Below are 49,129 nucleotides of genomic sequence, written 5' to 3'. Positions count from 1 at the left end.
TAGCCTGAAAATGCTGGCCGGTTCGAAAGACGGATTAAAAGAAATGAATTCCATCCTTCTTTCGCAATCTGTAGCCACTGCTATCTTTGGAAAGGAGGATCCTATTGGCAAAGTGATTCGCGTTGATAATAAATCGAACGTTAAAGTTACAGGGGTATATGAAGACCTGCCCGAAAATACTACCTATCATGAGTTGACAATTATTCTACCCTGGCAACTGTACCTGAGCCAGAACCAATGGATAAAAAAAATGGATGATCCCTGGGGAAGTAACTGGACCCAAACCTATGCCCAGGTAGCCGACAATGTAGACATAGAAAAATTGTCGAAACGCATTCGTGACGTAAAGCTGAATAGATTAAGTGCTGATGACAAACGATATAAACCTATTGTTTTCCTGCACCCCATGCGCAAATGGCACTTGTATGCCGATTTCAAGGATGGCATCAATACCGGCGGACGGATTGAAACGGTATGGCTGTTTGGCATCATCGGCATATTTGTATTATTGCTGGCCTGCATCAACTTTATGAACCTGAGCACGGCGAGGTCTGAAAAAAGGGCCAAAGAAGTGGGCGTCAGAAAAACCATTGGATCGAACAGAAAACAACTGATCGTACAATTTTTTAGTGAGTCGGTATTAACTGCAGTGATCGCTTTTGTATTCTCCATTTTACTGGCAAGCCTCATTATGCCTTTCTTCAATTCCGTTGCTGATAAAAAGATGGCCATTCCCTGGGGGAATTACCTTTTCTGGTTGATCGGCATAGGCTTAAGCATACTTACCGGTTTGCTGGCCGGTGTATATCCTGCTTTGTTCCTTTCTTCTTTTCAACCGGTAAAAGTACTGAAAGGAACTTACCGGGTTGGCCGCAATGCTTCGTTACCAAGAAAAGTACTGGTAGTAACCCAGTTCACCATTTCCATTGTATTGATTATTGGTACTATCATAGTTTACAAACAGATCAATATGGGTATGCAACGACCTATAGGCTATGTGCGCGACGGATTGATCACGCATGACGTTTCTGATGAAATGCACAAACACTTTGAGGCGTTACGCACAGAGCTGAAAAACTCCGGCGCTATTGTGGAGATGGCCGAATCTGGCAGTCCTACCACAGGAGTATGGAATACCAATGGCGGTTTCGATTGGGAAGGTAAGGACCCTAATTTTGCTGTTGATTTCCCTAACAATGCAACCACTTGGGAGTATGGCAAAACCATAGGCTGGAAAATAAAACAGGGGCGCGACTTCTCCCGGGAGTTTGCCACCGATACTTCCGCTTTTATTTTAAACGAATCGGCTGTAGCCTTTATGGGTTTAAAAGACCCTGTAGGCAAGATCATTCATTGGGACCATAAACCCTATACAGTTATTGGGGTGGTAGAAGATATGCTGGTGCAATCGCCTTATAAACCGGTGCGGGCCTCTCTATGGCATGTTTCACCAGAGCAGCAGAATATATTCATTATGAAAATGAACCCTACCTGGAGTGTTAGCAGAGTGCTGGCCAAAATAGAAAGCACCTTTAAAAAATACGATCCGGCCTCACCCTTTAAAGTTCAATTTGCCGATGAGCAGTTCGCCAACAAATTCGATAACGAAAAACGCATTGGTAAACTGTCAACCTTTTTTGCCATACTCGCGGTCTTTATTTCCTGTCTTGGTTTGTTTGGATTAACCTCGTTCATGGCCGAACAACGGGTAAAGGAGATTGGCATCCGCAATGTGCTGGGTGCTTCGGTACTAAACATCTGGCAACTGCTCTCAAAAGATTTTATTCTGTTGGTAAGTCTTTCGTGCCTGATAGCCATTCCCATTGCCTTTTATTATATGCATACCTGGTTGCAGAAATATGATTTCAGAACCGATATTTCGTGGTGGGTATTTGCCGTGTCGGCAATTGGTGCGCTGGTGATTACTTTGCTCACCGTAAGTTTTCAGGCCATCAAAGCGGCCGTGGCCAACCCGGTAAAAAGTTTGCGTACGGAATAATTTCCTACTTTCGGCCCATGCCATCAAAAAACCTTGTAGTTAAAACCCTTAATGAATTGTATGATCTCATGGGGCTTTCCCATGAGATCATCGACCAAACCTCGGGATTCTCTATCCTGTACCTGCAAGACCTGTTCAAAGAATATCCGGTTTCCTCCATCCCCTTCCGGCCCAATTTCTTCAGCTTTCTTTTTATCAAAGATGCTTTTGGCAATTACACCATCGATGACCTGAGTTTTCCGATGGTTCCCGGCACTGTTTATTTTACCAACCCCGGCAACTTCCGCAAATTCGAATGGCATAAGGTTACGGAAACCTGTCTCGTTGTTTTTACTGAATCTTATTTAAAAGAACAGGTACATCCTGATGTCTATCGCGAATTCTCCTTCCTGCTAACCGAAACGGTAGAGCCCCGGGTATTGAAACCCGATCAGTTTGCGATCATTGAAGAATTGTACAAATTTATTTATCGCGAACACCATGGCGATTCGCCCTATAAAAACAAGATCATCGGCAGTGCGGTTGTTACGCTTTTATTAAAGATCAAAGAATATTTCTTCCAGACTTACAACCCTATTTATGAAGGTAACCGCAGGTCACAGATCGTAAAAACCTTTAAACAAAACCTGGAACAACATTTCCGGGACCTGGCAAACGGCAAAACCGACACCCAGCTACGGGTACAGGATTATGCCGATAAACAATTCCTCCACGTAAACTACCTTTCCAGTGTAATCACCAGTAAAACGGGTAAATCTATCAGCGCCTGGATCGCCGATAAAACCATTGCCGAAGCCAAGGTACTATTGCAGGATAAACAAATGAATATTAAGGAAATCGCCGGCAGACTGGGCTTTCTCGAAGCCTCCCATTTCAGCAATTATTTCAAGAAACACACCAATCAAAGTCCGGCCGACTACCGCAAACAGCTGGTTTAACCACATTCTTAGAATTTTGCAACTCTTGCTGTAATCTTTGTACGTTTCAGGAACCGTTCATGGGCCATCTTTGTGTTATCCAATCAAACAATAAAACAAAGAATTATGAACAGGTTAAATAACAAAGTAGTATTAATTACCGGCGCGTCAAGAGGTATCGGCGCTGCAACCGCTCACCTGATCGCCAGCGAAGGCGCTAAAGTAATCGTTAATTATTCAGGCAGCCAGGCTGAAGCCGAAAAAACCGTACAGGAAATAAAAGATAATGGTGGCGACGCCATTGCCCTGAAAGCCGACGTTAGTAAGGCCGCTGAAGTAACTGCGTTGTTTGATGCCGCCATTACTCACTACGGAAGAATTGATGTGCTGATCAACAATGCCGGTATCATGATCACCAAACTGTTGAAAGATACAACCGACGAAGACTTTACGCGTCAGTTCGAAATAAACGTTCGTGGTACCTTTAACACCCTGCGCGAAGCCGCTACCAAACTGGCCGATAATGGTACTATTATTAACACGTCTACTACATTGACCCGCGTAATGGTCCCTACTTATGGAACCTACGCTGCCAGCAAAGCAGCCGTTGAACAAATGACCCGTGTATTTGCCAAAGAAATGGGATCAAGAGGCATAACCGTAAATGCAGTATTGCCTGGTCCTACCAGTACCGAATTATACCTCAAAGGGAAATCACCCGAAATGATCGCTCGTCAGGCAGCATTGAATGCGTTCAACCGCCTTGGTGAAGTGGATGAGATTGCCAAAGTGATCGCCTTCCTGGCCAGCGATGATGCCAAATGGATCAGCGGACAAACCATCGGCGTAAATGGCGCTATGGCTTAACAACCCTCACTAAACTTTCAACCATGCACAGCTCAACTGTATTGATTGCCGTTGCTTTGCTCACCGGTTGTATGGGTGCAGCAGCACAAAAGGAAAACAATAACTTAAAAACTATAAATATGGACACCAGCAAATTGAGCAACCCAACCGTAAAAGCAGCCTTTCAGGCCTGGCAGGAAGGAGATTCAACATTATGGCTTTCTTATTTCACCGCCGATGCGCAGTTGCTGGATGATGGTCATCCCCGGGACTTTCCCAATTTTTCTACCGAGGCCATTGGTCACGAACGGTTCACCAGTATTGATATTGTAAAAGACAGCGGCCGCTCTATCTATGGAAAATTTCATAGCGATACCTGGGGTGATTTCAAAACCTATTTCAAATTTCACCTCGATGCCAATGGTAAAATTTACAAACTGGAAATAGGACAGGCTGAATATTAATTTGTAAAATATTACACCTATGAAAGACCGATCGAACTAACCGTTCGCACAGGAGAGACTTATCATTGATAAGGCTCTTTTGTGTTGGGAGAAAAAAGGGACCCGCCGGATCCCTTTCATTCTAATTTGCAGCTCTTGCTTTCTCTATTTTTTCACGTAACTGATGGGCCTCCTTTTCAGAATCAGCTATATGGTATACGTTGTGCTCGAGATGATCGTAAAACAGGAGAAATTTCTCCTCGTCAATTTTTCTGAATTTGAGTTCAATACCGATCCTGGTGGTAACGTGTTCCTTTTTCTGCTCCTTCCCATCTATAATAAATGGTTGCTTAACATTCACCACCAGGTTTCCACTGACTGCAGCGAGCGGAAATACCTCAAATGAAAAAATGCCTTTGTGTTCAACAATCAACAACTGGCGGGCTTTTTCATCGATGATCACTGTTTGATGGATCAGTTGTTTACGATAATAATTGGTAATACCGGTTTGCCGGGTGGCTTCTGCTATATAGGCATTTATTCTTTTCTGTTCCTTTTTTCTCCGCCTTTTACTGGCGTTATTCAATATTATAATAACAGCTGCTATAGGTACTAATAGCATTAGTACAATCACTACATCTGACATAGTTCAATAAGTTTAGGTAATACGATTCCGTTAATGATCGTTGAGACCATTAAACAATAGGGTTCTGTTCCAAAAAAACAAAACAACTTACCAGAAGTAATGATTGGGAAATAATAGTAACCGGATAAACGAAGACCAATGTGGAGTGGGAAAAGCGTTGATGCGTTTACGCAGGTCGCCGGAAATATAATCACTAAGGCGAGCCACCATAATGGAACCATCTGAATCCCGGTGGTCCCTTATATTAAACGCAACGCAATTAAACTGAAAAGTATTGGCTACTTCAGCAAAATGATTATGTAAAATATCATTAGCTAATAATGAAGCACTCTTTTCGTGGGATATAGTATTCGTTGGCGACGATGTTCCTGCATCAGCAGTAAAACCCGTTACCAGTTGAACAAATAATAGTAGTAGTGTAAATAAATATCTCACTTGGCAAATGTAGCCTAATATAGGCGCAAATCAAAGCGAATGCCTGCTAATAAACAAGTCATCCTCATAATATTAACACAATTGTTCCGGCAATAATTAACAGGGCGCCGATAGCTGCTTTTAGCGTAAGAGCTTCCCCTAATATTACGACAGACAATACAATAGTCAAGGCCACGCTTAGTTTATCAACCGGTGCAACCTGCGACACTTTACCTACCTGTAATGCTTTGAAATAAAACACCCACGACAAACCAGTTGCAATTCCGGAGATGACAAGGAAGATCCAGTTTTGTTTCGACAATGCAGGCAATCCTTTTTCTTCACCTCTTGCCAAAACAATACCCCAGGCTACCAGCAGAATAATAATAGCCCGTATAGCTGTGGCCAGGTTTGAATTAACACCCGTTATTCCAATTTTTGCAAAAATGGCTGTCAACGAAGCAAACAGTGCAGATAGCAATGCATATATCCACCACATAAAATATAATTTAAGAAAAGAGTAACCCCTATAAAACAGTTACTGTATGGGTTGGCTTTTTATGACGCAAACAGGTAATCCTTCCTGAAATATAGCCCAGCGCCAATGCAAGCGGATAATCCGCCACCCAATGTACTTCCGTATTTACCATTGCCCATCCTGTTAGTCCGATCAGGCTGTAGCCAAGAATACCGATCCATTTCTTTTCGGGGTAATTGGTTGTAAGCACTGTAACTGTTGCCATCATGGTTGCCAGATGGCCTGAAGGGAAAGCATCATAATTACTGGTATTTACCTGGTATTCTTTAAACGAAGGAAATGGGCGCCAGGCTCCGCCAGGTTTTGTACGCATGAACGGACTTTCTCTACCCGTCATACGTTTTAATACCTGCGTGGTAACACCCATAGTAATAAATGTTTCTGCAATATCGCTGGCGGTTTGCAAGGCCCGGTTGTCCTTGTTTATTTTTCCAAAGATGAACAATCCACTACCCACCAACAAACTGGTGCCCCCTTCACCCAATTGGTACAACGCCGAATTGAAATTACGCGGCACTTTAATGATTTTTGTGTCACCTATTTTCAGCGGTACACTGTAATCAGTTTGTGATTCCAGGTGAATATGATCCGATGCGCGTTTAACCGCATCCAGAATTGGCTGATCGTATGGTATCAATATCGCAGTAGAGGCGGCTACCACACTTAACCCAAGCAGGTTCTTTTTTTGAAAGGGCGATTTGCCTATCTGCACCAGGTCATACGGCACATGGGTAATAAATCCCCATTTTTGAGGGCGCTCATAATAATTGTTCTTCGTCAGCGTAACCGTATCCTGTCCTGCTGCATATTGATACAGACAAATAATGCATGCCAGCAGGGTCGCTTTATTCTTCATATGCCGGAATATTTACACTATTATAAAGCTATCATTATTCTTCCTAAAAACGCATGCCATTGGTTTTGATACAATGTGAGTGCGTTTTATTATTTTTATGGCTTACACCCGATCCATGCAGCACCTTTTTATCCAATATGTTTATCTCATTTTAATTATTCTGGCCCTGGTTATGTTTGCCAACCGGCTGCGACTGGCCTACCCCATCGTATTGGTGGTGGGCGGACTGGCGCTCAGTTTTACGACTACTTTTTCAAACATCACTATAGATCCCGAACTGGTTTTCTTTATATTTCTGCCGCCCCTGTTGTTTGATTCTGCCTGGCAGGTGTCGTGGAAAGAATTCTGGAAATGGCGGCGCGTCATTACCAGTTTTGCATTTCCCATTGTAATTCTTACCTCCTCAGTTATAGCCCTTGTATCGTGGGCCTGCATACCTGGTTTTACCCTGGCACTGGGATTTTTATTGGGGGGTATTGTTTCCCCGCCCGACGCCATTTCAGCCAGTACCATTATGAGGCAGGTAAAAGTACCGAAAGGCCTGGTGAGTATTGTTGAAGGTGAAAGCCTGCTCAACGATGCCTCTTCGCTTATTGTTTTCCGGTTTGCCATTGCCGCGGTGATCACCGGGCAGTTTCATATGTCAGAAGCGGTGGGCAGTTTTTTCCTGGTGATAATAATGGGTACACTGATCGGGCTGGCCATCGGTTTTGTTTTCTACGCTATTCATAAATGGCTGCCAACAACACCCAGCATCGAGATCATTCTCACCCTGGTAACGCCCTATTGCATGTATTACACGGCAGAGCATTATCATTTTTCAGGAGTACTGGCGGTAGTAAGTGGCGGTTTATTATTATCGGCCCAACGGCACCGCATGTTAAGCTATCGCAGCCGGATTGAAGGGGTAAACGTATGGGCTAATATTGTGTTTGTTTTGAACGGACTTGTCTTTTTATTGATCGGATTGCAATTACCGTCCATTGTAAATCAGTTGGGTGATATCAGTTTGGGCAGGGCCATTGGCTATGGGTTGACAATTTCCCTGGCCCTAATCATTTGCCGCCTTCTTTGTACCCTGGGCGCATCTGTATTTACCGTATTTATAAGCCGGTATATTACAGTAGCAGATAACAGCCCGGGTTGGAGAAATCCGCTTGTCATTGGCTGGGCCGGCATGCGCGGCGTGGTATCGCTTGCAGCGGCATTGTCTATTCCCTTGCTTATGAATAACAACCAGGCATTCCCTTATCGCAACCTCATTCTTTTTATAACGTTTATTGTCATTCTGGTTACGTTGGTTTTTCAGGGACTTACCCTTCCCTGGCTTATCAGGAAATTAAAACCAACACCGGTAAGAAATACCATACCTGAACATATCCAGGAGTTGAACATTCAAAAAAAGATTGCCAAATGTTCCATTGAATTCCTGGAAGAAAGATCAAATAAAGGAAAAAATGTCAGCGAGCATTTGAAGAATCTGCATGAGCGGTTGAAGATCGATCTGAAATTACTGACTGAACAATTGAATTCATCGTCAGAAAACAGCCCTGAAGGGGGGATCCGGAATTTTCAACTCATTTACCTGGAACTGTTGGAAAAGCAACGCACTACCCTGAACAAAGTGAATCACCTGCAGGAATACGATGAAGAACTGATCAGAAAATATATGTCGCTGATTGATATGGAAGAATACAAGATCAGGGAAAAAATGGTTGAAGAAAGTTCGTAAGTTCTTTAGTTATTGAGTTCGGGGGTGCCACGAAACATGTCAACTTGTTAACTTGTCAACCGTGTCAACTCAGGTAAGCTTCTTATAAGGATAATGCCCCTTAATAACCTTATTCAGGTAAGTTCCCTTGGAAGTGGCCTTTTTCATGGCCTCATAAATAGCGGCCGGAACTTTCAGGTAATCGTATATTTCCCCGGATGTGAAAATGATCCGCAGGGTAGACGATTTTGCGAAATAATCCATATGAGCTACCACCGACGAAGGCATACCATAGCTGCTAAAAAACCATGCCCGCCCTCTGGCATAAAATTTATTCTAATAGGGGATGGCAGTTATTTCACAAAGGAAAAAAACTGTTGCTGCACGCCGGAGCAAAAACGCGGCAACTACCGGTAAAGCAGGCGTAAAAGCGCCCTTTCCTACCGGTTTCTCCCCCATGCTGGCCACCCTGGTTGATAAACCTTTTGATGCCGACAACTGGTTGTTCGAAGTAAAGTGGGATGGCTACCGGGCTGTGGCGCATTGTCGTGGCAAACAAGTATCGGTCATATCGCGCAACGATAAATCGTTCAACGATAAATTCTATCCCATCACCGCTGCCCTGGAGAAATTGAACCTACATGCAGTGCTGGATGGAGAGATCATTATTTCGAATAAAGAAGGCGTCTCCAGCTTTGGCGATCTGCAAAACTGGCGCAGCGAAGCAGATGGAGAATTGCTGTATTATGTATTTGACCTGTTATGGCTGGATGGTTATTTGCTCATTGACCTGCCTTTACAACAACGCAGGGAAATACTAAGAAAAATGCTGCCGCAGCATCCAACAGTGCAGCTCAGTCAATCCTTTAATGCCCCCGGTACTACTTTTTATGACATTGCCAAAGAGATGAACATGGAAGGCATCATTGCCAAAAAAGCCGATAGTGTATATGTGCCGGGTGTTCGCTCAAAAGACTGGCTGAAGATAAAGATCGCAAAGCGGCAGGAAGTAGTGATTGGTGGCTATACCCGCAACGAGGGTTCTTCCAAATTATTCAGCTCGCTGCTGGTGGGCGTATTTGAAAATGGGACCCTGCATTACACCGGCAAAATAGGTACAGGCTTTACTGATAAAGACCAGCGTGCCATGATGGAACAGTTCAAACCACTGGTGCGTAAAAACTGTCCGTTTGAAAGAGAACCCGATTATAACAAGCCATCCCGGTTCCGACCCAATCCCCCGAAAGCATCCGCTACCTGGTTAAAGCCCCAATTGGTTTGCGAAGTAGCATTTGCCGAGATCACCAGTGATGGCGTAATGCGTCACCCTTCGTTTGAAGGTATGCGCATTGATAAAAAAGCAACAGACGTGAAAGCAGAAAAAGCAAAGCCGCTGAATAAAGTAGCACCTGAATCCATTCTTCATAAAGAAAAAATAATAACCCGCCGCAATGAGGCGGAGCGTAAAACCTTATTAAACCCCGGCGAAAAACAACAGGAAAGAACCATCAACGGGTATAAATTAAAATTCAGCAACCTCAATAAAATATACTGGCCCAAAGAAAAGATCACCAAGCGCGATATGCTGAATTATTATTACCAGGTGGCCCCCATTATTTTACCTTACCTGAAAGACCGGCCTCAATCAATGAACCGGTTTCCCAATGGTATTGAAGGCGAAAACTTTTATCAGAAAAATGTGGAGGGCAAAATACCTTCCTGGATCAACACCTTTCCCTATACCGATAAAAGCGTAAAGAAAAGCTTCCTGGTACCGGTGCGGGAAGCAGATGTGTTATACATGGCTTCGTTGGGTTGCATTGAGCTGAACCCCTGGAGCAGCCGCGTGCAAAAACCCGACAATCCCGACTGGTGCATCATTGACCTGGATCCCGATACCAATACGTTCGACCAGGTAATAAAAACCGCCCAGGTTACGCACGAGATCCTGGAAAGCGCCGGCATTCCCAATTACTGTAAAACATCCGGTTCAACCGGCATTCATATTTACATGCCACTGGGAGCAAAATACGTTTATGAAGATTCCCGGGAATTTGGCCGCCTGATCGCCACCATCGTGCATGAACAAATACCCCGGTTCACCAGCATTGAGCGGCAAACGGCCGATAGAAAAGGAAAGATCTATATCGACTTTTTACAGAACCGCCCGCAAGCTACTCTGGCATGCGCTTATTCTTTACGACCCAAACCGGGGGCTACGGTTTCCATGCCCTTGCATTGGGAAGAAGTAAAGAAGGGGCTTAAAATGAAAGACTTTACCATCCGCAATGCGGTGTCTCGCATCAAAGAACAGGGCGATATTTTTAAGCCGGTTCTGGGCAAAGGCATAAATATGAAAAAAGCAATCGACTCCCTGCAACAACTTTTTCATTCAAAATAGTTTCCGTTGCTCCACAGGCATTTACTCTGGTCTGAATAGGCCTGGAGTGCGGGTATTCACAAAATAACAGCGCCAATATTATTGGTCAGCAATTGCTGTTGAATATATTGAAGTAACTAAAAGAGGGCCAACCGCCAGCTGGCGATTGGCCCTCCTTATTAAAAATTAACCTCTTATCGCACAATCAATTTCTGCGTTTGATCGGTCTTTGAGTTTTTTATCTTCACCAGGTAGGTGCCTGGCTTCAGGAATTTAGGTTCTATAACATAGCGCAAACCCATAGTACTTGTTTCCAGCAGTTTGGCGCCTTCCAATGTAAATAAAGTAATGGTTGTTTTTTCATTACCTGTTCCTGTGAGATCAAGTGTTACCCGGTTGTTGGGCGACACCGGGTTGGGATACAGCTGCACTTTTACCAGGTTATTTAATTCACTGCTTCTGCGGGCAACTGGTACATCATGATTACAGTACTTTGACCAGTCAATTCCCACTGTACTTTCTTTGCTGGCAGTTGCTTCACGGGCCGATGAAAGCGTAGCCGAGTTATACCATTTGGTATTTACATTGGCAGCTCCGGTAACGCCAGTCACTAAACGCAGGCGGTAATCATAATGTGCTTTGCGGGTAGTTTCACCATTGTAGATGTAATCGGTATTGGTAATAACCGCGATCACAACATTATTGGCTGGCGCAGCTGTAAGATTCAGCGTACAGGCCCCACTTGAAACCGGTTGACTATAAACAGGCACTCCAGTTGTTGTGCGATAGACCAGTTGACAGGTCATGTTGGCGCCAATAGGCTCAAAATTTACGGTTACGGTATTGCCACTTACAGTTAATGGTATTTGATTTGCCCCTGACCATCCAGGTAAGGTGGTTGCATCGGGGGTAAGTAAGCCTCCGTTATTGGTTGTTTTGACATACGGAGTGGCTGTCCATACAGGCGGGTTCATCCATGATGGCTGCCATTCGGCGCCAATGGATTGTCCGAAGTGGGCATTCAATAAAGCCAGTACTGCATTTTTCCAGGGACCAAAATCAACCAACGCCTGTTTGGCCCGGTATTCGGTTATCAACCGGCGCATTTGTGTAGCGCCAATACCAGAAGCAATGCCTTCCAGCACCCGGCCCGATGCATAGCGCCAGATCCAGGGTACAGCACCATCGCCTAAAACATTGCCCAGGAAGGTGGGAAAAGAACTGCTGTACTGATGACCGCCTAAAAAAGTACGCCAGGTACAGATCTGTTGATCGCCATTGAACATGTTTACGCCTTCAGCTGATGGTCCGCCAAAACTGCCATCCTGCAACCAGCCGCTGTAACATTCTATCGGCATAAAAGGTGCAATGAAATCGGTCCCGTTCAAATCACCCATAGAACTGAAATTATTACTTCTACGCGCATCCGCTGTTTGCTGTAACCATACATTACCACCTTCCTGGAACCAGGCAGATTGTTTTACCCCAGGCAGATCTGCTAACAGCGCGTGAATGCCTTCATGCACCATCGCCCCTCTTTGAAATTCGCGGTCACTATAATTACAGGCAGGATCAAAACTATAAATCGGATAATACGAAGCCAGGACCATTGGCCAGCTTTTTCCATTATAATAGATAGTGCTTTGCCAGCCACCCAGCTCGGTGTTGGGCGCATTGTCGGTACACAAGCCTGAACCATATAAATATACCGAACTGCGGTAGCCGTTCTTGGCACGCAGATCGGGTGGCCATCCCATTTGATCGCGGAAATACGCAAAATCGGTATTCAATCGCGCCAGCAAGGGTGTAATGGCAGCAGTAGTTACCAGGGAGTTCTTATTCGGTCCCCAGCGGAAACACCACCAGTCAGATGATTGTGTTCCCACTACTTGCGGACAATCATTCAATACGTTTGTTGGGGTGGGTAAGCTGGGAAATTCTGTTTTGAAATTATAATTAATAGTAGGCGAATAAACCGGCCAGGTATACGGAGCACCGTTGCCACCACCGTTACCACCACCTGTGCCACCGGTATCAACAACGGCAGTACCCAATACCCGCCATTCGAGCAACCCGGTGCTTTGAGTGGTATTGAGCATCGACACGCGTAAACGTGTCATATTAACATTATTCACCGCCAATGTGTTGAATGCATTGGTGGCCAGGGGTACATTCCCCAGGTTCACCCAGGCAGAACCGTTCCAGTATTGTGCATTAGCGGTTGTAGGCGTTAATACGCCGCCACTGTCATTGAACCAGTAAACCTGAATGGATGATACCTTGTACGTTTGTGACCAGTCATACTGAACCCATTGGGTAGAGTTGGGATTGTCCCAGTTACCGTAAGCGCCATGCGATTTGTCGTTCGAATGAGCGGGCGTGTACCCGTCATTCAATGCGGAAATAGTTTCCCAGGGAGACACATACGAAGTAGAAGCCACTGCCGAGGAGGCAATGTTGGTTTGTGCACGAGCCAGCGTTACGCACAGGCACGCGACGATCAATGAAAATTGAATTTTCTTCATACAATAAAGTTTTAAGTGTAAAAGAAACGGTAACAGGGGAGAAACGTGCAAGGGGGCGTCCTAGATAATTATACCGGTGACAAATATACTAAGTTTTAACAAAACTGGATATTCAGTTATTAACATGTTATAATTATAAAGTAACTTACTGGTTACTGTGAGATTCAGCCCGCAAAGCTTTTTTGTCGTTTAAACACTTAATTTTAATTCATCGTTTATTATATCGTTCAGTTTTGTAAGCGGCCATATCGTTCCAGTACAAAGATTGGCCTAAACAAACAGCTTTAATAACATGGTGTATCAGGTAAATCAGCCCAAAAGCTTATTAAACTTTTAGTTAATCTGAATCAGAGAATGATTCCCCAACAGAAACCGGCAACAGGGGGCTAATACCGGGACCTCAGCCCCCTGAACAAACAACTTCTCCCCCATTAGGGGCCTTTGGGCCAAAATATCCCGTTTTCACACTACATTTGCAGCCTTTAAAAACCGGAAAGCACATCATAAATCCCCCGGGATTGCGTTAATAGATGCTCATTAACAATGAGTTCCGTAAACGTAAGCGAAGCAGGCCACTGTTTGCCAAAATCCTTGATTTTGCAGGCAGTCACGTGAAAAGGGGCGTTTGTAGAAAACTTTCTTAAAAAATCCTTCATCCCTTAATTTTACAGCTTATTATCACTGCCTATGCCGCAAGATAAAAACCGTCAGTTCCTGGATTTTGAAAAACCGATCAAAGATCTTTTTGATGATATCGAAGGCTTGAAGCAAAAGGCCGAAAAGAGTAAACTTGATCTGACTGACCCTATTAAGAAACTGGAAGAGCGCGTGCTGGAAACGCGTAAGGCTATTACACAAAACCTTACGCCCTGGCAAAAAGTGCAGTTGAGCCGCCACCCCGACCGTCCGTACACCATGAAATATATCTCCAAACTCACCACTGATTTTGTGGAGTTGTTTGGCGACCGTAATGTTAAAGATGATAAAGCCATGGTGGGTGGTTTTGCCTCCCTCGATGGGCAAACTGTAATGCTCATTGGTCAGCAAAAGGGTATCAATACCAAGGCGCGTCAATTGCGCAATTTTGGTATGGCCAATCCTGAAGGGTATCGCAAGGCCCTGCGACTGATGAAGCTGGCGGAGAAGTTCGACAAACCTGTTATAACCCTCATAGATACGCCCGGCGCCTACCCAGGCCTCGAAGCGGAAGAAAGGGGACAGGGTGAAGCTATTGCCCGTAATATTTATGAAATGATGCGGCTTAAAGTACCGGTTGTATGTGTGATCATTGGCGAAGGAGCCTCCGGCGGCGCTATGGGAATTGGCGTCGGCGACAAGGTGTTCATGCTCGAAAATACCTGGTACACGGTTATTTCGCCCGAAAGCTGCAGCTCTATTCTTTGGCGTAGCTGGGACCAGAAAGAAAAAGCAGCCGAACAGTTAAAACTCACTGCTGATTATATGCATGAATTTGGATTAATTGATGGTATCATTCCCGAGCCTGTGGGCGGCGCACACTGGAATTACGACGAAGCCGCCGGCTTATTAAAACCTTACCTCATTAACACCATCAACGAGCTGAAAGCGATGGATCCTGAAGAGCGGGTTCGAAAGCGAATCGATAAGTTTAACAAGATGGGCTTCTGGGACGAATTACCGGCCTAGTGATCCTGAGTGACCCTGCATTGTACGCCGAAGCCTTGGCGTAGGCGGAACCAGCTGTAACAACTCTGCTCAGCACCTGTTGTGTCACTCACTTGTACATTCTTATCGTTACTCAGCTAAACCAACATTCAAAATTTAAATCGCTCCCGAAAACAATCGGGATTCAACCAAAATATTATGTCTCTTCGTCAATCATTATATGGTACCGGCGTAGCGCTGGTAACCCCGTTCAAATCAAACACGGATGTAGATCTCGATGCATTAAGCAAAATCATAGATCACGTAATCAATGGCGGCACTGAATATGTGGTAACCCTCGGCACCACCGGCGAAACACCCACGCTCAGCAAAGAAGAAAAAATCGCCATTGTACGCTACACCTACGAAAAAGTGAACAACCGCGTTCCCGTTGTAGTAGGTATCGGCGGCAACGATACCGCTGAATTAATTAAAGAACTGGAAACATTTCCTTTAGATAAAGCGACCGCTGTTTTAAGCGCCAGCCCGTATTATAACAAACCTTCCCAGGAAGGTATCTTCCAGCACTACAAAGCGCTGGCAGCCGCTTCGCCCAAACCTATTTTGTTGTATAATGTTCCAGGCCGTACCGGTCGTAACATGACCGCCGCCACTACCCTGCGCCTGGCTAATGAAGTGGCCAATATTGGTGGTATAAAAGAAGCCAGCGGCGATATGGCCCAGTGCATGCAGATACTGCGCGACCGCCCCGAAAACTTCCTGGTAGTAAGTGGCGACGATGCCCTGGTATTGCCGCAGGTTGCCTGTGGTATGGATGGCGTTATCAGCGTAGCCGCCAATGCCTTTCCCAAACAGTTCACCCATATGGTGCGCCAGTGTTTGAAAGGCGATTTCAAAGCAGCCAAAACGTTGAACGATGTGCTGATCCAGGCCTACGAACTTATGTTTGCAGAAAACAATCCTGCCGGCGTAAAAGCTTTTATGACCGAAATGAACTTGCTGGAAAACGCCCTGCGTTTACCAATGATGCCATTAAGTGAAGGCTTGCATGAGCAGGTAAAACAGTTCCTCAAAGCAAATTAAAAATGAAAATGAGGAATGTGAAATGAAGAAGTAAGACGGTTATTGATTTATAACACTAATGAGAAATGAAAGGGTATTTTACTTTTTCATTTCTCATTTTTAATTTCTAATGTTCATTTAAGAGGGGCTCTGAAGGTAACACCTTCCAACGCCAGACTGGTATTCGGGAATATCTCGCAGGCCTCCTGTTCAAACATCTCCAGCTTATCGTATTTAGAGCTAAAATGACCAATAAGCAACCGACCTACATGGGCGTTTTTGGCAATACGGGCAGCCTGTGCAGTAGTGGAATGAAAACGCATGGCGGCCCTCATTTCCAGGTCTTTTAAGTAAGTGGTTTCGTGGTATAACAAATCAACTCCTTTTACCTTTTCTATCAGTTCTTCATCATAGATGGTATCGGCGCAATAAGCATATGACAACGGCTTAACGCCGGGATTGGTCACCAATTCATTTTCTATGAGTTCGCCGCTTTTGGTAGTATAATCTTCTCCCCATTTCAGGCGGTCGTAAAACGCGGCCGGTACGCCATATTCAATCGCCTTTTCAGGATTTACCCGGCGCGGCGCACGCACCTGGTCAAATCTAAACCCCCAGCAGGGAATGCGGTGCCTGGTGGCAAAACAGGTTACTTTGAATTTATCGTTCTGCACAATTACACCCTCCCCTTCCAGCGGATGAAAATGTAATGGATACGACAATTGATTGGAGGCAGCCTCCAATTGTAAATCGAGTATTTGTTTCAGGGGAGCCGGGGCAAACAAATGCAGCTCGTTTTCGCGATGCAGCAACCCCATGCTGTGCAGTAAACCCGGTAAGCCAAAATAGTGGTCACCGTGCAGGTGGGAGATGAAAATATAATTGATGCGTGACCAGCGAATGCGGTATTTCACCAATTGCTGCTGGGTGCCTTCGCCACTATCAACCAGGAACAGATTATCATCCAGCGTCACTACCTGCGACGTGGGATGCCGGTCATACGCCGGTAATGCAGAATTATTTCCCAGTATAGTAACAGCCAGCATTCAATTCGTTAAAGGGTGATCATTTTGTTTAAGACGGCGTTATAAGTCATTCTGCTGCATTTCATTGTACAAAATTATGCAATACCTGTCACACACTTATTACCTCCTACATACAACTTATTACATAATATTTACAATTTCTCACTTGTGCCCTGGTCCTTGTGGCCCTGGGCTCTAACATAACGTAAATCAATACCGCCGGATTGTATGCACAATGTCGGCCAGGTAGCTTTTGCCAAATAAATTCAAATGAATCAGCAGCGGGTATAAATTGCATATTTCCCATTGCTGTCTGTAATTAACAGGCAGCGGATAATGATAGTTGTAACGCTCATAAAACAGGCTGTCGAATCCGCCAAACAGGGTGGTCATGGCCATATCCATACTGCGATGGCCGTAATAAACCGCCGGATCGATCAATACCGGGTTTTCCGAAGCATCACACAGAAAATTACCACTCCACAGGTCGCCATGTAACAACACAGCCGGCTCTGGCGCAAACAGGTTGTCCAGTTGCTGATACAGCTTTTCAAATTGCTGTACATGGACCGGTTCCAGCAATTGACGGTTAACGGCCAGTTTTACCTGTGGCTGCAGCCTTTGTTGTATAAAAAAATCGGTCCAGTTATCGGCAGGTTGATTGCTTTGCGGCAGTGAACCCATGTAATTGTCGGTAGCCAGGCCAAATCGTTTGCTTTGAATATGATGTAAAGCGGCCAGTTGTTCGCCAAAGCGGCTCCAGAAGGCATCGGGTTGTAAGCCTTGTTCTATCCATTCCAGTATCAAAACCTGGTGCTCTCCGTTTTGGCCGCTGGCAACAACCTGTGGTATCCGTATCACATGTTGCTGTGCCAGCAGTTTCAGACTTTGCTTTTCCGTTTCAAACAAATCGGGAAAAGCCGCCAGCTCGTTGATCTTGCAAAAGAAGGTTTCTTTTCCTGCAGTAATACGGTAAGTATGATTGATGGAACTGCCTCCTACCGGAGTATATGTAAGGGGGAATTTATTATTTAGGAGTTCCTGTATTAAAGATTGTACTGCACCAGAGATCATAAGTTACAGTTTAATACCTCACGAACTTACAAACCCATTCACGACAACAACAATTTACACTCGTGCAATAACCTCTCTTTATTCACTGCCGCAGTACCTACCTCCTCACAAACCAATCCCCCTGCAATATTGGCCACTTCGGCCATCAGGTCAATTCGTTTGGTAGCAGCATAGATCAGGGAAGCCACGGCAATAACCGTATCCCCCGCGCCCGATACATCAGCTATATTTCGTAAGTGGGAAGGAATGATCATTGCGTCGCTGTTCTGCTGGTAAAACACCCCTTTTTCAGACAGTGTAATGAAGGAAATAGCGTGTTGTAATTTCTTTTGTAACTGCTTATGAATATCGTTCAGGGTAACCAGGTTAACATCGTCTATCAACAGGTTCAGGCCATCTTTTACCTCTTTCAAATTAGGCTTGAAGATATCAACGCCCTGGTAGCTGAAGAAGTTTTTTCGTTTGGGATCTACCGTGGTAATAACACCATGTTGTTTACACAGGGCAGTCACTTCTTTTATCACACGTTCGGTCAACACCCCTTTATTGTAATCTTCAAATATAATTACCTGTGGCTTTTCGGTGGTAATAAAGTGGTGCACCTTTTCCAACAGGGCATTCTCATCATCGGCGCACAGGTCCTTGGTGATCTCCGCATCCAGCCGCATCATTTGCTGGTTACGGCTTATAATGCGGGTTTTGGCAGTAGTAATCCGGGAGTTCTGTTTGGCTACCCAATTGGTATTAATGTGATGCTCATTAAATAAATGGGTTAAGATATGGCCGTTTTCATCATTACCCATTACCGACAGCACCGCCACCTGCGAACCCAGGGCGGCCAGGTTCAACGCCACATTGCCGGCCCCGCCTATCCGATGTTCTTTTTTATCCAGCGCAACAACAGGCACTGGCGCTTCCGGCGATATCCTGTCCACATGCCCCCACCAGTAAATATCCAGCATCACATCACCTATCACTCCAGCCTTTATGTTCGAAAAGTCTTCAAATAGTTTATTGAAATCCACTTTACTCATATTTTCAACTGTTCCAGGTTACAAATTTCATGTTACAAGTCCCTGAAATATGCAACCCGGAACCTGTAACTAAGCCTTTTTATTTCGCACTGCAATATAATACAAAGGAACGCCTGATAAAACAATTCCCAGTCCGATACCGGCGTAAAGTGGTTTCATTTGAATAAGGAAAACACTAAATACCAATGCGAGAATGATATAAATAATGGGCAGCACCGGGTAGCCAAAAGCTTTGTAAGGCCGCTCTGCATCCGGACGCTTTTTGCGTAAGATGAAGATGCCTATAATGGTGACGGCATAAAAAAGCACCGCCACAAAAGCGATCATATCCAGCAGATCGCCATAACTGCCGCTCAAACACAGGAGGCCCGCCATAGCAGCCTGGATCCACAAAGCAAATTCAGGGACCGCATTTTTATTTAAAGTACCGGTTTTCTTAAAGAACAGGCCATCTTTTGCCATGGTATAATATACCCGGGCTCCGGCCAGTATCAGTCCGTTGTTACAACCAAAGGTGCTGATCATGATCATCACCGCAATTACATAGGCGCCAATTTCACCAAAAATAGAGGTGGCTGCAGCAACGGCAACCCGCTCCCCTTCCGGATAAGCAATATGGCTTAACGGAAGCACATTCAGGTACATGAGGTTGGCAGTTACATAAATTACCGTAACAATCAGGGTTCCCAAAAACAGGCTTAACCCGATATTTCTTTTTGGGTTCTTTATTTCACCGGCAATAAAGGTTACGTTGTTCCAGCTATCGCTGCTGAAAATTGAGCCTACCATCGCAGCAGCAATGGCCCCAATTAAAGCAGTTCCGCCAATAGGCAGCCATTGACCGTCTTTAATAAAATTTCCGTTGTCATCCTGTTGCAGATGGGTGGCATTCATTCCTGTTTGCCAGTTCTCGCTCCAGAAGCTGTGTTTTACCAGTAAGAATCCTAAAATTATCAACCCGAATAACGACAGCAGTTTAACGGTAGTGAAAGAAGTTTGAATGATCTTGCCGCCCTTTATTCCTTTTGTATTGGTATAGGTAAGAAATACAATAAGCGCAATGGCCAATACCTGTGCGGCTGATATCTTCAGTTTACCAATGGTCAGCAAGATGTTGGTTTCACCCAGCTCAGGTATTAAATAAGCGGTATAGCGGCTAAAGGCAACGGCTACCGCAGCAATGGTAGCGGTTTGTATCACCGCAAAAAAGCTCCAGCCATACAGGAACCCTGCTAACGGATTAAATGCTTCTTTAAGATACACATACTGGCCGCCCGCTTTAGGAAACATACCGCTCAGTTCGCCATAACTTACCGCTGCAGTGATGGTCATAAATCCGGTGATCAGCCATACAGCGATCATCCAGCCGGCGCTGCCTACGTTGCGGGTAATATCCGAGCTAACGATAAAGATACCCGAACCGATCATTGAACCGGCTACCACCATGGTAGCGTCCACTAAACTAAGGGATGGTTTAAATGAAGAAGCGTGTTCTGCCATATTAGGTATATAATAGTAAGAAATCAGATTTTAACCCGCTCAAGATAGGGAAACTAATTCGAATCCTCACCAACCCAAATTTCCACATAATTTACTGATATTGACTGCATAGGCAATAGGAAACGGGCTAGGGATATAAGCCAAAAGCCTAAAGTTTAAAGCAATACAAATTACTTTAAACTTTAGGCTTTCTTCTTTCAGCTTTAGGCCTTCAAACCGGAGCTTGCGGCTTTTAGCCTGGGGCTTATTTTTTCTTATCCTTATACTGCGTGTTCAACCCGTTAATCAAATCACCGGTAATATTATAAGCCGGATCCTTGTAGTAAATAATAAAACCAGGCTCATAAGAAAGTATATAAGCAAACTTCTTGTCCTTATTATAGTCTTTCAAAAACTCCTCTACCTGTTTGCGCAATTCGCTCATGCGGTCAACCTGCAGCTTTTGCATTTCCTGTTCCAGTTCGCCTTTACGTTGCTGGATCTGTTGTTGCAGCAAGCCTACTTCACGCTGGGCGCTTTCCATTTCAGGCTGGGTAATATTATTGCCTTTTTCCTGCCATTTACGAACAGTGCGTTGGTACTTGTTCGTTAAATCGTTCAATTCAGCATTCATGGCATTTTCTTTCTTCTTCATGTCGCCGGAAACATCTTTGAAATACTCATAGTGTTCCTGCAGGGAATCAATATCAAAGTAAGCTACGGCAAAGCTGGTGGCAGCATTATTATCATTTTTTACGGCTACTTTTTTCTGTTGATTTCCTTTCGCAAACTGGAAGTAAAAAAGAACACCAATGAGAACAAGAGCAATAATGGATAATAAAGTAGAAATATTTTTCATGAACGCCTTTTTTGCAAGATATAAATCTGGTTGTAAAGAGAATTGTTAAAACTTTTAACAATGGGTTAACGGCTAATAAAAAAGTAGGAAGTGTTTAGCTTCCTACTTTGTTTTTATAATCAATGAATTATTGATCGTGATTACTCTTCATCATCAAAGCTCATCGCTTCGCGGGTGGTTTGCAGCAATTCATATTCTTCCTTGCTACCAACGATCATGTTCTCAAAGTCACGCAAACCAGTACCTGCTGGTATCGGATGACCTGTGATCACATTCTCTTTCAGACCAAGCATATCGTCGGTTTTACCTTGTATGGCAGCCGATGACAATACTTTGGTTGTTTCCTGGAACGATGCAGCTGAGATCCAGCTTTGCGTACCCAGTGAAGCTTTGGTGATACCCAGCAACACAGGATGTGAAGTGGCCGGTTCGGCATCGCGGAATTCAACCAGCTTTTTGTCTGTACGACGCAGCAGCGAGTTTTCTTCGCGAATTTCACGCAGGCTAACGATCTGACCAGCTTTCAACCGGGCGCTTTCACCTGGTTCAGAGATAACTTTCTTATCAAAGATCCAGTCGTTTTCCTCGTTGAATTCAAAACGGTCAACCAGGTCTTCTTCGAGGAAGCGGGTGTCGCCCGGATCCACGATCTCAACCTTTTTCATCATCTGGCGAACGATCACCTCAATGTGTTTATCGTTGATCTTCACACCTTGCAAACGATAAACTTCCTGAATTTCATTCACCACATACTCCTGTACAGCAAACGGACCTTTAATAGCCAGGATATCGCTTGGTGAAACCTGTCCGTCAGACAGTGGCGAACCGGCTTTGTTAAAGTCACCATCCTGTACCAGGATCTGGCGGGTCAATGGCACCAGGTATTTCTTGATAACACCATCTTTCGCTTCCACGACGATCTCGCGGTTACCACGTTTGATGGCGCCGAAGGCTACCACACCGTCGATTTCGCAAACGACGGCAGGGTTACCCGGGTTACGTGCTTCAAACAACTCAGTTACACGAGGCAGACCCCCTGTGATGTCGCGTTGCATCCGCAGCGTACGAGGTATTTTCACCAACACCTGACCGGCTTTCACACCTTCGGCTTCATCAACCACAATGTGTGAGCCTACCGGCAGGTTGTATTGCTTTACATCCTTGCCTTCAATGATCAGGGTAGGTATCTTGGTTTTATCTTTTGTTTCAATTACCACTTTTTCGCGGTGACCGGTTTGTTCATCGGCCTCTTCGCGGTAAGTGATACCTTCAATTACATTATCGAATTTCACCTGACCTACGATCTCAGCAACGATTACGTTGTTGAACGGATCCCAGGTACAAAGGGTATCGCCTTTTTTCACATTCTGACCGTCTTTCACGAACAGGGTTGAACCGTAAGGCACGTTCACTACATTGAGTAAGCGATCGTTCTTCAGATCCACGTTACGGATTTCACCGGTACGACCGATTACTATCTGAATTGGATCACCTTCATTGTTAACCGAAGTTACAGTACGCAAACCGTCGAACTGAATAGTTCCATCGAATTTGGCAGTGAGTGAAGACTCAACTGAAGCAGATCCGGCAACACCACCCACGTGGAAGGTACGCAGGGTCAACTGTGTACCAGGCTCACCGATCGACTGGGCAGCAATGATACCAACGGCATCACCCTTCTGCGCCCGGTTACCTGTGGCCAGGTTCTTACCATAACATTTAACGCACACGCCACGTTTGCTTTCGCAGGTCAGTACAGAACGGATCTCAACGGTATCGATACCGGCTTCTTCAATTTGTTTGCCGATCTCTTCATTGATCTCCTGTCCGGCGCCAACGATCAGTTTATCGTTTAGCGGGCTGTATACGTTGTGGAGTGACGTACGGCCAATGATACGATCGTACAGTGGCTCTACTATCTCCTCGTTATCTTTCAGTGCGCTGGTGGCAATACCACGCAACGTACCGCAATCTTCTTCTGTAATTACCACGTCCTGTGCTACGTCAACCAAACGACGGGTCAGGTAACCGGCATCCGCTGTTTTCAGGGCGGTATCGGCCAAACCTTTACGGGCACCGTGCGTAGAGATGAAGTAATCCAATACGTTCAGTCCGCCTTTGAAGTTAGAGAGGATCGGGTTTTCGATGATCTCACTTCCGCTTGAACCTGACTTTCTGGGTTTTGCCATCAGACCTCTGATACCGCACAGCTGTTTGATCTGCTGTTTACTACCGCGGGCTCCGGAGTCAAGCATCATGTACACAGAGTTGAAGCCCTGTTTATCGGTGCTGAGCTCACGGATCAACGTTTCGGTAATGCGGGTATCCACACGTGACCAGATGTCTACGATCTGGTTATACCGTTCGTTGTTGGTGATAAGACCCATGTTATAGTTATCCCATACTTCGTCTACTTCGCCTTTGGCCTGGTCGAGCACATCGCCTTTGATAGACGGGATGATGAGGTCATTGATACTGAATGACAGACCACCTCTGAAGGCCGTACGGAAACCAAGTTGTTTGATATCATCGAGGAACTTGGCCGTTTTAGGCACGTTGGTGATGGTAATGATGTCACCGATGATCTCGCGCAAGCTCTTTTTGGTGAGCAGTGCGTTGATGTAACCCACTTCTTTCGGAACGAATTCGTTGAAGATTACCCGACCTACTGTAGTTTCAGTCAGCTTTTTCACGATAGCGCCGTCGTTGTTACGAACATGCACTTTCACTTTAATGTGAGCGTGCAGGTCAATGCGATTTTCGTTGTAAGCGATGATAACTTCTTCGGTGCTGTAGAAGGCTTTGCCTTCACCGCGGATCTTTTCGGTTTCAGTTGATTTTTTACCCTTGGTAATGTAGTACAGACCAAGTACCATGTCCTGTGAAGGCAGGGTCATTGGCGCACCATTCTGCGGGTTCAAAATGTTATGTGAAGAAAGCATCAACAGCTGGGCTTCCAGAACGGCCGCGTTGCTCAAAGGCACGTGAACCGCCATCTGGTCACCGTCAAAGTCAGCGTTGAACGCCGAACACACCAACGGGTGCAGTTGGATCGCTTTACCTTCAATCAGTTTAGGCTGGAAAGCCTGGATTGACAAACGGTGGAGCGTTGGGGCGCGGTTTAACATAACCGGGTGACCCTTCAGGATATTTTCAAGGATATCCCAAACCACCGCTTCTTTTCTATCAACCAGCTTACGAGCCGATTTTACCGTTTTAACGATACCTCTTTCAATCAGTTTACGAATGATGAACGGTTTGAACAATTCAGCCGCCATATCTTTCGGTAAACCGCATTCGTGCAGTTTCAATTCAGGACCTACCACGATTACAGAACGACCGGAGTAGTCAACACGTTTACCTAACAGGTTCTGACGGAAACGTCCCTGTTTACCTTTCAGCACATCCGACAGTGATTTCAATGCGCGACCACCTTCGGCTTTTACTGCGTTTGATTTACGTGAGTTATCGAACAGAGAGTCAACCGCCTCCTGAAGCATACGTTTTTCGTTACGTAAGATCACCTCAGGTGCTTTGATCTCCAACAATCTTTTCAACCGGTTATTACGAATAATTACCCGGCGATACAGATCGTTCAGATCGGATGAAGCGAAACGACCACCATCCAGGGGAACTAACGGACGCAGTTCTGGCGGAATAACCGGAATATATTGCATTACCATCCACTCAGGGCGGTTGGTGATGCGGCTATTTGCTTCGCGGAATGATTCTACCACGCTCAAACGCTTCAAGGCATCGGCTTTACGTTGCTGTGAAGTTTCGGTAGCGGCGGCATTACGCAGGTCAAACGACAAGGTGTCCAGTTCAATTCTTTGCAGCAGATCGTGTACCGCTTCGGCACCCATCTTCGCAATGAATTTTTGTGGATCATCATCAGGCAGGTACTGGTTCTCCTTAGGCAGGTTCTCCAGTATTTCCAGGTATTCTTCTTCAGTTAACAGATCGCCTGACTTCAGGCTGCGATCTTCGCGGATACCCGGTTGAATTACTACAAAACGCTCGTAGTAAACGATGCTCTCCAGTTTTTTGGAGCTAACACCCAACAGGTAACCGATTTTATTAGGTAAGCTTTTGAAATACCAGATGTGTACTACAGGAACCACCAGTTTAATGTGGCCCATGCGCTCACGACGTACTTTCTTTTCAGTTACTTCAACCCCGCAACGGTCGCACACGATCCCTTTATAACGGATACGCTTGTACTTTCCGCACGCGCACTCATAATCTTTTACCGGTCCGAAAATACGTTCGCAGAATAAACCATCACGCTCGGGTTTGTACGTACGATAGTTAATGGTTTCAGGTTTCAACACCTCACCGTAGCTGCGTTCCAAAATGGAATCCGGTGAAGCCAGCCCGATAGTGATCTTAGAAAATGTGGCTCTGGGACGATTATCTTTTTTAATAGCCATATTTCGTATTTCTTGTTTCTAGTTTTTGATTCTTGTACCAGCGACAGTAACCCTTTTCAACTTCCGTTGCGTCGCACCCTTCAACGTTCAGTTCGCTACTCTACTATTCGAATTTCAGGTCAAGACCCAAACCTCTCAGTTCATGCACCAATACATTGAACGATTCAGGAATACCGGCTCTTGGAATATTATCACCCTTAACAATTGCCTCATAGGTTTTTGCACGGCCGATAATATCATCCGATTTAAGCGTAAGCAATTCCTGCAGGATGTTCGAAGCACCATATGCTTCAAGCGCCCACACCTCCATTTCACCAAAACGCTGACCACCGAACTGAGCTTTACCACCCAAAGGCTGTTGTGTGATAAGACTGTAGGGTCCGATTGAACGGGCGTGCATCTTATCATCAACCATGTGGTGCAGTTTAATCATATAAATAACACCCACGGTAGCTTTCTGGTGAAAGCGGTCACCGGTTTCACCATCATACAGGTGCGTATGGCCGTAGCTTGGTAAACCTGCATTATCGATGTTTTGAGCAATTTCGTCGGTAGTAGCACCATCGAAGATCGGTGTAGCGAACTTCACACCCAGTTTCAAACCGGCCCAGCCTAATACAGTTTCATAGATCTGGCCCAGGTTCATACGGGAAGGTACCCCCAACGGGTTCAACACAATGTCAACAGGAGTTCCGTCTTCCAGGAACGGCATGTCTTCAGCACGCACGATCTTGGCAACGATACCTTTGTTACCGTGGCGACCGGCCATTTTATCACCCACTTTCAGCTTACGCTTAACAGCCAGGTATACTTTAGCCAGTTTCAACACACCGGCAGGTAATTCATCCCCTATTGAAATGTTGAATTTCTCTCTCTTATATCTACCCAGTTCTTCGTTGTACTTGATGTTGTAGTTGTGCAACAGGGTATTGATGGCATCATCGATTGACGCGTCACCAGTCCAGCCCAGCGGGTTTACGTTTTGATAGTCGATAGAACCCAGGTTCTTTGGATTGAATTTGGCGCCTTTACCGATCTGCACTTCACCGAAGTTGTTGTTTACACCGGCAGAAGCTTTGTCTTTCAACAGCGTTTGCAGTTTATTCAACAATTCTTCTTTCAGGTCTTCTTCGTTTTTCTCGTGCACTTTTTCCAGCTTTTCCAGAGCAGCCTTCTCACGGATCTTCGCGTTCTTGTCTTTTTTGGCGCGTTGGAACAGCTTTTTACCGATCACAACACCTTCTACCCCGTTTGGCGCTTTCAAAGAAGCGTCTTTGGCATCACCGGCTTTATCACCGAAGATGGCGCGTAACAGTTTTTCTTCCGGTGTAGGATCGCTTTCTCCCTTTGGAGTGATCTTACCGATCAGGATATCGCCCTCTTTAATGGCGGCACCTAAACGAATGATACCATTTTCATCCAGGTCTTTGGTAGCTTCTTCCGATACGTTTGGAATATCTGGTGTCAGCTCTTCTTCACCCAGTTTGGTATCACGTACTTCCAGTTCATATTCAGAAATGTGAATAGAAGTGAACAGGTCTTCCTTGGCTACTCTTTCGCTGATTACGATGGCATCCTCGAAGTTGTATCCTTTCCATGGCATGAACGCCACTTTCAGGTTACGGCCTAAAGCCAGTTCTCCACCCTGTACCGCATAACCTTCAGTAAGGAAGTCGCCTTTTTTCATGCGTTGTCCTTTTCTAACCGCAGGTTTGTGGTTGATACAGGTTTCCTGGTTGGTTTTTATGAATTTGGTCAGTTTGTAAACTTTCAGGTCATCTTCAAAGCTCACCAAACGGTCAGCTTCGGTACGGTCGTAGCGAACATGAATTTCACTACCATCAACGTACTCTACCACACCTTCGCCTTCAGACAGGATCTGTACACGGGCATCGCGGGCAGCTTTACCTTCCAAACCTGTACCCACGATCGGGCTTTCAGGACGGATCAGCGGTACAGCCTGACGTTGCATGTTCGATCCCATCAGCGCACGGTTGGCGTCATCATGCTCAAGGAAGGGGATCAGCGAAGCACTCAAACCAACGATCTGGTTAGGCGCCACGTCCATGAATTCCACCTCATTCTGATCGAGGATCGGGAAGTCACCGGTTTGACGGGAAGTGATCTTTTCTTCTACGAAGTGACCTTTCTCATCGAGCGGCGAACTTGCCTGGGCGATCTTGGCATTATCTTCTTCCTCAGCACTCAGGAAGGTGAGCTTTTTCAGGTCAACCTTTCCGGCTTCTACTTTATGGTATGGCGTTTCAATGAAGCCCATTTCGTTGATCTTCGCGTGTACGCAAAGCGTAGAGATCAAACCGATGTTCGGACCTTCTGGTGTTTCAATGGTACACAAACGACCGTAGTGGCTGTAGTGTACGTCACGAACCTCGAAACCGGCTCTTTCACGGCTCAAACCACCGGGTCCGAGTGCGGAGATACGACGCTTGTGCGTGATCTCACTCAGCGGGTTGGTTTGATCGAGGAACTGCGACAACTGAGAGGTACCAAAGAAGGAGTTGATCACTGATGACAACGTTCTGGCGTTGATCAGGTCAACCGGGGTGAACACCTCATTATCACGTACGTTCATACGTTCGCGGATGGTACGGGCCATACGGGCCAAACCAACACCGAACTGAGCATATAACTGCTCACCTACGGTACGTACACGACGGTTGCTCAGGTGATCGATGTCATCGATTTCCGCTTTACCATTGGTTAAACGAACCAGGTATTTAATGATCTCGATGATATCTTCTTTTGTTAAGGTCTTCTGATCGAGCGGCTGATTCAACAACAGCTTGCGGTTGATCTTGTAGCGACCTACTTCCCCTAAATCGTAACGCTTGTCGCTGAAGAACAATTTATCAATGATACCGCGGGCTGTTTCATCATCCGGCGCATCGGCTCCGCGCAATTGGCGGTAGATGTGCTGAACGGCTTCCAGCTCACTGTTTGAAGTATCTTTATTGAGGGTGTTATAGATGATAGCGTAGTCACCACCTACATCTTCTTTTTGCACGAATACGCTCTTCGCGTCCATATCGGCGATCATATCTACTGCTTCTTCATCCAGCACGGTATCGCGCTCCAGCACTACCTCGTTTCTTTCAATAGACACAACCTCACCGGTATCTTCGTCTACGAAATCTTCAACCCATGTTCTTAATACACGGGCAGCCAGGCGTTTGCCCAGGTATTTCTGCAGTGATTTTCTATCGCTTTTCACTTCATCGGCCATGCCGAACAGTTCCAGGATGTCTTTATCAGTTTCGTAACCGATTGAACGCAACAACGTGGTAACCGGGAATTTCTTCTTACGGTCGATGTACGCATACATTACGTTGTTGATATCGGTAGCGAACTCCATCCACGCACCTTTGAAAGGAATTACGCGGGCAGAATAGATCTTGGTACCGTTGGGGTGAATGGACTGACCGAAGAATACACCAGGTGAACGGTGTAATTGAGAAACCACCACGCGCTCAGCTCCGTTTATCACGAAGGTACCGCGGGGGGTCATATAAGGAATGTTCCCCAGGAACACATCCTGAACGATGGTCTGGAAGTCAACGTGCTCTTCGTCATTACAACTGAGCCTCAGTTTTGCTTTCAGGGGAACAGCATATGTTAATCCACGCTCCATACACTCTTCAATGGTGTAGCGGGGCGGGTCTATGAAATAGTCCAAAAACTCCAACACGAATATGTTTCGTGTATCAGTAATGGGGAAGTTTTCCTTGAACACTTTAAACAACCCTTCAATGTTACGCTTATCGGGCGTAGTTTCTAACTGGAAAAACTCTTTGAAGGATTGAATTTGTACTTCTAGTAAGTCAGGAGCCTCAGAAAGGTTTTTAATTTTCCCGAAGTTGACCCTTGTTGACAGTTTTGTTGAAGACATATTGCTTAAAACCGGTTTTTAAATTGTTCGAACGACAAAACATCTATAGACAAAAAAAATTTTCCTTGAGAATTTTACTCCTTTTTCGTTCTGGTTGAACTGTAAAGGTTAAACTCCCAAAGAATTATAAAAGAGGCAGTTATGTTAAATTGGCCATGTAGCAACGTACCTCTGCTAATTAGCTTTTGTGAAAAATGGAGGGCAAAGGTAAGAAATATACCTGAACGGACAATAATTTATTCACATTATCCTGCCGCCACTCCTGTAATTTTTTTCTCGGTTGTAACACATTGAAAAATAAAGCGATAGTTGTGCTTCATGTTTTCAATTTACGTACTTCTTCCCATTTTACCAAAACGCACTGCCCTCTACCCTAAAAAACAAGCCGCAAAGCGGGGCGGCTTTGCGGCTTGTTATATGTTTCCTTACTATACTATTAAGGTTTATACACCGGGGTAGCCGTCGTTTTGAGGCCTCAGATTAGGATTGTTTTGCATTTCAATAGTTGGCAACGGAAACAACAAATGTTTGGCTGACAGCGTAGCGCCACTTTCAGGTAATTTATGGCCCACAAAGTCTTCAAAAGTGTTGCTGCTTTCCTTGTATGCTTTTTTCAGCCGCACCATATCAAACCAGGTTACTCCTTCATAACACAGCTCATGCCAGCGTTCTTTCCAAACAGCTTCTCTGAACGTAGCCTGGGTATAAGTTCCCAGGGTTCCCGTTATCAGGCCGGCCCGGTCGCGGATTTGTTTTAGGGCATCCACAGCAGCCTGGTTTACACCGGCATCAGTTTCATTCTGCGCCTCGGCATAGGTAAGCAATACCTGTGCATACCGGATGTTCATCCAGTTCAATCCGCTGTTGGCGGTTCCCTTAACACCTTCTATGCCGATTGCAAGGGAATCAAAATGCTTATATATATAAGGGGCTCCCAACTGTTTCAAAGTCTTATAACCCTCATCATAATAAGAGGTATAAAAGAAACCCTTCCGGTCTTCAGTTCTCTTGTCACCCGGTTCAAATGAATTAAAGAATTGCGTTGTAGGGGTAGTGGAACCTACTTCAGTGCCATAAGCTGAAATTTCTTTAAAGTTGGGTAACAATAAAGCCTGGTTTCCATTGTTGGCAACCCCTGCCAGGAATTGAATTTCAAAGATCTGCTCAGTCTTGTTTTCCTCTCTCTCATCGTGCAACCTGTTATAGTTGTCAAACAGTTTAAACTGGCCACTGGTAATTACCTCATTTGCTTTATCGGCCGCCAGTTTATAATATTCTTTTCCCTTATTCATCGGATACCCGGCCATGGTTAAATACACTTCAGCCAACAGCGATTTTACAGCGCCCAGCGAAGCACGCCCGCCGCCATCGGTCCAGGGCAGTCCTGAAGCTTCCGCATTCTTCAGATCGGTTACAATCTGCAGGTAAACCGAATCTTTTGTCGTACGGCCGGCATACGTCATAGGGTCCTGTACTTTTAAAATAGACGTTGTAAGCAAAGGCACATCCCCATACAGGCGTACCAGGTAAAAATAGGACCACGCCCGTAAAAACTGCGCTTCGCCCAATACCTTTTTCTTTGGCGCATCGTCCATTTTTATGGCAGGCACCCTGTCCAAAACCAGGTTGGTTTGGGCAATTACCTGGTACAGGCTGGTCCACCAGTTAAGCACGAACACATTGTCGCCGTTATAGCTAAGACCTAACAGATTGTTCAGGTCAGTATTTTGCCCCGTTTCGGTTTTGGCCGTACCGGTAGGCATTTCGAGCATGGAGAAATTATTGGCAAATATGCCGGCGCCACCGGCAAAGAACCGGGTTCTGTCGTACGCTGCGGCAATGGCAGCATCAGCGTGACCGGGCAGCGTATAGTAATTGTCAGGCGCCAGGTTCGTTGGATCATTATCCTGGTCAACCAGCCATTTTTTACAGCCAGTGGCTGTCATTACCAAGGCACCTATCAGTAGAATATATAGCGAATTTATCTTGCAGCGTTTCATATGAGCTTGTTTAATGTTAATTATTACAATCCAACATTTATACCCAGGCTATAGGTAGTTGGCTTGGGATAATCAAAGAAGGTTTGGCCCTGTGCAAAGGCGTTACTGTAAGTGGTTACCTCCGGATCGTTACCCGAGAACTTTGTTTTCAGGAAGAAGTTCTGCACAGAAGCGGTTACCCGCAGCTTGCTTAACTTCCAGCGCTCAAACAACCTGGCAGGTACATTATAGCCCAATAACAAATTCTTTCCGCGAAGAAAAGAACCATCTTCCACCCAGCGGCTATCCACATTGGTTACATAACCGGCCCGGGTATCACGAATGGTAGCGATCATGGTATTGTGGTCATTCTTACCAGCCTGATAATAATCCAGCACAGAACTGAAGCTGTTGGCAATACCTGTTCTGTCTTCACCGGAGTGGTGCGTTTGGTTCAGGATATCGTTTCCATACATGAAAGCAAGTTCAATAAGCAGATCGAAATTCTTATAGCTGAAATCATTGCTGAAAGAACCCCAGCCCTTGGGATTACCATTACCAATGATCACCCTGTCGAGATCATTTATTGCATAATCCCCGTTTATATCACGGTATTTTAAATCGCCCGGTAAAATGGTTTTACCAGCGCGATAGCTGGTATACTTCGCAGCCTCTGCCCTTTCAGATTCTGTCCATACACCCTCCCGTATCAGGCCCCAGAAGGAACCAACTGGTTTACCAACCTGGATGATACCGGTGTTTGATAAAAAGTTCGGATTGCCCGAGAAGATGGGTGCAGGCGTGGCCAGGGAAAGCACTTTATTTCTGTTAAAGGAAATATTAAAGGTCGTGTTCCAGGAGAAGTCCTGCGTTTTGATATTGACTGTTTTCAAACCAAACTCAAGCCCCTTATTCTCCATGCTGCCTACATTCCTGAAATAAGAAGCATAACCGGTTGATCTTGGTATGGGCGCATCCAGCAGCATGTCGGTTGTTTTGCGATAGTAAGCATCAAATTCCAGGTTGATCCTGTTCTCCAACAACCCCAATTCAACACCAACATCTGTTTGGGCCGTTTTTTCCCATTTCAGATCAGGGTTGCCCAACCTGCCTGTACCAACACCTGAGAATCGGGCGTTGTTAATAATGCCCGTATAAGATCCCAGTAAGGCGTCTGATGAATAGGGCGCAATTTCTGAGTTACCAGTTAAACCGGTGCTTACACGCAGTTTAAGATGGGAAATGGTTTTGTTGTTTTTAAGAAAATCTTCGTTGCTGGCATTCCAGGCTACACCTGCCGAAGGGAAAAATGCGTACTTATGGTTGTCACCGAATTTTGAACTTCCATCAATACGACCCGTTACCGTAACCATGTATTTTTGCTTGTAGCCATAATTCACGCGACCAAAGTAAGAATTGAAAGCAAAATTGCTTTTGCCTGAACTGGATGCATTCTGCACACTCCCCTGGCCCAGGTTATTATACTGGAAAAAGTCGGTCGAAAAATTCTCGGCGCTGGAGTTATTGGAAACATAATTTGTTCCCTGCCAGGAAAGCCCCACTAAGCCAGACACGGTATGATCTTCGTGAAAAGTTTTGTTGTAGTTCAGGAATGTTTCAGACGACCAGTATATTTCACGGTTATCAAAAATACTGGCGGTACCCTTTTGGTCCATGGAGATATTGGAAAGCCCCCGGCCACTGAACTGGTTTTCCTGTCTTTGTATAACACTCACTCCCACCTGGCTTTTGATATCGAAACCATTGCCGAGTATAAGGTTTATATAAGAATGCCCAAGCATGTTCTGCACATTCACAATATATTTTCTGTCGGTCATAATGTGAACCGGGTTGCTACCACCTTCGGCGCCTGGGTACAGGTAATTATCGCCCCAGGTTCCATCATCAAATTTGACGGGCAAAAAGGGGAATGATTCTGTGATCATGCGCACAGAGTTCAACCCGCCGGTACCCTGGTCTACCAGGTTTTCTTCCTGGTTATTATAGCTTATACTACCGCCCATTCTCAACCATTCTTTCGGTTTCAGGTCCAATACAAACCGCGCTGCATACCGTTTCAGATAAGAATTAAGCAGTAGGCCATTATCATCGCGATAGTTCAGGAACAATCCATATAAATTGTTGTCGCTTCCGCCAGTAACACCTATCTGATGGTTCTGTGAAAGCTTATGTTGTAAAGATTCTTTCAGCCAGTCGGTATTATACAAAGGCTTACCATTGGCATCAAACATGTTGGGCAGGCTCAACCTCTTTACCCTTGGATCTACAGCTTGAGAATAGGTTCCGGCCGCCCATCCGTCCGGGTCATATACTTTTATATTATCATAGGCCAGATCTTCGAGATCGAGGTACTGTTGGGCATTCAGCATGTGCACTCTTTTTGGACCAATGGTTGGTACACTGTAATTACCATCATAAGTAATTCTTGCCGGTCCGTTGGTGCCACGTTTAGTGGTAATAAGCACTACGCCGTTGGCGCCGCGGGCGCCGTAAATGGCAGTTCCCGACGCGTCCTTCAGTACTTCTACCGAAGCAATATCATTCGGGTTAATGTAATCAATAGAATTACTGTTCAGGGTCTGGTTGCCGATGGGTATATACACCCCATCCACAACATACAACGGGTTGTTTGATGAGTTGATGGAACTGAAGCCGCGGATGCGGATCATGGTTTGACCGCCGGGGCGACCTGAGTTGGTAGTTACCTGAACACCCGCAATACGACCTGATAATGCTTCGTTCACCGAAGCTGCCGGCCGCTCCTGCAGTTGGGAGGCTTTTACCGAACCAACCGAACCCGTAAGGTCTTTTTTCCTGGCGGTACCATAACCGATCACCACCACTTCGCTCATTGAGCCTTTACTTAACTGCAATTGAACATCGAGGGTTTCCTGCTCTCCTACCTTAATCTGAAAGCCTTCATAACCCGTGTGGGTAAACGTAAGCGTGGTGCCGGGCACAACACTGATACTGAAACTACCATTTATATCGGTAGTTGCTCCGGTGTTTTGACCTTTTACCTGTACCGATACACCGGGCAGTGGTGTACCGTCTTTTGCATCGGTCACTTTACCGCTGATTAGGCGGTTTTGTGAAAACGTTAAGGTTGAAATTAATAGTGCGAGGAAACTTAGCAGACATAGCCGCCCGATAAAATAAAACTGCTTTTTCATACGCATGCTTTGGTTATTAAATAATTACTATATCGTTGTAGCTAATTGAGCAAAAACGCTGAAGTTTTTAAGTGAAAGTGTAAATACGCAAGCACACATCAGGAATAGACCAACTCCTGTGTTATCATACCAAGGAACCAAAAAGGGGTATACTTAGGTAGGGAATGCATAATGCAATTGCCGTTACCTGAAAGAATGATGCACTAATTTAGGGGCAGATTATAAAAGGACAGCCTTAACTACTGGCTGCTTTTGTATCGTTCAAACAAAAACAATGATGGTAATGGAATTTCTGTAGGCGCATATGACAATTCGTTTTTGCAAATTAAAATTAGTGATTCTAAAACGTTTTTGCAAAATATTTATCAAGCCTACCGGTTAATTTTTTGCAGGCAGGAAACTGCATATCCAATAATAATATGCAATGCTTGGCATAAGCCAATTACGACCTACATCGTGCAGGAACTTGTGTGGAAGAATTTAAAGTAAACAGGCTGTTTTGGTAATTAAAGACGCAAAACTTTGCAGGCATCTTGCTGGCCTGTCACTGAACATTTATTTTACTTTCTGTACATATTCTGTAGTACCACGTATTACCAGGCCTGGAGAGATCTCGATCTTGGTTTCTCCGGAAGCGTTATTGCCCTTTCCCATCTGCTCCATCAGCAACTCCAGGGCAGTTTTGGCAATTTCTTCAGCCGGCTGCTGAATGCAGGTAATGCCGGGCGGATACAAACGGAATACATCATGGTCATCAAAACAGATCATGGCCAGGTCATCGGGCAGTTTTAAACCCAGGCGGTGAATGCCTTCCAGCCCCAGCAAACCCAGGTAGTTGGTAGCAAAGAACACGGCTTCCAGTTCAGGTGTGTTCTTGATAAAATCAGTCACCTGTTGTATGCCTTTCTCTTTTTCTTCTTCGTATTTCAGGGTCAGCACCAGGTTATCGGCTTCCAGCCCTTCATTATGCATGGTATCGTGGTAGGCTTTTAACCGCTCTTCCATTTGCACCAGGTTCAGGTCAACGGTCACAAATCCAATACGGCGATAGCCTTTTTCAATCAGGTGGGCCATGCCTTTCTTTACCCCTTCGTAGTTATTAACGAGCACGTGGGGCACATCTATTCCGGGAAAATAGCTGTCCATCAGTACAACAGGTTTATTGTCGGCGATCAGCTCGTTAATATCCTGTTCCATACCCGGGGTGGGTGTAATAATGTAGCCATCCACCTGGCGTTGCGCCAGCATACCTATCAGTTCCTTACCCTTCTGCAGCTTATTTTCGGTACTTGTGTACACTATCTTATAGCCAAAGCGGGCGGCTTCCTCTTCAATGATCCGCGAAAGCGAAGCAAAAAAGTTACCCGAAATGGATTCAACGATCAGTCCTAAAATTTGTGATTTTCCGGTTCTTAGGCTTACCGCCACCGGGTTGGGGTGGTATCCTTCCTTTTTAGCCACCTCCATGATCTTACTGGCAAGCGTTTCACTGATGCGCATTTGTTTAGCCTTGCCATTCAGGACAAACGATACAGTTGAAGGCGACACATCGGCTATGCGAGCTATATCTTTGAGGGAGACCCGTTTCATATTTGATTATATGTTATATAAAGGAGACTACTAAACTATGAAAATAAAACTTACGAAAATGGTTTTCCCCCATATAATAAAAAAACCCCGGTGTAAACACCGGGGCTCGTATAGCTAGTTGGAAGTTTAATTACTTAACTTCTACTTCAGCGCCAGCTTCTTTCAGCTTAGCAACCAGAGCGTCAGCATCAGCTTTGCTGATACCTTCTTTAACTGGTTTTGGAGCGCCATCAACTAAGTCTTTAGCTTCTTTCAGGCCAAGACCAGTTAATTCTTTAACTACTTTAACTACGTTCAGTTTGTTAGGGCCACCGTTTTTCAGGATAACGTCGAAAGCAGTTTTTTCTTCTGCAGCAGCAGCAGCGGGACCAGCAGGACCAGCGATAGCTACAGCAGCAGCTGCAGGCTCGATGCCATACTCTTCTTTCAGGATCTTTGCTAACTCGTTAACTTCTTTAACAGTCAGGCTTACTAACTGTTCTGCGAATGCTTTTAAATCTGCCATTGTTGTAAATTTTTCCCGCCTTCAATGCCTGTGCTCCGGCGGATGTTTAAAAAAATTTGTTTGAAATAACCCTCAGGCAAGGGTTAATATGTTGAGATTACGATCAGCAATTACTGAGCGCGATCTTCTAATGCTTTGATCAAACCAGCCAGTTTGTTGCCAGCGTTCAGGCCGCTGATAACATTCTTTGCAGGTGATTGCAACAGACCGATGATTTCCCCGATAAGGTCGTTTTTGCTTTTCAGGGTAGTCAGGGTTTGCAATTGATTGTCGCCTACGAACACATCGCCATCGATGAAAGCAGCTTTCAACTCAGGTTTCGTGAAAACATTTTTACCTTTTGTATTGGCAGCACGGAAATCGCTGATGATCAGCGCGGGCTCTTTTGCATTTTCACTGAACATGATGGCAGTAACGCCGTTCAGAGAATCGAACATGCCAGCATACCTTTTTTCGTCCAGGGCTTCCAGCGCCTTGCGAATGAGGGTATTTTTGGCCACTTTCATTTCAATTTTCTTGTTGAAGCATACACGGCGCAGATTAACTACCTGAGCAACCGTTAATGATTCAGTATTGGTAACATAGAAATTGTTGTATTGAGAAAACTTCTCCTTCAATACTTCAATTACTTCATTTTTTTCCTGTTTTGTCATAACGCTAAATTTTTATTGGTTCAACTCATAATCCCGGCTAACCGAAACTACTTCGTCGCGTTATTAAAGTTTAGTTCATTAAAGATTTTGTGTCAACTGCAATAGCCGGACTCATAGAGCTGGCCATGAACACGCTTTTCAGGTAAGTGCCTTTTGCAGAAGAAGGCTTTGCCTTTACGATTGCATCGATCAGCTGGTGGCTGTTCTCAGCAATTTTCTCAGGGCTGAAGCTTACACGGCCGATAGAAGCGTGAATGATACCAGCTTTATCAACCTTGAAGGCGATCTTACCACCTTTCATATCGTTTACAGCTGCAGCTACATCATTGGTAACAGTACCTGTTTTAGGGTTGGGCATCAGGTTACGTGGACCTAAGATCTTACCCAGTTTACCAATTTTAGGCATCACTGAAGGTGTAGCGATGATAACGTCTACGTCAGTCCAGCCACCTTCAATTTTTTGAACAAACTCATCCAGGCCAACAAAATCAGCGCCGGCTGCTTTTGCATCAGCTTCTTTATCGGGCGTACATAAAACCAGTACTTTTTTTGTTTTACCAGTACCATGAGGCAGGATAACGGTACCACGAATAGCCTGATCGGCTTTCTTGGGGTCAACACCCAAACGGATGTGAATGTCTACCGATGCATCAAACTTGGTTGTATTAACAGTTTTCACGATAGAGGAAGCCTCTTTCAGTGAATACACTTTATTTTTATCGACTTTCGCGTCGACTGCTTTTCTTTTTTTAGGAACTCTTGCCATTGTAATTCAGTTTTACGAGCCCCGTCTTACCGGGACAGTGAACAATTAATTTTCCCAGGGAGCTTTACCATCCACGGTAAGACCCATGCTGCGGGCTGTACCAGCCACCATGCGCATAGCACTTTCCAAGGTGAAACAATTCAGGTCGGGCATTTTGTCTTTTGCAATAGCCTCTACCTGGTTCCAGTTCACTTTACCAACCTTATTACGGTTAGGCTCTTTAGAACCGCTTTGCAGTTTAGCAGCTTCCAGCAACTGAACGGCTGCAGGAGGAGTTTTAATTACAAACTCAAACGATTTGTCGCTATAAACGGTAATTAATACGGGAAGTACTTTTCCCATTTTATCCTGCGTGCGGGCGTTGAATTGTTTGCAGAATTCCATGATATTGATACCCTTGGAACCCAGTGCAGGACCTACAGGAGGAGCCGGATTTGCCTGGCCGCCTTTTACCTGTAGCTTTACGAAGCCGGTAATTTCTTTTGCCATGTTTACTGATTTATTGGTTCAAACGATGGTTCGCTTTGCCGGAGGGCTAGGCTACTTGATCTCCCAAATTCCTCTGATCCCATTTTGTAGGGAACTTAAAAGAACTTTCTTTTGGGGACGCAAAGGTAAGATTATTTTTGAAAAAAGCAATTCTTTTTCAAAAGTGAAAAAGTACCCCAAATATACGATGGGGGCCGGTTCCAGTCAAAGTTCCTGGGTTCCTGGTTTCTGGTTTCTGGTTTCAAGATCCAGGCTTCAAGTTTCAGGTTCTGTGTTCTATGTTCCTGTTCGGTTCATAGGTTATTAAGTTCGTAGATTAGATTGGTAGGTTATTGGGTTATTGGGTTCGTGGGTTCATAGGTTCGTAGGTTATTCAGGTCGTTAGTTTGTTAGTTCGAAGTTAAAAGGGTTGAAAAGTTAGCAAGCTGAATAATGACGCGAGGCTGTATCTCCCCTCCACTGGAGTCTCCGGGAAGGCCAAAATTGCCGACGGTTCCCGGCTTAACCTAAACCGGTTCACGTTTGCCGACTTCCTTTGCCCTTGGTCTTTTGCTCCGGGCTTAGCAGGTACCTATTCACTACGGCCTACTGCCCACAGCCTTTCTTATACAACTATCATACAAACCCAACGTTACTTAGACATATGCTACCTTTGCACTTGCTGTTTATCGATCATTGAAGTATTAATGCCGGTTAAACGCTTTATTAATTTCAAGTAACAATAAAGCATACAATAACCAGTGGCCAACAACGCAGCAACGATAGCTTCCATACTGGTATTTACCGGCTTGTTTTAACGGCCAGCCTGCTTGTTCTGCTGGCATTATACCGGCCTGAAACCCGCCACCAATAAGGGTTTTATTGCAATGAAGGGTTTAGGAACAGGTTGTCTGCCTGCATGCTGCCGGTTCATCAGGAACACATCATAATAACTCGTAAATGATGGCCGGAATTTTGCAAGAACATGCATATAATACAGCCTGGTCACCCTGTATAAAGGGCGATCACTGTTAGCAAAAAGGGAGTAGTTTTTTATAATTTGAATTTTTATACGTAGCTTTTGCGTTTAATTAGTAATAACGCTTCTTCTTATAGAAATTAACCAACAACAAAAAACACATCAACACTATGGCCAAAGCAAAGAAAAAAGCAGCAAAAAAAGCCGCACCTAAGAAGGCAGCTAAGAAATCACCGGCCAAAAAAGCGGCTAAGAAAGCCGTGAAGAAGGCTGCAAAAAAAGCTGCCAAGAAAGCTGCTAAAAAAGCCGCTCCTAAGAAAGCTGCAAAGAAAGCAGTGAAAAAAGCAGCCAAGAAAGCCGCTCCTAAAAAAGCAGCAAAAAAGGCCGCTAAGAAAGCAGTGAAAAAAGCAGCGCCTAAAAAGGCCGCTAAGAAAGTTGCTTCAAAAGCTCCCGTTAAAAAGGCAGCTAAAAAAGCAGCACCTAAAAAGAAAAGAGCTGTATCAAAACCAGTTGCTGAATCCGTTCAGGATGAGCCCATCATTATTGCTCCTGTAATGGAAGGGAATGATGACGTTGATACTGATGACAATGATACCGAAGTTGACATTGATGAGGTGGAAATTGAAGTGGAAGGAAACGATGATGACAACGAAAACGTTGAAGAATCTGTTGAAGATGATATGGACGATGAAGATGATGAGGATGAGGAAGACGAGCAGGCATAAGATAATCCAGGTGATCTGCTTCAACCAAAAAGATTAACCTTTCCCGATGCGGAAAGGTTTTTTCTTGCCCAAACGTTTCCGGCCAACCGCTTTTTACCCGCCCTTTTTATTGGGAAATGGGCAAAAAAAAACATCCGCCCTGAGGCAGATGTTTTATAGTATTTTACGAGCGAGGTCTTAACTTAATTTTTCAACCTGCATGTAGTTCAGCTCTACCGGCGTTGAACGGCCGAAGATCTTCACCGTTACTTTCAACTTCTTCTTTTCGTCGTTCACTTCCTCAATGATACCATTAAAGTCGTTGAAAGGTCCTTCTATGATCTTGATGGTTTCACCAACAATAAATGGCTCACTCATGCTCACGCCGCCACTTTCTGCCATTTCATCCATTTTACCGAGCATTTTATTTACCTCGGCCTTACGCAGGGCAATAGGATTTTCCTTACCCAGAAAATGGATCACACTGGTAGTATTCTTAATAGCTTCGCGTAAATCGTCAGAAAGTTTATTTTCCAGCACTTCAATCATTACATAGCCTGGGTAATAGTTTCTTTCACGCATTACCTTTTTGCCATTCTGCACCTTATAAACCTTTTCCACAGGCAGAAACACTTGCTTCACCACCTCGCCCCATCCACCGCGGGAGATCTCTTTGTCAAGGTATTCTTTCACCTTGCGCTCTTTACCGCTCACCACCCGCAGCACATACCATTTAGTTTCTTGTTGTTGAGTAGCTTGTTCCATTATTAAAATAAAGAATAAATAAAATGAAGGGCCGTCTGGGCTGCCAGATCCATAACCCAAACCACTCCGGTGATTAACAAGGTAGCTACCAGCACAATAACTGTAGACTGCTGTAATTGCGTCCACGTCGGCCAGGTCACCTTTTCAACCAATTCCCGGTATGATTCCCTGAGGTAAGTTGATATCTTATTCATATTCAAAGAATTAAGAGAAATAACCAAGCACGGGCACTAGGATTCGAACCCAGATCGAAGGTTTTGGAGACCTCTATTCTACCGTTGAACTATGCCCGTAGAAAGCAAAGTACCTGGAACAAAAAAGGCCCAAGTACTTTGCAAATATACTAAACGCTTACCACTCATAGCCCTTTTTCCGGGCCGATGGGGCGATTATTTCAGGATTTCAGTAACCTGACCAGCACCTACTGTACGGCCACCTTCGCGGATCGCGAATTTCAGACCTTTTTCCATCGCAATAGGTTGGATCAGTTTTACATGCAGGTTGGTGTTATCACCAGGCATTACCATCTCAGTACCGGAAGGTAATTCTACTTCACCGGTAACGTCAGTAGTACGGAAGTAGAACTGAGGACGGTATTTGTTGAAGAATGGAGTGTGACGTCCACCTTCTTCTTTGCTCAGTACGTAAACTTCACCTCTGAACTCAGTGTGAGGAGTGATAGAACCTGGTTTTACGATTACCATACCGCGACGGATATCTTTCTTTTCAATACCGCGTAACAGCAGACCAGCGTTATCACCAGCTTCACCTTCATCCAACAATTTACGGAACATTTCAACACCTGTTACAGTAGAAGTCAATGGTTTTTCAACCAGACCTACGATTTCAACACCTTCACCTACTTTAACACGACCTCTCTCGATACGGCCGGTAGCAACAGTACCACGACCAGTGATTGAGAATACGTCTTCAACTGACATCAGGAATGGTTGGTCAACCGGACGAGGAGGCAGAGGAATGTAAGTATCTACTGCATCCATCAGTTCCAATACACCTTTAACCCATTTTTCTTCACCAGCCAGAGCGCCGGTTGCAGAACCTTTGATGATAGGAGTATTGTCGCCGTCGAAACCGTAGAAGCTTAACAGCTCGCGGATTTCCATTTCAACCAGCTCCAGTAACTCTGGATCATCAACCAGGTCAACTTTATTCATGAATACCACCATACGGGGAACGCCTACCTGACGTGCAAGCAGAATGTGTTCTTTTGTCTGGGGCATAGGACCATCTGTAGCAGCCACAACCAGAATAGCACCATCCATCTGTGCAGCACCAGTGATCATGTTCTTCACATAGTCAGCGTGACCAGGGCAATCCACGTGTGCATAGTGACGATTCGCAGTTTGATATTCCACGTGCGCGGTGTTGATTGTGATACCACGCTCTTTTTCTTCAGGAGCTGCGTCGATTTCGTCATATTTTTTTGCTGTCGCCAAACCTGACTTAGCCAGGATAGTAGTAATGGCGGCAGTTAAAGTGGTTTTACCGTGGTCAATGTGACCGATAGTACCAACGTTAACGTGAGGTTTATCCCTCTTGAAAGTCTCTTTTGACATCGTTATCTGTTTTTAGTTGTGGTGTTTATAATTTATTAAAACGCATCCTTTATACTCCTTGCGAAGAAAAAGGATTTTATGTAACCAGCACCGGAAAGCCTATGAAGCTTCCGTTGCGTCGCACACTTCATCTTTAGTTCTATACTCAGCCAATCTCCTCTTTCCGGTACCCTCCGGTCAGCAGCCGATATAGTGTAATTCAAAAATCTTATGAGCCGTTAGTGAGAATCGAACTCAGGCGACCTTCCCGACCACGGTCGGGATGCTCTACCCTGAGCTACAATTTTCATCAGCATTTCAAAAATCTTATGAGCCGTTAGTGAGAATCGAACTCACGACCTCTTCCCTACCAAGGAAGTGCTCTACCACTGAGCTACAACGGCTGATAGGTTTCTGAGGCTAAAAACCTAAAACCCAAAGAGCGGAAGACGAGGTTCGAACCCGCGACCTACAGCTTGGAAGGCTGTCGCTCTACCAACTGAGCTACTTCCGCATTTTAATGAGCCAATTAGCCAAAAGCTAATTTCCCATTGAAAAAGAACTTAACACGAATTTGCCCGCCTTTTCCGCCAGCTGGCGGATCGGCGGGCGATGTGGGCAGGAGAGGAGTCGAACCTCTGAAGTCGAAAGACAGCGGATTTACAGTCCGCCCCATTTGGCCACTCTGGAACCTGCCCGGATAAAATCAAATTTAAATACAACGTGAATTGTTGAGCCACTTGTCGGAGTCGAACCAACGACCTACTGATTACAAATCAGTTGCTCTACCAACTGAGCTAAAGTGGCGTATTCTATCAAAAAACTTTCAATTTCCTCCTCAAAACACCCGGCAAATTAATTGAAACTCAACCCGGTGCAGTGCTTCTCTCGCCTCATTTTCGTACCCTCTATTTTTTGAGGGATGGCAAAGGTAGGAGAATTTGTGTAACGGAAAAATTTTGATGAAGTTTTTTTTTCTAGTTTTCAACGATTTGCAAAATCTTTCAGGTAACACCGTTATGCAGTTGCAAAAGTGACGCTTTACCCGGAATTTTCAATGAAAAATTGAACCCTTTCTCGCAGGGACATAAAAAAACCTCCCCAAGGGGGAGGTTTTAGAAGGTGAACTAAGGTATAATTTCTGAAATAATAATTTGGGCGATCACAACTCAGGCAGCTTGTTTTTCCTTTTGTCTCTTCACCTGATTAACCAACGATTCCAAAGCATTTTCAAATGACTCTTCAAAAGACTTGGAACTTGATTTTACAAAAAACTGGTGGCGTGGGACCTGTACTCTTATTTCTGCGATTTTGTCTTTAATTGTATGTACCACATTATCCAACTTCAGGTATACGTCAACCTTGATAATGCGGTCGTGAAAGGTATTAATTTTTTGAAGTTTACGATTAACATATTCGATCAATTTTGCATCAGGAGTAAACCGCACAGACTGAATGTTTACGTTCATAACAATCGCATTTTAACAGTGAAACAATATTTATACAATAAATGAAAGATCTGATTTTTAAATACCACCATTATATTGAGTGAGAGTATAGAGTGAGGTGGTTAACATGAGGATTTTTATCTTCTACATAAGCTCAATATTTAAGCTCTATGAAGATAATACAACGAGTGTGTATTACCAAATAAAAATGCCCTGCATTTGTCAAAAAAAATGGGCTTTACTACACCAAAACCTTTATCGGTTTATTAGCATTTCTTTAGCATGGGGAAACAAACAATTACTATCATCCTGCAACATGATCTTCGTTAGTAAAATTGTCATTTACGCCTTGGGATGCGCCTTCTTATAAATGTCCTTTAACTTCTCAATGGTATTGTGGGTATATATCTGAGTAGCAGCTAAACTGGAGTGACCTAATAACTCTTTTACCGCATTCAGGTCGGCGCCATTATTGGTTAAATGTGTAGCAAATGTATGTCGTAATACGTGGGGGCTCTTTTTATCAATAGTCGTTACTACATTTAAATACTTCTTTACTGCATCATACACATATTTATCATACAGTTTCCGGCCTTTATCATTCACCAGTAAATACACCCGGTCGGGTTGCTCCAGGGTACGGGCTTTCTGAGCTGTATAATCATTGATCTCTTTGATCAATGCCGGGCTTACCGGTATCACCCGTTCCTTATTCCCCTTCCCTAATACCTTAATGCTGTTGGCGGCCGTATTCACCTGGCTTTCTTTCAGGTTCACCAGTTCCGAGCGCCGCATACCGGTATTATACAATATAGCCAGTATCAGCCTTTCGGTATGCCCGCTCCAGGTATCGGGAAACTCCACATGATTAAACAGGGTTTCTGTATCCTTCTGCTCCACATACACCGGCAAACGTTTGGGCGTTTTAGGCGATATAATGGTAGCCATGGGCGATTGCTCCAACCCACCGGTACGCAGGTGATATTTAAAGAATGATTTTAAAGAAGAGATCTTGCGGTTGATGGTTTTGGCGCTGTTCTTATTTTCTTTCAGCGAAGCCAGCCAGCTGCGTACAAATGAGGGCGCTATTTCCGCAAGCGCCGGCTCCGGCATACTGAACTGCTCGCGCAGGTAGGTAAAAAATTGCTGCAGGTCCTCCTGGTAAGCAATAATAGTGTGGGAAGAATACCTTTTTTCGAACCGCAGGTAGTTCAGAAAGTTATTGACTGTTACTTCGTTATGTTGAGCAGAGGCCATATTGAACCAAAAGATAGGTATAATATCATATACCACAAACAAGAAAAGCCACTTGTTCAGTGGCTATTCTAATATTTTAACAACGAAGTTGTTATTATCCTTCGATCTGTCCGCTGGCGATCTTCTGCTTGTACACAGCTTTCAACACCTGATTGCGACGTACTACCGACGGTTTAATGTAAGACTGACGTCCTCTTAACTGAATCAGAATCTTAGCTTTCTCAAATTTCTTTTTGTACTTTTTGAGCGCTTTGTCGATATTTTCGCAATCTTTTGAATCGATAATCAGCATAATATAATATACCTCCTTTAAGACTTTTTAGGACTGCAAATATAGCCGAATTTTCCAAAATTCACAAAATCCCCTAAAAAACCGACTTTTGCTCCCATGTTTACAGGAATAATTGAAACCATCGGCCGGGTAGAAGAAGTTATAGCTACAGGCACTAATAAAACCTTCTGGATCTCTTCTCCCCTCTCCCATGAACTGAAAGTTGACCAAAGTATTTCCCATAACGGCGTGTGCCTCACGGTAGAAGCCTTGCAAGACAGCCGCCACCGGGTAACCGCCATTGCCGAAACGCTTCAAAAAAGCAACATCGGGCACTGGCAAAAAGGCGACCTGGTAAACCTCGAACGCTGTATGATCATGAATGGCCGGCTCGATGGCCATATTGTTCAGGGGCATGTTGATACCACGGCCACCTGTATTGAAAGAAAAGAACTGGATGGCAGCTGGGAGTTCAGGTTCCGCTTTCCCGACCAATTCACCAACCTGGTTATTGAAAAAGGGTCCATCAGCCTGAACGGCATCAGCCTTACCATTTTCAATGTCTCAGCAAACGAGTTCTCTGTGGCCATCATTCCCTATACGTTTGAACACACCAATATCAAAAACTTACAACTATCAGCCGGCGTTAATATCGAATTTGATATGATGGGTAAATATGTAAACAGGATATTATCGCTTAATAAATAGAATACCCGTCAGCATATGCCAAAAGTCAGCATCATAATCCCATGCTTTAATGAAGAACGCAGATTGAAAAAGGAACCCTTTTTACAGTTCTTACATTCAGGGGCCGATGTGGTTTTACTCTTTGTCAATGATGGCAGTACCGACAACACCCTTCTTTTACTGGAAGAAATCAAAAAAATAAGCCCGGCAAACACCGTAATCCTGTCATATGCCGAAAATAAAGGCAAGGCCCATGCAGTGTTTAAAGGCATGGAGCATGCGCTTTATCACAACGATTCCGCCTACATAGGTTATTTGGATGCAGACCTGTCGACCAGTCTGGATGATTTTTTACAACTTGCGGTTATAGCTGAACAGAAGCAGGCAGATTACGTTTTCGGTTCCAGAATTAAAATGCTCAATCACATCATCACCAGGTCGGGCCTGCGGCACTTTTGTGGAAGAGTGCTTACCACCATTATCGATACACGTTATCAGTTGGCCATTTATGATACCCAGTGCGGCGCTAAATTATTTACTCCTGCCATAATAAAAATCATAACCCCAACGCCGTTTAAAACCAGGTGGCTTTTTGATGTTGAAATATTTCTCCGCATCCGCGAAACACGCAAGCCGTTAAAAGGACTTGAAATTCCTTTACCCCAATGGACCGATCCGGGAAACTCAAAAATTTCCCTTTTGTCTATTCCCAGTGTATGTGGCGAATTACTGCAATTAATAAAACATTATAAAAGACCTAAATGAACGAACTGAAATCTTTTCAGCCTGCTTATTCGCGCAAAAAAGACCTGTTCACATTGCTGATCCTGCTTATTATATGTTTGATAACCTACTGGCCACTCACCTTTCATGTGTTTAGCCTGAAGAATGATGCCATCATTTATTTTCTTCCTGTCAGATACCAGGTGAGCCAAAGCTTTTTCAATGGTTATTTTCCATTTTGGTCCCCCTATTTCAACCTCGGGTATCCCCTGAATGGGGATATGCAAGCGGGTGTATGGAACCCTATAGTGCAATTGTTCTCTCTTTTTGGCCCCTATACACTGTATACATTACAAATTGAAACTCTGCTCTATATTTACCTGGGTGGCGTTGGTATGTATTACCTGTTACGTCATTTCTCCATTCACCCATTGGTGAACCTGTTATGCGCCACGGCCTATATGTTATGTGGGTTTAACAGTGATGCCGGTCAGTATTTGCTGTGGATAAGCGGCTCGGCTTTTTTACCGGTTGTTTTCCTTTTTTATTACAGGTTACTTCAGTCCCCCACCCTATATACTTCGTTGTTGTTCTCTTTTTTCTTCTGGTTATTATTTTCAACTGCTAATCCCGGAGAATTTATCATTACTACGTATATGCTGGCAGCAATGCTGCTGGCTAAAACAGTTGGGGTGCCAAAAGATACCAGGGTGCGGTTTATAAGAAAGATGGCTGGTTTGCATGTCGTTGCCGTCCTACTTTTTGTTTGTCTTGCCCTACCGGCCATCCTGTCTTATATACCTTATCTTCCACGCACCGAGAGAGGATCAGGAGCCACCTATGAAGAGGCCATGAGCAATCCCCTGCATCCGGCACTTACTGTCGCATATGTTGCACCGTTGAGTGTTTTTGATAAAACTGTATTTAAGATAACCGATCCCATTGAAAGAAACTCCTGGTTTGGGTTATTCACATTTGTTTTCTTTCTTTCAGGAATGCTGTTTAAAACTTCCAAAAGAAGTATCAGACTTTTGAAGTATGCCTTTATCATCACCTTTATACTAAGTTTGGGAGAATGGGGTTTATTAAGAGCGGTGGCATATTACACCCTGCCATTGATGAATACCTTCAGGCATCCTGCCATGTTTAAATTGTACAGTATTTTTTTTGGCATTCTGCTGGCAGCCTTTTATCTACAGCAACAGGTTCAGCAAACAACAGCTTCCCAAAAGCACAGAACAATATTCCATGTTCTTGTTTTTATTATTGCAGGGCTTGCGGTGTTGGGATTTATAAACAGCGGAAACATTTATCAGGCTATTCACCTCGCTATAAAAAATTCCACCAACGAAAGCAGGGTTGCCATCCTGTTAAACACATTTAAAAACGCCCTGTCGTTCTATAACCTGTTGGTACTAAGTATAATCATCCAGCTGCCATTCCTATTCCTTTTTTACCGGTTCGCCATTCAAAAATTCGAGCTCAAAAAAATTGTTTACACAGGAATAGTAAACTGTATGATATATGCAGGCATTTTTACCTTTTTTACTATTGTAAAAAAAGACAGTGCCAAAAGCATACAGGCAGTTATAAACGCACATACCTATAAGGATTATCCTATCCCTTCTTTGACCGCCTCCCTTCAGCAAAACAGTGAAGATGGAATGAAATATTACAAGGAGATCGGCACCCTGAACATGTATAACAAAAAGATCGGCCGGGTAGGCCAGCGAATTTCTCCCCCCAATTTGTTGATCCAAAACGACTTTTGGGATAATACCGCGTTGCGCAG

Annotated in this window: 39 protein-coding genes and 5 tRNA genes; 13 read left to right on the top strand and 31 right to left on the bottom strand. The window is 44.6% G+C overall.

Annotated elements, in window-relative coordinates:
* The 4 genes from ACJ751_RS02925 to ACJ751_RS02910 form a co-directional block, all read left to right on the top strand.
* Window positions 1-1,999: FtsX-like permease family protein (locus tag ACJ751_RS02925; protein ID WP_407743876.1), on the top strand; the 1,999-nt coding region annotated here is incomplete at its 5' end.
* 17 nt (window positions 2,000-2,016) lie between these two features.
* On the top strand, window positions 2,017-2,937 hold the full coding sequence (locus ACJ751_RS02920; RefSeq protein ID WP_407743875.1) for a helix-turn-helix domain-containing protein: 921 nt from the start codon (window positions 2,017-2,019) through the stop codon (window positions 2,935-2,937).
* Between the two features lie 105 nt (window positions 2,938-3,042).
* A complete protein-coding gene (locus ACJ751_RS02915; RefSeq protein WP_407743874.1) occupies window positions 3,043-3,783 on the top strand; it encodes an SDR family oxidoreductase in 741 nt (246 codons plus the stop codon).
* 23 nt (window positions 3,784-3,806) lie between these two features.
* Window positions 3,807-4,226, top strand: a complete 420-nt coding sequence (locus tag ACJ751_RS02910) for a hypothetical protein (protein WP_407743873.1) — start codon at window positions 3,807-3,809, stop codon at window positions 4,224-4,226.
* 121 nt (window positions 4,227-4,347) lie between these two features.
* Here the strand turns inward: ACJ751_RS02910 and ACJ751_RS02905 are convergent, their stop codons facing one another.
* The 4 genes from ACJ751_RS02905 to ACJ751_RS02890 form a co-directional block, all read right to left on the bottom strand.
* Entirely contained in the window at window positions 4,348-4,851 is a 504-nt protein-coding gene (locus ACJ751_RS02905; protein WP_407743872.1) for a hypothetical protein, read from the bottom strand.
* A gap of 87 nt (window positions 4,852-4,938) precedes the next feature.
* On the bottom strand, window positions 4,939-5,286 hold the full coding sequence (locus tag ACJ751_RS02900; protein ID WP_407743871.1) for a hypothetical protein: 348 nt from the start codon (window positions 5,284-5,286) through the stop codon (window positions 4,939-4,941).
* Between the two features lie 64 nt (window positions 5,287-5,350).
* Window positions 5,351-5,764 (bottom strand): EamA family transporter, encoded by a 414-nt coding sequence (locus tag ACJ751_RS02895; RefSeq protein WP_407743870.1) that lies wholly within the window; start codon window positions 5,762-5,764, stop codon window positions 5,351-5,353.
* A 28-nt stretch (window positions 5,765-5,792) separates the two neighbouring features.
* Window positions 5,793-6,659 carry a phosphatase PAP2 family protein gene (locus ACJ751_RS02890; RefSeq protein ID WP_407743869.1) on the bottom strand — a complete coding sequence of 289 codons (867 nt, stop codon included), beginning with the start codon at window positions 6,657-6,659 and terminating at the stop codon, window positions 5,793-5,795.
* Window positions 6,660-6,774: 115 nt separating this feature from the next.
* Between ACJ751_RS02890 and ACJ751_RS02885 the strand changes: the two genes are divergently transcribed.
* Window positions 6,775-8,391, top strand: a complete 1,617-nt coding sequence (locus ACJ751_RS02885) for a Na+/H+ antiporter (protein WP_407743868.1) — start codon at window positions 6,775-6,777, stop codon at window positions 8,389-8,391.
* Window positions 8,392-8,460: 69 nt separating this feature from the next.
* On the opposite strand, the gene ACJ751_RS02880 is transcribed toward ACJ751_RS02885, so the two are convergent.
* Window positions 8,461-8,658: a KTSC domain-containing protein gene (locus ACJ751_RS02880; RefSeq protein WP_407743867.1), complete on the bottom strand. Its 198-nt coding sequence runs from the start codon at window positions 8,656-8,658 to the stop codon at window positions 8,461-8,463.
* Between the two features lie 58 nt (window positions 8,659-8,716).
* Here ACJ751_RS02880 and ligD point away from each other — a divergent pair, with 58 nt between their 5' ends.
* Window positions 8,717-10,771 carry a DNA ligase D gene (gene ligD / locus ACJ751_RS02875; protein WP_407743866.1) on the top strand — a complete coding sequence of 685 codons (2,055 nt, stop codon included), beginning with the start codon at window positions 8,717-8,719 and terminating at the stop codon, window positions 10,769-10,771.
* 173 nt (window positions 10,772-10,944) lie between these two features.
* Here the strand turns inward: ligD and ACJ751_RS02870 are convergent, their stop codons facing one another.
* Complete coding sequence (locus ACJ751_RS02870; RefSeq protein ID WP_407743865.1) at window positions 10,945-13,275, bottom strand: T9SS type A sorting domain-containing protein; 2,331 nt, start codon at window positions 13,273-13,275, stop codon at window positions 10,945-10,947.
* Window positions 13,276-13,962: 687 nt separating this feature from the next.
* Here ACJ751_RS02870 and ACJ751_RS02865 point away from each other — a divergent pair.
* Together ACJ751_RS02865 and dapA are read left to right on the top strand one after the other, a co-directional pair.
* The gene (locus ACJ751_RS02865; protein WP_407743864.1) at window positions 13,963-14,940 is read left to right on the top strand and encodes an acetyl-CoA carboxylase carboxyltransferase subunit alpha; all 978 of its coding nucleotides are present in this window, start codon (window positions 13,963-13,965) and stop codon (window positions 14,938-14,940) included.
* A gap of 177 nt (window positions 14,941-15,117) precedes the next feature.
* Window positions 15,118-16,002, top strand: coding sequence for a 4-hydroxy-tetrahydrodipicolinate synthase (dapA, locus tag ACJ751_RS02860; RefSeq protein ID WP_407743863.1), 885 nt, complete (start codon window positions 15,118-15,120; stop codon window positions 16,000-16,002).
* A 113-nt stretch (window positions 16,003-16,115) separates the two neighbouring features.
* Here dapA and ACJ751_RS02855 read toward each other — a convergent pair whose 3' ends face one another.
* The 14 genes from ACJ751_RS02855 to rplK form a co-directional block, all read right to left on the bottom strand.
* Window positions 16,116-17,027 (bottom strand): ribonuclease Z, encoded by a 912-nt coding sequence (locus ACJ751_RS02855; RefSeq protein WP_407743862.1) that lies wholly within the window; start codon window positions 17,025-17,027, stop codon window positions 16,116-16,118.
* A 189-nt stretch (window positions 17,028-17,216) separates the two neighbouring features.
* Window positions 17,217-18,080 (bottom strand): fructosamine kinase family protein, encoded by an 864-nt coding sequence (locus tag ACJ751_RS02850; protein WP_407743861.1) that lies wholly within the window; start codon window positions 18,078-18,080, stop codon window positions 17,217-17,219.
* Between the two features lie 38 nt (window positions 18,081-18,118).
* The gene (locus tag ACJ751_RS02845; RefSeq protein WP_407743860.1) at window positions 18,119-19,114 is read right to left on the bottom strand and encodes a bifunctional heptose 7-phosphate kinase/heptose 1-phosphate adenyltransferase; all 996 of its coding nucleotides are present in this window, start codon (window positions 19,112-19,114) and stop codon (window positions 18,119-18,121) included.
* A gap of 69 nt (window positions 19,115-19,183) precedes the next feature.
* Window positions 19,184-20,614 carry an APC family permease gene (locus tag ACJ751_RS02840; protein WP_407743859.1) on the bottom strand — a complete coding sequence of 477 codons (1,431 nt, stop codon included), beginning with the start codon at window positions 20,612-20,614 and terminating at the stop codon, window positions 19,184-19,186.
* Window positions 20,615-20,858: 244 nt separating this feature from the next.
* On the bottom strand, window positions 20,859-21,452 hold the full coding sequence (locus ACJ751_RS02835; RefSeq protein WP_407743858.1) for an OmpH family outer membrane protein: 594 nt from the start codon (window positions 21,450-21,452) through the stop codon (window positions 20,859-20,861).
* 140 nt (window positions 21,453-21,592) lie between these two features.
* Window positions 21,593-25,885 carry a DNA-directed RNA polymerase subunit beta' gene (gene rpoC, locus ACJ751_RS02830; RefSeq protein WP_407743857.1) on the bottom strand — a complete coding sequence of 1,431 codons (4,293 nt, stop codon included), beginning with the start codon at window positions 25,883-25,885 and terminating at the stop codon, window positions 21,593-21,595.
* A 103-nt stretch (window positions 25,886-25,988) separates the two neighbouring features.
* Window positions 25,989-29,792 carry a DNA-directed RNA polymerase subunit beta gene (gene rpoB, locus ACJ751_RS02825; RefSeq protein ID WP_407743856.1) on the bottom strand — a complete coding sequence of 1,268 codons (3,804 nt, stop codon included), beginning with the start codon at window positions 29,790-29,792 and terminating at the stop codon, window positions 25,989-25,991.
* A gap of 443 nt (window positions 29,793-30,235) precedes the next feature.
* Window positions 30,236-31,792 (bottom strand): RagB/SusD family nutrient uptake outer membrane protein, encoded by a 1,557-nt coding sequence (locus ACJ751_RS02820; RefSeq protein ID WP_407743855.1) that lies wholly within the window; start codon window positions 31,790-31,792, stop codon window positions 30,236-30,238.
* A 23-nt stretch (window positions 31,793-31,815) separates the two neighbouring features.
* Window positions 31,816-34,965, bottom strand: coding sequence for a SusC/RagA family TonB-linked outer membrane protein (locus tag ACJ751_RS02815; RefSeq protein ID WP_407743854.1), 3,150 nt, complete (start codon window positions 34,963-34,965; stop codon window positions 31,816-31,818).
* Between the two features lie 555 nt (window positions 34,966-35,520).
* The gene (locus ACJ751_RS02810) at window positions 35,521-36,555 is read right to left on the bottom strand and encodes a LacI family DNA-binding transcriptional regulator (protein WP_407743853.1); all 1,035 of its coding nucleotides are present in this window, start codon (window positions 36,553-36,555) and stop codon (window positions 35,521-35,523) included.
* 130 nt (window positions 36,556-36,685) lie between these two features.
* Window positions 36,686-37,060 carry a 50S ribosomal protein L7/L12 gene (gene rplL / locus ACJ751_RS02805; protein WP_407743852.1) on the bottom strand — a complete coding sequence of 125 codons (375 nt, stop codon included), beginning with the start codon at window positions 37,058-37,060 and terminating at the stop codon, window positions 36,686-36,688.
* Between the two features lie 110 nt (window positions 37,061-37,170).
* Window positions 37,171-37,713, bottom strand: coding sequence for a 50S ribosomal protein L10 (gene rplJ / locus ACJ751_RS02800; protein ID WP_407743851.1), 543 nt, complete (start codon window positions 37,711-37,713; stop codon window positions 37,171-37,173).
* A gap of 70 nt (window positions 37,714-37,783) precedes the next feature.
* Complete coding sequence (rplA, locus tag ACJ751_RS02795; RefSeq protein ID WP_407743850.1) at window positions 37,784-38,479, bottom strand: 50S ribosomal protein L1; 696 nt, start codon at window positions 38,477-38,479, stop codon at window positions 37,784-37,786.
* Window positions 38,480-38,524: 45 nt separating this feature from the next.
* On the bottom strand, window positions 38,525-38,968 hold the full coding sequence (gene rplK, locus ACJ751_RS02790; protein ID WP_014221090.1) for a 50S ribosomal protein L11: 444 nt from the start codon (window positions 38,966-38,968) through the stop codon (window positions 38,525-38,527).
* Between rplK and ACJ751_RS02785 the strand changes: the two genes are divergently transcribed.
* Together ACJ751_RS02785 and ACJ751_RS02780 are read left to right on the top strand one after the other, a co-directional pair.
* Complete coding sequence (locus ACJ751_RS02785; RefSeq protein WP_407743849.1) at window positions 38,967-39,275, top strand: hypothetical protein; 309 nt, start codon at window positions 38,967-38,969, stop codon at window positions 39,273-39,275. The genes rplK and ACJ751_RS02785 overlap by 2 nt on opposite strands.
* 821 nt (window positions 39,276-40,096) lie before the next feature.
* Entirely contained in the window at window positions 40,097-40,651 is a 555-nt protein-coding gene (locus tag ACJ751_RS02780) for a hypothetical protein (RefSeq protein ID WP_407743848.1), read from the top strand.
* 177 nt (window positions 40,652-40,828) lie between these two features.
* Here ACJ751_RS02780 and nusG read toward each other — a convergent pair whose 3' ends face one another.
* The 11 genes from nusG to rpsU form a co-directional block, all read right to left on the bottom strand.
* On the bottom strand, window positions 40,829-41,395 hold the full coding sequence (nusG, locus tag ACJ751_RS02775) for a transcription termination/antitermination protein NusG (protein WP_407743847.1): 567 nt from the start codon (window positions 41,393-41,395) through the stop codon (window positions 40,829-40,831).
* Window positions 41,396-41,397: 2 nt separating this feature from the next.
* A complete protein-coding gene (secE, locus tag ACJ751_RS02770) occupies window positions 41,398-41,589 on the bottom strand; it encodes a preprotein translocase subunit SecE (RefSeq protein WP_407743846.1) in 192 nt (63 codons plus the stop codon).
* A 28-nt stretch (window positions 41,590-41,617) separates the two neighbouring features.
* Window positions 41,618-41,688, bottom strand: a tRNA-Trp gene (locus ACJ751_RS02765).
* 96 nt (window positions 41,689-41,784) lie between these two features.
* Window positions 41,785-42,972 (bottom strand): elongation factor Tu, encoded by a 1,188-nt coding sequence (tuf, locus tag ACJ751_RS02760; RefSeq protein ID WP_407743845.1) that lies wholly within the window; start codon window positions 42,970-42,972, stop codon window positions 41,785-41,787.
* Window positions 42,973-43,283: 311 nt separating this feature from the next.
* Window positions 43,284-43,355, bottom strand: a tRNA-Thr gene (locus ACJ751_RS02755).
* A gap of 37 nt (window positions 43,356-43,392) precedes the next feature.
* A tRNA-Gly gene (locus ACJ751_RS02750) sits at window positions 43,393-43,465 on the bottom strand.
* A 101-nt stretch (window positions 43,466-43,566) separates the two neighbouring features.
* Window positions 43,567-43,649: transfer RNA gene (locus ACJ751_RS02745), tRNA-Tyr, on the bottom strand.
* Between the two features lie 36 nt (window positions 43,650-43,685).
* Window positions 43,686-43,758 (bottom strand) — tRNA-Thr (locus ACJ751_RS02740).
* 362 nt (window positions 43,759-44,120) lie between these two features.
* A complete protein-coding gene (locus ACJ751_RS02735; protein ID WP_407743844.1) occupies window positions 44,121-44,420 on the bottom strand; it encodes an HPF/RaiA family ribosome-associated protein in 300 nt (99 codons plus the stop codon).
* Between the two features lie 321 nt (window positions 44,421-44,741).
* Complete coding sequence (locus tag ACJ751_RS02730; protein ID WP_407743843.1) at window positions 44,742-45,656, bottom strand: tyrosine-type recombinase/integrase; 915 nt, start codon at window positions 45,654-45,656, stop codon at window positions 44,742-44,744.
* 94 nt (window positions 45,657-45,750) lie between these two features.
* On the bottom strand, window positions 45,751-45,948 hold the full coding sequence (gene rpsU / locus ACJ751_RS02725) for a 30S ribosomal protein S21 (RefSeq protein ID WP_407743842.1): 198 nt from the start codon (window positions 45,946-45,948) through the stop codon (window positions 45,751-45,753).
* Between the two features lie 96 nt (window positions 45,949-46,044).
* Between rpsU and ACJ751_RS02720 the strand changes: the two genes are divergently transcribed.
* From ACJ751_RS02720 to ACJ751_RS02710, 3 genes are all read left to right on the top strand, one after another.
* Window positions 46,045-46,635, top strand: a complete 591-nt coding sequence (locus tag ACJ751_RS02720; RefSeq protein ID WP_407743841.1) for a riboflavin synthase — start codon at window positions 46,045-46,047, stop codon at window positions 46,633-46,635.
* A gap of 15 nt (window positions 46,636-46,650) precedes the next feature.
* The gene (locus ACJ751_RS02715; RefSeq protein ID WP_407743840.1) at window positions 46,651-47,379 is read left to right on the top strand and encodes a glycosyltransferase; all 729 of its coding nucleotides are present in this window, start codon (window positions 46,651-46,653) and stop codon (window positions 47,377-47,379) included.
* Window positions 47,376-49,129, top strand: a 1,754-nt coding sequence (locus tag ACJ751_RS02710; protein ID WP_407743839.1) for a hypothetical protein, incomplete at its 3' end; no start/stop codon positions are given. The genes ACJ751_RS02715 and ACJ751_RS02710, both read left to right, overlap by 4 nt.

This window comes from Niastella sp. (genome assembly GCF_045805085.1).
Taxonomy (GTDB): Bacteria; Bacteroidota; Bacteroidia; order Chitinophagales; family Chitinophagaceae; genus Niastella.
The sequence above is the reverse complement of the archived record's forward strand: the minus strand, read 5'-3'. Positions and strand labels throughout refer to the sequence as shown.

Excerpts from the sequence above, each read along its gene's own strand:
- rpoB (WP_407743856.1), bottom strand. The coding sequence starts at position 29,792 with ATGTCTTCAACAAAACTGTCAACAAGGGTCAACTTCGGGAAAATTAAA.
- ACJ751_RS02865 (WP_407743864.1), top strand. The coding sequence starts at position 13,963 with ATGCCGCAAGATAAAAACCGTCAGTTCCTGGATTTTGAAAAACCGATC.
- rpoC (WP_407743857.1), bottom strand. The coding sequence starts at position 25,885 with ATGGCTATTAAAAAAGATAATCGTCCCAGAGCCACATTTTCTAAGATC.
- ACJ751_RS02880 (WP_407743867.1), bottom strand. The coding sequence starts at position 8,658 with ATGCCTTCGTCGGTGGTAGCTCATATGGATTATTTCGCAAAATCGTCT.
- ACJ751_RS02885 (WP_407743868.1), top strand. The coding sequence starts at position 6,775 with ATGCAGCACCTTTTTATCCAATATGTTTATCTCATTTTAATTATTCTG.
- secE (WP_407743846.1), bottom strand. The coding sequence starts at position 41,589 with ATGAATAAGATATCAACTTACCTCAGGGAATCATACCGGGAATTGGTT.
- ligD (WP_407743866.1), top strand. The coding sequence starts at position 8,717 with ATGGCAGTTATTTCACAAAGGAAAAAAACTGTTGCTGCACGCCGGAGC.
- ACJ751_RS02785 (WP_407743849.1), top strand. The coding sequence starts at position 38,967 with ATGTTTACTGATTTATTGGTTCAAACGATGGTTCGCTTTGCCGGAGGG.
- rplJ (WP_407743851.1), bottom strand. The coding sequence starts at position 37,713 with ATGACAAAACAGGAAAAAAATGAAGTAATTGAAGTATTGAAGGAGAAG.
- ACJ751_RS02920 (WP_407743875.1), top strand. The coding sequence starts at position 2,017 with ATGCCATCAAAAAACCTTGTAGTTAAAACCCTTAATGAATTGTATGAT.
- ACJ751_RS02895 (WP_407743870.1), bottom strand. The coding sequence starts at position 5,764 with ATGTGGTGGATATATGCATTGCTATCTGCACTGTTTGCTTCGTTGACA.
- ACJ751_RS02835 (WP_407743858.1), bottom strand. The coding sequence starts at position 21,452 with ATGAAAAATATTTCTACTTTATTATCCATTATTGCTCTTGTTCTCATT.
- tuf (WP_407743845.1), bottom strand. The coding sequence starts at position 42,972 with ATGTCAAAAGAGACTTTCAAGAGGGATAAACCTCACGTTAACGTTGGT.
- ACJ751_RS02715 (WP_407743840.1), top strand. The coding sequence starts at position 46,651 with ATGCCAAAAGTCAGCATCATAATCCCATGCTTTAATGAAGAACGCAGA.
- rplA (WP_407743850.1), bottom strand. The coding sequence starts at position 38,479 with ATGGCAAGAGTTCCTAAAAAAAGAAAAGCAGTCGACGCGAAAGTCGAT.
- ACJ751_RS02735 (WP_407743844.1), bottom strand. The coding sequence starts at position 44,420 with ATGAACGTAAACATTCAGTCTGTGCGGTTTACTCCTGATGCAAAATTG.
- ACJ751_RS02890 (WP_407743869.1), bottom strand. The coding sequence starts at position 6,659 with ATGAAGAATAAAGCGACCCTGCTGGCATGCATTATTTGTCTGTATCAA.
- rplK (WP_014221090.1), bottom strand. The coding sequence starts at position 38,968 with ATGGCAAAAGAAATTACCGGCTTCGTAAAGCTACAGGTAAAAGGCGGC.
- ACJ751_RS02870 (WP_407743865.1), bottom strand. The coding sequence starts at position 13,275 with ATGAAGAAAATTCAATTTTCATTGATCGTCGCGTGCCTGTGCGTAACG.
- ACJ751_RS02905 (WP_407743872.1), bottom strand. The coding sequence starts at position 4,851 with ATGTCAGATGTAGTGATTGTACTAATGCTATTAGTACCTATAGCAGCT.
- ACJ751_RS02850 (WP_407743861.1), bottom strand. The coding sequence starts at position 18,080 with ATGATCTCTGGTGCAGTACAATCTTTAATACAGGAACTCCTAAATAAT.
- ACJ751_RS02845 (WP_407743860.1), bottom strand. The coding sequence starts at position 19,114 with ATGAGTAAAGTGGATTTCAATAAACTATTTGAAGACTTTTCGAACATA.
- ACJ751_RS02780 (WP_407743848.1), top strand. The coding sequence starts at position 40,097 with ATGGCCAAAGCAAAGAAAAAAGCAGCAAAAAAAGCCGCACCTAAGAAG.
- ACJ751_RS02720 (WP_407743841.1), top strand. The coding sequence starts at position 46,045 with ATGTTTACAGGAATAATTGAAACCATCGGCCGGGTAGAAGAAGTTATA.
- ACJ751_RS02840 (WP_407743859.1), bottom strand. The coding sequence starts at position 20,614 with ATGGCAGAACACGCTTCTTCATTTAAACCATCCCTTAGTTTAGTGGAC.
- ACJ751_RS02810 (WP_407743853.1), bottom strand. The coding sequence starts at position 36,555 with ATGAAACGGGTCTCCCTCAAAGATATAGCTCGCATAGCCGATGTGTCG.
- ACJ751_RS02910 (WP_407743873.1), top strand. The coding sequence starts at position 3,807 with ATGCACAGCTCAACTGTATTGATTGCCGTTGCTTTGCTCACCGGTTGT.
- ACJ751_RS02730 (WP_407743843.1), bottom strand. The coding sequence starts at position 45,656 with ATGGCCTCTGCTCAACATAACGAAGTAACAGTCAATAACTTTCTGAAC.
- ACJ751_RS02855 (WP_407743862.1), bottom strand. The coding sequence starts at position 17,027 with ATGCTGGCTGTTACTATACTGGGAAATAATTCTGCATTACCGGCGTAT.
- rplL (WP_407743852.1), bottom strand. The coding sequence starts at position 37,060 with ATGGCAGATTTAAAAGCATTCGCAGAACAGTTAGTAAGCCTGACTGTT.
- dapA (WP_407743863.1), top strand. The coding sequence starts at position 15,118 with ATGTCTCTTCGTCAATCATTATATGGTACCGGCGTAGCGCTGGTAACC.
- rpsU (WP_407743842.1), bottom strand. The coding sequence starts at position 45,948 with ATGCTGATTATCGATTCAAAAGATTGCGAAAATATCGACAAAGCGCTC.
- nusG (WP_407743847.1), bottom strand. The coding sequence starts at position 41,395 with ATGGAACAAGCTACTCAACAACAAGAAACTAAATGGTATGTGCTGCGG.
- ACJ751_RS02820 (WP_407743855.1), bottom strand. The coding sequence starts at position 31,792 with ATGAAACGCTGCAAGATAAATTCGCTATATATTCTACTGATAGGTGCC.
- ACJ751_RS02815 (WP_407743854.1), bottom strand. The coding sequence starts at position 34,965 with ATGAAAAAGCAGTTTTATTTTATCGGGCGGCTATGTCTGCTAAGTTTC.
- ACJ751_RS02915 (WP_407743874.1), top strand. The coding sequence starts at position 3,043 with ATGAACAGGTTAAATAACAAAGTAGTATTAATTACCGGCGCGTCAAGA.